We start from the raw sequence: 55,382 nt of genomic DNA on the forward strand, positions 1-55,382 counted from the left end.
TGTGGGAGATTCTATGTTGCAGGGGAACCCTGCAACCTTAAATTCGGTTGGTATTCGCTCTGGTTTTTCATGAGGGCGAATGCCACCCGGCAAAGCTTGCGGGCGAGGATGACCAAGGCTTGGGTTCTGGCTAGACCTCTTGCCAGATAGGACTCATAGAACGGTTTCCAGACAGGGGACCGACAAGCTGCCATAGCTGCATTGTGTGCAAGACGCCGTAATTCCCCGTCACCTTTTTTGCTCAAGTGGCGAGGACTGTGTTTCTTACCTGAGTCTTTTGCCTTCAAGTCCATTCCCAGAAAGGCGATGAACGCATCGGCGCTGGCGAACTCACCTCGCATGTATGTAGTTGCCAGGCCCGTTGCCGTGAGTTCACCAACTCCTTCAATCGCTTTGCAGCGTCTGATGTTTTCACTAATTCCGGCTTCTTGGCTGACTTTACGAAGCAACTCCTGAATGGCCTGATCCAGCTGTTTGAAATGCTTCAACCCATCGGCCAAAAGATCTTCAAGAAGAGGTTCGGTTGACCAGCTCAGCTTGATACTGACTCGGACCTTCATCAGCTGTGCACGCTTGTTAAGCAGACTTTTCAACACTGTGTAGTGCCGCGGTGGTGGGTTCCAGACCCGCAGCCGATGCTGTTCACTGGTTAGATAACGCGCCAGAAGACGTGCATCACAAGGGTCGGTTTTTGCACGCTGACCGATGCTTTCGCGGTAATGGCTCACCCGGTAAGGGTCCACGATGTAAACCCGATGCCCCATACCATGGGCCAGTTCGGCCGTGTCCAGGTGGTAGAGATTAGTGGCTTCCAGGGCGATTGAGCTTTGGGCGGGCAGGGTCTTCAGCCAATGACCTACAGATGTGCGGTCGTTGTTGATGGCCTGGATGATTTTCAGATCTTCGCGATAAACGACGATTTCGGCCTTGGCCACATCGACACCAATCACCGTTGGCGAGGTAAGGATTGTCATGACGAATCCTCGGAGCTAGGGTTTAAGAGCTTGTCGGGGTCTACCGTAGCGCTGGCTTGCCTCTATCGTCGGTTTTACCGATGAATTCCTTATCGGCGCTTTAGGTAGAAAGGGCGGGACGAGAAGTCTCCCACGGTCCGTACTGGCTAGAGTCGGAATCGAGCTTTTAGTCCCGCCCACCCCTTCAAGTCTAAACATACAAGCGGGCTTGCTCGCGAAAGCTATTGATCAACCGGTACAAAACTATCGGGATTTACTCCGGCAGTTCGTAGACGTAAATCTTGTCCGCTTCCATCTGATACCCGGCATCGGCCAGTTCGCTGGTGGACTGCTTGACCTGCAACGGCCCTTCCACCCAGTACGGCTGATACAGCTCGTCGAGCTTCACGCCGAGTTCGCTTTTTACGTGCACGATCTGGTTCGACGGCGGTGGCGGCACGTGGATGCAGGCGCCGAAATACGGCACCAGCAGGAAATCCGTGGTGCGACCTTCTTCGCTCACTTCCAGCGGCACGATGTAGCCCGGCAGGCGGATGTTCTGGCCATCGAGGCTTTGCACCACCGGCGCGTTGGGCATGTCCTGTTTGGCCGCTGGCGCGGACTCCGCCGACAGCGCGTCGCCCATCTTCGACAGGTCGTGCAGCGGCGTCATGTTCGGCACTTCGGGCGCGGCGTCCGGCGGGATCATTTCCGACCAGGTCAGGTCTTTTGGCGCCGCCGCCCACACGGGCAGGGCGACCAGCAACAGCAGCGCAAGCACGGCGCGGGGCATGGTGAACATCCTCATAAACGGATCGACAGGCCGTCGGCCAGAGATTGGCGATACGCGCGCCAGGCCGGCACGCTGCCCATCAGCAGCGCGGCCGCCAGAATGCCACCGAGCAGCGTCCATTCATACACGCTTGGCCAGGCCAGCGGCAGATACAGACCGTAATTGGCCTGCACATAACCCTGTGCCGCACTGATGCCGATATACAGCAACGCCAGTCCGGCGATCACCCCGGTCAGCGCCAGAGCGAACGCTTCCAGCACCAGCAGGCTCGCGATATGCCAAGGCCGCGCGCCCACCGAACGCAGGATCGCCATTTCGCGGCGGCGTTCGTTGAGGCTGGTGAGAATTGCCGTGAGCATGCCGATCAACCCGGTCAACACCACGAACAGCGAGACCACGAACAGCGCTTTTTCAGCGGTGCTCATCAGGCTCCACAACTCCTGCAAGGCCACGCCCGGCAGGATCGCCAGCATCGGCTCGCCACGGAACTCATTGATCTCCCGTTGCAGGGCGAAGGTCGAAATCTTGCTGTTGAGGCCGAGCATGAACGCGGTGATGGCTTGCGGCGTCAGATCCATGTTGCGCGCCTGATCGGCGCTAATCCGCCCGTTGCCACGGGCCGGCACGCCGTTGTGCCAGTCGATGTGAATCGCCTCCATGCCGCCGAGGCTGATGTGCAACGTTCGGTCCACCGGGGTGCCGGTGCGCTTGAGAATGCCGACCACGGTGAACGGCTTGTCGTCGTGCTTGACCAGACTGATCGCCGCGACGCCATGGGCCAACACCAGTTTGTCGCCGAGCTTGTAATGCAGCGCTTCGGCCACTTCGGCACCGAGCACCACTTCGAACGGATCGGTGGCGAAGGCGCGGCCGTCGGCCAGTTCCAGATGCTGCTGGCGACCGTACTGGTAATGCTCGAAATAGGCTTCGGTGGTGCCCATCACCCGGTAGCCGCGATGGGAATCGCCGAGGGACATCGGGATCGCCCACTTCACCTTCGGGTTGCTGGCGAAGTGTTCGAAGCTGTCCCAGCGGATGTTGTTGGTGGCGTTGCCGATGCGGAACACCGAATACAGCAACAGGTTCACCGAGCCCGAGCGGGCGCCGACGATCAGGTCGGTGCCGCTGATAGTGCTGGCAAAACTGGCTTTGGCTTCAGTTCGCACCCGTTCGACTGCCAGCAGCAGGCAGACAGAAAGCGCGATGGCGAAAGCAGTGAGCAGGGCGGTGAAACGCCGGTTGGCGAGGCTGGCCATGGCCAGACGGAACAGATACATCTCAGACCTCGGCAGACGTGGCGGCGCGATTGAGTTCGGCCAGGGACAGGTGACGGTCGAACAGCGGCGCGAGGCTCTGGTCGTGGCTGACGAACAACAGGCTCGAGCCGGCTTCGCGGCACTCGGCGAACAGCAGGCGAATGAAGTTTTCCCGGGCGTCGTAATCCAGTGCCGAGGTCGGTTCGTCGGCGATCACCAGTTCCGGTTGCCCGATCAATGCACGGGCAGCGGCGACCCGTTGCTGCTGACCGATCGACAGCGAATCGGCGCGGCGACTCAGGAGCCTTTCGTCCTTCAAACCCAGGTGGGCGAGCAGGGTGGCGGCGGCCTGATCAACGCTGCCGTGACGCTGTTTCGCACGCTCGGCGCGCAGCTTCGAAAAGTGGCACGGCAGCTCGACGTTCTCGCGCACCGAGAGAAACGGCAGCAGGTTGAACTGCTGGAAAATGTAGCCGGTGTGATCGACGCGAAAGCGATCACGGGCGCCGGCACCCAGTTCGGTCAGTTCCTGGCCGAGCAGGCGAATGCTGCCGCGACCGGGTTTCTGCACCCCGCCAAGCAGGCCGAGCAGGGTGGTCTTGCCGCTGCCGCTGGGGCCCTTGAGGAACAGGGTTTCGCCGGCCTCCAGACGAAACGCCGGGATGTCCAGCAGCGACGGGTGACCGGGCCAGTTGAAGCCCAGGTCGGACAGTTCGATGAGTGCTTGGGTCATGGCGCCGTTTCGTGTCAGAACTTCAGGGCGGCGGCCTTGGCCGTCACTTCCGTGCCTTGCTGGCCGCTCGGGCTGATCAGTTGTACCTGAATTTTCTGGGTGGCCGGGAAGGTAGTGAACAGGTTCGCCAGATCCAGGGTTTTCAACGCACCCGGTGCCGCACAGCTGAACTGGTAGTGGGCGTGGATTTCGCTGTGGTCGTGATGATGCTCGTGACCGTCCTTGCCGGCCTCCTCTTCGTCGTGGTCGTCGGCATCCGGCTTGTCGCCGAACAGCGGGCTTTCCAGCTCCTGGCTGGTGACTTTGCAACCGGCGGCGGCCGGCAGGCTGAACAGCGCCAGCGGTTTTTCCAGCTGAGCGCGAGCGGCGGCGACCTTGGCCTTGTCGGCATCGCTGGTGGCGACGTGTTCAAAACCCACAAGGTTCATCGCCGGGCTTTCCAGCTCCAGCTCCAGGGTCTGGCCGTCGAGCGCCGCGTTCAGGCGTCCAACGCCATGTTCGTGGGCAGCGAGGCTGCCGTGCTCATGGTCGTGATCATGCTCATCGGCAGCCTGGGCGATGGCCAGCGGCAACAGGGCAAACGGCAAAGCGAGCAGCAGACGACGCATGGCGGTCTCCGGGAAGTAAAGTGAAGAGTTTGTTATGTAATCTTATAACGAAAGTGCGCAGAGTTTGCCCGCCTGACACGTTTTGCGCAAGGTGTGGCTGCGCACCGCCCGGAGCTCGGTCCGGACGGTGCGTAGATCAGCGAGAGGTGACGTGCTTCAGAATCCGCTACCGGGATAGTCGAACCAATAACGACCCGATAACACTTGAGTGATCAATCCGGTGTCCAGCAACTTCGGCGCATCACGGTGGAAGCGTTCACGCCATGCCGGCAGCCACCAGTAATTGATTGCTGTGCCGCGGGGTTGAAGAATCAGGATCATTACGTCGCGATCAATCCTGCCTTGGGTATAGAGCAGATGGCCGTTGTCCATGAATCCCATGTACTGTTTGATCGGCAACTGGAACATCAATGCTGTGGTGAAGATTTTTTCACTCTGGCTGAACGCAGGGCTTTGCAGAAGCTGTATCGCTTCACAGACATGTGCTTGGGGTTGGCTGGCGATTTTCTGTCCTTCAGGTGTCGATAGCACATCGAATCGATCATCCAGTTCGCGCCAGTCGACACGATCATTGCGCTCGAAGTAGTCCCGTATGAACGCTGTCAGTGATCCGGCTGTGGATGCTCCGGAGGTACAGGTCGACAGGTCGGCGGGCGACCAAAGTCGCCACGCCATGATCAGCAGGAGTGGAATGGCGAGGAGTATCCAGAGCAGTCGTTTCATTGTGGTGTGCTGTATTTGTATCGTCGAAAAATGGTGAAGTCATGATCGCTATCAATGGCGTTGCCGGACGCCCGTCGGAAGCCGACATCGTTGACTTCGATTTTTTCCCAGCTGGCGGATATGCAGACACCTTGGGAAAGCACGAAGCCGACATGGCCGCTGGCGTCCGAATAGTTGACAGCATACGCACCTATGTCACCGGGCAGCGCGGAGCGTTGCACGCTCCAGCTTTTAAGTAATCGATTCTCGTCGGCCCACTCTCCGGCAAGTGGTGGACTGACTTTTGAGTATCCCCAAATGTACTTCGACTTGCCGTGTTCGATCAGCGCTACGTTGATTCCGACAGCTGTCAGCACGTCATAAACGAACAAGTTGCATTTGTTGGTATTGGCGGGGAATTCCACGCTCTTGCTTGATTCATCGGCGGTTCTATGAGGCAAGGATTTTTTGCTTCTGTTGCCTGCCCATGCTGTGGAGTTTCGGTGAGAAAGTGCCTCCAGCAAGATTTTTCGCGGCAGATCCTGAATGAAAACCCTCACCGTATTGGTCTTGTTCTGACGTTTCACCCCGTATTCCACCTCGTAAAACGTATCACCGGTGACGGCTCCGCTGTTGGACAAAGGCACCTTCACCCAAGGTGAAACGGCCACGATGGTCAGCAATTTGCCCTGATTCAGAGTGGCCTTGTGAATCGCTTTCGTTACTCCGCTGCCTCCGATGATCTGCAACGTGATCTCATAGCTATCGCGGCTCTTTATCGTCGATACCTTTTTTTCTTCATCGCGGATGACGGTTGTTTGTCCTTTATCCGAAAAAAAAGTGTAGGTAGTTGGTGTGTCTTTTTTCTGGACGATATTGCCATCAACGAGTTGTTCGTTGATCAGCAATTGAAACTGCACGCCCTTGGGGGGCTGCATCAGAAAATCCTTAAAGGCAAGTTTGATTTTCGATTTCATGACGCGTCCTGTTTCAACGGTTCTTCATAGGAATAGAACGTCCATTCGGCATCTTCACCAATCAGGAGAGTGTCGTAGTCCTCAGGGTTCTCGACCTGGTGTTCGCAACCTTCACCTGTGGCAGTGCAGGTACTGTCCTGCAGAATGGCCGCCTTTTTCTTGTCCTTGAGTTTGTAGGCAAGTCCCGGTTTCCGGGTGTCGTCCAAGCGTTCGATGATGACTTGCAGATAACGATGCGAAGCCAGGGCGGCAATGGGTGGGCCCATATCGATGGGGGCCGGGCGGCCTATGCCGGCGAAACCGCTGTGTTGCTGGGTGAGCAGTTTGTTGGCCATGGGCGGGCAGCCGCAGGCGACGTAGTCACCCTCCAGTGCAGCCGGGCCGGCAGGCAGGATCAGCGTTCTTTCGCCAACGGCGACGATCGCTCCCTGGCCAGCACTGCACGCAGGGCAACTGGCAAGTTGTCCGATCGAGGCGATGATTTCGCCTTCTATACGCAGGTTTTCGTTTCCTTCGAGAATCACACCACCTGTAGAGGTAGGGCCTCCCTTCGACGCCAGTTTTCTTCCTGAAGACATGGGGTTCCTTCCCATGAAAAAAGAAGAAATGTAGTCGATAAGGTAAACGTCGCCAGCTCCTGACACTTGGCGTTACACAAGTCCCATGGGAGCATGCAGATCAGAAATGTGCGGGAGAAAGCTTATGTTGCGGATACGCGGAACCGTCGGCGAGTTGCCGGTGGATTTGACCCTGGAACTGGATGAAAGCGACTGGGCGCGGCTCGGTGCGCAGTTTGGCGTGCAGGTGCAGACGGCCCAGCCGCAAGCAGCAGCGGCGGCGCCGGTGGCGAAACCGGTGAATCAGGATGACGCGTTGTGGCAGGTCGCGAGGGATCTTTTGCGCAAGGCCGGGCAGCTCAGCGGCCCGGATCTGCTGGATCAGCTCGAAGGGCTGACCGGCAGCGCAGCGGCGGGCAAGCGCTTGCTGGTGCGCCTGCGTCATTCATCCGATGTGAAGGTGGCGAGCGGCGGCGATACGCCGCTCTACAGCTGGATCGAGTAAGGGGTTAGTACAGCGCGGCGAACACCTTGCGCCGGTAAGCGGTCACCAGCGGGTGATCGTTACCCAGCAGTTCGAACACTTGCAGCAAGGTCTTGTGCGGCAGACCTTCGCCGTAGCTGCGGTTGCGGATGAACAGCTTGAGCAGGGCGTCCAGCGCCGCTTCGTATTGCTGACGGGCCAGTTGCTGGATCGCCAGTTGATACACCGCTTCATCGTCCTGCGGGTTCTGCGCCAGACGGCTTTTCAGGTCGGCGGCATCCGGCAGGTCGCGGGCCAGACCAAGGAACTTGATCTGCGCCTTGGCGCCGGCCAGTGCGGCTTTGTGCTCGTCGCTCTTGACCGCGTCGAGCACGGTTTGCGCTTCGCCCAGTTCACCGCGTTCGGTCAGGCAGCGAGCGTAGAGAATCAACGCCTTGGCGTTGGTATTGTCTTCGCCCAGCAGCGTGACCAATGTCGCTTCCGCGTCGGCGTAGCGGCCCTCGTCAAACAGTGCCTGAGCCTGTTCGAATGGATCGGCAGCCGACGGCGCGGGCATCTGTACATGGGGTTCGAGCAGGGCGCGCACGGCGGATTCCGGTTGCGCGCCGGCAAAGCCGTCTACCGGTTGACCGTCCTTGAACAGCACCACGGTCGGCAGGCTGCGGATGCCGAAGCGGGCGACGATGTCCTGCTCGATATCGCAATTGACTTTGGCCAGCAGCAACTCGCCCTGATAGCTCTCGGCGATCCCTTGCAGCATCGGCATCAGCGCCTTGCACGGCGCGCACCATTCGGCCCAGAAATCCACCAGCACCGGTTTTTGGAAGGAAGCCTCGATCACCGACTGGTCGAAGTCGGCCGTCGTGGCGTCGAAGATGTACGGCGTTTGCTGACTCATGGGGTATCTCGTAAAAGCGTGAATGGGGCAACTATACGGTCAGGCGCGGGCCGCATGGTAGAGGCTGACATGGCGAAACTCTTCCGGCTCGGCCAGATCCGGCAGGGTCATGGCTTCGAGCATTTCGATGCGTCGGTACAGCGGATGACGGAAATCCCTGACCCGTGAATCCGCCACCAGCGCTTCGCGGCCACGGCTCAGGAAGGCGTCGAGCAGCGGCAGGTTTTCCCGGTCGTAGAGCACGTCGGCCACCAGGATCAGATCGAAGCGATCGGCCTCGGCGAAGAAGTCCGTGGAATAGCTCATTTGCACATCATTGAGTTCGGCATTCGCCCGACAGGCGGCAATCGCCAGCGGGTCAAGGTCGCAGGCCACCACTTCCAGCGCGCCGGCCTTCACCGCCGCGATGCCGGCGATCCCGGAACCGGCGCCGAAATCCAGCACCCGTTTGCCCCGCACCCACTCGGGAAACTCTGCCAGATAGTGCGCCACCGCCAGACCGCTGGCCCAGCAGAAACTCCAGTACGGCGGTTCATGCAGGATTCGTTGGGTTTCTTCCTGGCTGAATTCGCGCGCCATGTTGTCGCCGTCGATCAGCCACAGCTGCAAGTCGGTGTCCGGCAATGTGCAGGCTTTCAGTCGGGCGTCGCCGAGCAACTCGCCCAGCGACTGTTGCAGGTCTGACGGGGCATTCATGGGGCTTTGACAAATTGCAGCTGGCCCAACGCCTGGGTGGTTGGCTGAGTGATGGTCTGCGACGGCAGGTGCAGGATCAACTGGCCGGACTGGCTGGCGCGGCCGCGCAATTCAACCCGCGCGCCAACCGGGAAGGATTCGGGGTTGAAACGCAGGTGAAACGGCAGAATCTGGTTGTTGCCGATCAGGCTGGAACTGGCGAGCAATTGTTGCGGGCGATCCTTCTCGTCGATCACCAGCAGCGCCAGTTCGACTTCGGCGCCGGCCGGCACGCCTTGCAGGGTGCCGCTCAGTTCGCGCTGATACGCCGGCAGCGGGCCGAGGTCGGCGGCTTCCCGGGCTTTTTTCTGCGCCTGTTGCGGCGCCGGGCCCGGCGTGGGCGGCTGAGGCTTGGGCGCGTCGCTGCCACAGGCCACCAGCAGGCTGAAAACACTGAGCAAAACGAGCGGTCGTAGGGACATTGGTGGCTCCAGCAAAATGAAATCCATGGATCAATCGATCATGGCAGTCTGTATACCGCAAAGCCTATGGCTTGTCTTGCCACCGGGATGCGCTACCATGGCCCTCCCTTTTTTTGTTGCCAGCCACCATGCACTGTCCCTTCTGCGGTGCCAACGACACCAAGGTCATCGACTCGCGTCTGGTCGCCGAGGGCGAACAGGTGCGCCGCCGGCGTGAATGCCTGGCCTGCGGCGAACGTTTCACGACGTTCGAGACGGCCGAACTGGTGTTGCCGCGCCTGATCAAAACCGACGGCAGCCGCCAACCGTTCGACGAAGAAAAACTCCGCGCCGGCATGCAACGCGCCCTGGAGAAACGTCCGGTGAGCGTCGAGCGCCTCGAATCCTCGCTGGTCCATATCAAGCACAAGCTGCGCGCCACCGGCGAGCGCGAGGTCAAGTCCCTCGTGGTCGGCGAACTGGTGATGGCCGAGCTGCAAAAGCTCGATGAAGTCGCCTACATCCGTTTCGCTTCCGTGTACCGCCGCTTCCAGGACCTCAACGAATTCCGCGAAGAGATCGACCGCCTCGCCCGCGAACCGGTGAAAGAATGACCACTGCCGCCGAGCAGGCCATCCTCGACGCTCACTTCATGGCCCGGGCCCTGGAGCTGGCGCGCAAGGGGCATTACACGACTCACCCCAATCCACGGGTCGGCTGCGTGATCGTGCGCGACGGGCAAATTGTCGGCGAAGGCTGGCATGAGCGGGCCGGCGAACCCCACGCCGAAGTCCACGCCCTGCGCGCCGCCGGTGAACGGGCCCGGGGCGCCACGGCTTACGTGACCCTCGAACCTTGCAGCCACCACGGCCGCACACCGCCGTGTGCCGATGCGCTGGTGAATGCCGGTGTTGGCCGGGTGGTCGCGGCGATGCGTGATCCGAATCCGCAAGTCGCCGGACGCGGTCTGCAGCGCTTGACCGATGCCGGCATCGCCACCGAAAGCGGCGTGCTGGAAGCTGAGGCGCGCAAGCTCAATCAAGGTTTTCTGAAGCGCATGGAACACGGCTTGCCGTTCGTGCGGGTCAAGTTGGCCATGAGCCTCGACGGTCGTACGGCGATGGAAAGCGGCGAGAGCCAATGGATCACCGGCCCTGCCGCGCGTTCGGCGGTGCAGCGTCTGCGCGCCCAGGCCAGCGTGGTGCTGACCGGCGCCGACACGGTGCTGGCCGATGGCGCACGCCTGACCGTTCGCGGCGATGAGCTGGGGCTGGATGCCGAACAAACCGCACTGGCCCTGAGCCGTCCGCCGCTGCGGGTGTTGATCGACGGGCGTCTGCGAGTGCCGCTGGATGCGCCGTTCTTCAAGGCCGGCCCGGCGCTGGTCGCCACCTGCGTGGCCATTGAAGAACAGTACGCCCACGGTCCGGAATGCCTGATCGTGCCGGGCGATGACGGTCAGGTCGATCTGCACCAGTTGCTGGTCGAACTCACCAACCGTGGCGTCAACGAAGTGCTGGTCGAGGCCGGTCCGCGACTGGCCGGTGCGTTTGCCCAGCTCGGTCTGGTCGACGAGTTCGTGATCTTCATCGCCGGCAAGTTCCTCGGCTCCACGGCGCGTCCGCTTCTGGACTGGCCGCTGGCCTGTATGAAGGATGCGCCGGAGCTGAAAATCACTGAAATTCGCGCGGTTGGCGATGACTGGCGAGTCACTGCCATCCCTGTCCCATCGGCGAGCGTATAATTCCCGGCCATCGCGTTAGCGCTGGCTTCGTTCTCAAGGAGAACCCCATGTTTACCGGCATCATCGAATCCATCGGCAGTATCCGCGCACTGACCCCAAAGGGCGGTGATGTGCGGGTGCATGTCGAAACCGGCAAGCTCGACCTGAGCGACGTCAAACTCGGCGACAGCATCGCGGTCAACGGCGTGTGCCTGACCGCCGTTGAATTGCCGGGCAACGGCTTCGCCGCCGACGTCAGTCGCGAAACCCTCGACTGCACCGCCATGAATGACCTGAAAAGCGGTAGCCCGGTCAACCTGGAAAAAGCCCTGACCCCGACCACCCGTCTCGGCGGCCATCTGGTCAGCGGTCACGTCGACGGCGTCGGCGAAGTGGTTTCGCGCAGCGACAATGCCCGCGCCGTGGAATTTCGCATCCGCGCGCCGAAGGAGCTGGCCAAGTACATCGCCCACAAGGGCTCGATCACCGTTGACGGCACCAGCCTGACCGTGAACGCGGTCGATGGCGCCGAGTTCCTGCTGACGATCATCCCGCACACCCTGAGCGAAACCATCATGGCGTCCTACAAGCCAGGTCGCCGGGTGAACCTGGAAGTCGACCTGCTGGCGCGTTATCTGGAGCGTCTGCTTCTGGGCGACAGGGCCGCTGAGCCTGACTCTTCACAAAAGCTTGGCGGTGGCATCACTGAAAGCTTTCTGGCCGCCAACGGCTACCTCAAATCCTGACTGAAGGGGGTGCCTTGTGGCGCTCAATAGCATCGAAGAACTGGTTGAAGACATCCGCCAAGGCAAGATGGTCATCCTCATGGATGACGAAGACCGCGAGAACGAAGGCGACCTGATCATGGCCGCCGAATGCTGCAAGGCCGAGCACATCAACTTCATGGCCAAATACGCCCGTGGCCTGATCTGCATGCCGATGAGCCGCGAGCGCTGCGAAACCCTGAAGCTGCCGCTGATGGCTCCGCGCAACGGTTCCGGTTTCGGCACCAAGTTCACCGTTTCGATCGAAGCGGCCGAAGGCGTGACCACCGGCATTTCCGCCGCTGACCGTGCGCGCACCGTGCAAGCGGCCGCCGCGAAAGACGCCAAGGCCGAAGACATCGTCAGCCCGGGCCACATTTTTCCGCTGATGGCCCAGGCCGGTGGCACCCTGGCGCGCGCCGGCCACACCGAAGCCGCCTGCGACCTGGCGCGCATGGCCGGTTTTGAGCCGAGCGGCGTGATCTGCGAAGTGATGAACGATGACGGCACCATGTCCCGTCGCGCCGAGCTGGAAGCCTTCGCCGCGGAACACAACATCAAGATCGGCACCATCGCCGACCTGATTCACTACCGGATGATCCACGAACGTACCGTTCAGCGGATTGCCGAGCAGCCGCTGGACAGCGAACTGGGCCAATTCAACCTGGTGACCTATCGTGATTCCGTGGAAGGCGACGTGCACATGGCACTGACCCTGGGCACCGTTTGCGCCGAAGAGCCGACCCTGGTTCGCGTGCACAACATGGACCCGCTGCGCGACCTGCTGATGGTCAAGCAACCGGGCCGCTGGAGTCTGCGCGCCGCCATGGCTGCGGTTGCCGAGGCCGGCAGCGGTGTGGTGCTGTTGCTCGGTCATCCACTGGATGGCGACGTGTTGCTGGCGCACATCCGCGAAACCGGCGATCAGGCCGCACCGAAAAAACCGACCACCTACAGCATTGTCGGTGCCGGTTCGCAGATCCTGCGTGACCTCGGTGTGCGCAAAATGCGTTTGATGAGCGCGCCAATGAAATTTAATGCGATATCCGGTTTCGATCTGGAAGTTGTAGAATACGTGCCCTCCGAATAATGACCGGTTGTTTCCGGCCCTGTATTCGCGGCAAATAAATCACTGAGGGACGCGAAACAGACGCGTCCCGGCTCTTTAAGAGATCTGACGAATGACCCTGAAGACCATCGAAGGTACCTTCATCGCCCCTAAAGGCCGCTACGCTTTGGTAGTGGGCCGCTTCAACAGCTTCGTGGTTGAAAGCCTGGTCAGCGGTGCAGTTGATGCCCTGGTTCGCCACGGCGTGAGCGAAAGCGACATCACCATCATCCGCGCACCTGGCGCCTTCGAAATCCCGCTGGTTGCGCAGAAAGTCGCCCAGAAAGGCGAGTTCGCAGCAATCATCGCCCTGGGCGCGGTCATTCGTGGCGGTACTCCGCACTTCGAATACGTGGCGGGCGAGTGCACCAAGGGCCTGGCCCAGGTGTCCATGGAATTCGGCGTACCGGTCGCTTTCGGCGTCCTGACCGTTGATTCCATCGAGCAAGCCATCGAACGTTCCGGCACCAAGGCCGGCAACAAAGGTGCTGAAGCTGCCCTGTCCGCTCTGGAAATGGTCAGCCTGCTGGCGCAGTTGGAGGCCAAGTGATTAGCGACGAAAGCGATCGTTTCAACCCGCGCGATCCGAAACCTGCGGATGCCGGCAAGCCATCGAAGAGCGCCAAGCGCCGCGAAGCCCGTCAGCTCGCGACCCAGGCCCTGTATCAATGGCACATGGCTCGGCAATCGTTGAACGAGATCGAAGCGCAGTTCCGGGTCGATAACGATTTCACCGATGTCGACGGTGCTTACTTCCGCGAAATCCTCCACGGGGTTCCGCAGTTCAAGACTGAAATCGACACCGCGCTCACGCCTTGCCTGGACCTGGCGATCGAAGAGCTGGACCCGGTTGAACTGGCGGTTCTGCGCCTGTCCACCTGGGAGCTGCTCAAGCGCGTCGACGTGCCGTACCGCGTTGTGATCAACGAAGGTATCGAGCTGGCCAAGGTGTTCGGTTCGACCGACGGCCACAAGTTCGTCAACGGCGTGCTCGACAAGCTGGCTCCGCGCCTGCGTGAAGCTGAAGTGAAGGCGTTCAAGCGCTGATCCGCGCTTGAATACTTTTTCTCAGCCATGGGCGAGTTTGAGCTGATCCGCAATTTCTTCGCCGCCGCGCCTTGTGCGCAGGGCGGCGAAGGCGTTGCACTGGGGATCGGTGACGACTGCGCCTTGCTGGCGGTCCCTTCCGGGGAACAGCTGGCGGTTTCCACCGATACGCTGGTGGCCGGCGTGCATTTCGCCGATCCCTGCGATCCGTTTCTGCTCGGTCAGCGCTCGCTGGCCGTGGCGGTCAGCGACCTCGCTGCCATGGGCGCCACGCCCGTCGCCTTTACCCTTGCCCTGACCTTGCCGACGGTGACCGCCGATTGGCTGCAAGCCTATGCCCGCGGTTTGAACCGCATGGCGCAGGACTGCGGCGTGGCACTGGTCGGCGGCGACACGACCCGCGGGCCGTTGAGCCTGACCGTCACCGTGTTCGGTCGCGTCCCGGCCGGTAAAGCGCTGACCCGCAGCGGCGCGCAGCCGGGCGATCTGCTGTGTGTCGGCGGTGAGTTGGGCAATGCCGCCGGGGCCTTGCCGCTGGTGCTGGGTCAGCGTGACGCCGAGCCTCACATTGCCCAGCCGCTGCTTGATCATTACTGGTCGCCGCAACCGCAACTCGCTCTCGGTCAGGCCCTGCGTGGCAAGGCCACTTCGGCGCTGGACATCTCCGATGGGCTGCTCGCCGATTGCGGTCACATCGCATTGGCCTCGAAGGTCCGCCTCGAAGTCGAGCGCGAGCGCGTTCCGTTGTCGGAGGCGCTGGTGGCGTTTCTCGGTCAGCGCGGCGCCGAACGAGCGGCATTGAGCGGTGGCGATGACTACGTGCTGGCCTTCACCCTGCCGGCCGTCGAGTTGCCGGCGCTGCTCGCCGATGGCTGGTCGATCCATGTGATCGGCCGCGTGACGCAAGGGCAGGGCGTAGTGTTGCTGGATCGCGACGGGCACGACATCACCCCGCAAATCCGGGGTTATCAACATTTTCAGGAGTCACCGTGACAGATCACCCGAAACAGGTTCCGGCCGAATTCGTTCCGCCGTCGGTCTGGCGCAATCCCTGGCATTTCCTCGCGTTCGGCTTTGGCTCGGGCACCTTGCCCAAGGCGCCGGGCACTTGGGGCTCGTTAGTTGCGCTACCCTTTATCCCGTTGTGGCAGATGCTGCCGGACTGGGGTTACTGGCTGATGCTCGGGATCACCATGTTGTTCGGCTTCTGGCTGTGCGGCAAAGTGGCCGACGATCTGCGGGTGCACGACCACGAGGGCATCGTCTGGGACGAAATGGTCGGGATGTGGATCACCCTGTGGCTGGTGCCGGAAGGCTGGTACTGGTTGCTCGCCGGGTTCCTGGTGTTCCGCTTCTTCGACATTCTCAAACCGTGGCCGATCCGCTGGATCGACCGGCATGTTCACGGCGGCGTCGGCATCATGCTCGACGACGTGCTGGCCGGCGTGTTTGCCTGGCTGGCGATGCAGGGACTGGTGTGGATTTTCGCCTGATTTCCGGGCGTGGAGGAGGGACGCAGGGATGACTCGACGCTGGTTGGCGATAGTGGTTTTGACCTTGCTTGGTGCCGTGGCCCAGGCACAGGACGCATCGCCGTCGGTCATTCACCTGGCCAGCGAAGACTGGGAAGACTACACCGCCGCCGACGGCCATGGCCTGGCCTGGGATGTGTTGCGCAAAGTGTTCGAGCCGGCCGGCGTGACCCTGGATATTCGCACCGTGCCCTACACTCGTTCGGTGGGGCTGGTACAACTGAAGGAAGTCGATGCACTGGTCGGTTCCTATCGCGGCGAAGCCGAGCAGGTGCTGTACCCGAAATGGAATTTCGATTCCGACCACATCTACGCGCTCGGCCTGGCCAGCAATCCTTCGCCGACCCAGGCGACCCTGGGCAAGTACCGACTGGCCTGGGTGCGCGGCTATCGCTACGAAACCTATCTGCCGAACGTCAAACGATTCAACCAGATCGAGCGCCGCACCGGGATCCTGTCGATGCTCAAGCAGGGGCGGGCGGATTACTACATTGATGCGCTGACGGAAATCGAAGCGGTGCTGCGAAACGCCGCCGATCCTTCGCCGTACCGTTATTCGCATCTGGCAGAGTTGCCGCTGTACCTCGGCTTCGCCGACACCCCGCAAGGCCGGGCGCTGATGTCGATCTACGACCAGCGCATGGAGCAACTGGTGAAAAGCGGCGAGTTGAAGCCGATCTTCGAGCGCTGGAAGCAGCCGTATCCGTTCGAGTACAGGCGATAGCGACGAGCCTGTCATCAAACTTTTTGATAGTTATCCCCGATAATTCAGCCTAAGCGCCTGCGGGAACCTGCTGTTACAATGCCGCCCAGCGAATCTCGGACTTTTCAGATCAGGAGCACACCGGTGCCTGTCGTTTTTGTCGCCGCTTCCAAGCTGCCAACGCCTTTTGCGCAATTCACCATGCACGGTTTTCTCGATGAAGCCACCGGCCGCGAGCACGTCGTGCTGAGCCTGGGCGAGATTGCCGACGGTGCCCCGGTACTCGGCCGTCTGCACTCCGAATGCCTGACCGGCGATGCCTTGTTCAGCCAGCGTTGCGACTGCGGCTCGCAACTGGAAGGCGCCCTCAAGGCCATCGCTCGCGAAGGCCGTGGTGTGCTGCTGTACCTGCGTCAGGAAGGGCGCGGCATCGGTCTTTTGAACAAGATCCGTGCCTACGAATTGCAGGACGGCGGCGCCGATACCGTTGAAGCCAACGAGCGTCTGGGCTTTGCCGCCGACCAGCGTGACTACGCCATGTGCCTGCCGATGCTCGAGCATCTGGGCGTCAAATCCCTGCGCCTGATGACCAATAACCCGCGCAAGGTCAAAGCCTTGACCGACATGGGCATTGTCGTCGCCGAGCGCGTGCCGCTGCACACCGGCCACAACCCGCACAACAAACTCTATCTGGCGACCAAGGCCAGCAAGCTCGACCACATGATGGGTAACGAGCATCAGGGCGAGGTAGACCGGGCGTGACCCGCGGGCAAGTGCGGCGCCGTCTGTCGATCGCCTGGTGGAAATACCTGGCGCTGGCGCTGGTGCCGCTGTTCGTGATCAACGCTGTGTTCGGCCAGGGCGAGGCAATTCTGCCGGTGCTGGCGATGCCTTTCTTTATCGCTGGCGTGGCCTCGATGTTTGTCAGCCTGAAGTTTTTCGGGCGCTACAAACATGCGCTGATCGCCACGCAAAAAGCCCTCGATACCCCTGAAGAGCCCGCTGCCTGGATCGCCCTGGCGGCCTGCCTTCGCAGTGCATTCGTGGTCGCGGCACTGCCGGCATGGATTGGTGCGCTGGCGGTGTTCGTCGGCCTTGAAGCGGTGCCGCTGATGTTGCTGGCGCTGTCCACGGCGGTGCTGTTCTACCTCTACCGTATCCCGCGTCAACTCGCCTGATGCGTCGTCTCTGGCTGGCGGTTCTGCTGCTGGCCGTCAGCGCTGAGGCGCTGGCCGCTCTGCGGGTGGTCAGCCTCGCGCCATCCCTGTCTGAAATCGTTGTCGAACTGGATTCGGCCGATCTGCTGGTCGGCGTGCTGGATGCCGGTGAGCGGCCATCCGCGATCAAGGACGTGCCTTCGGTGGGCCGTTATGGCCAGCTCGACATGGAACGGCTGCTGAGCCTCAAACCTGACTTGTTGCTGTTGTGGCCTGGCAGTGTCGGTCCGGCTCAACGCGATCAGCTCAAGCGCCTGAACATCCCGACTTTTGTTGCCGAGCCCCACAGTCTCGAGCAACTGACCGCGCAGATTGAAGCCATCGCGACACAGCTGGGTCGCCCGGAGCGTGGGGTTGAACGGGCCGCCGAGCTACGGCGCAACCTCGATGAGCTGCGCCAGCGCTACCGGCGGGAAGCGCCGCTGCGGGCGTTCTACCAGGTCTGGGACAAGCCGCTGTACACCGTCGGTGGCGGACAGATCATCAGCGATGCGCTTGAAGTGTGCGGCGCACGCAATGTGTTTGCCGACCTGAGGCTGCCGGCGCCGCAGGTGAGCATCGAAGCGGTTTTACAGCGTGATCCCGAAGTGATTCTGGCTGGCGATCAGCCGCAACTGGATGCGTGGAACGCCTGGCCACAGGTGACAGCGGTCAAGCACGGGCAGTTGCTGCTGGTCACCGACAAAGGTCTGGAGCGCCCGAGCGGGCAGATGATCGAAGCCACCGCCAAGCTCTGCAAGTTGATCGCGCCAGACCGCTGAGACCGAGGTGAATTCTTCGCGAGCAAGCCCGCTCCCACATTTGGAATGCGTTCCCCCTGTGGGAGCGGGCTTGCTCGCGAAGAGGTCAGTCAATGCAGCGCAAATTCTGGATCAGAGTAGCGGTGTCCAGGTTACCCCGAACATGAACGCCCGCCCCTCCTCGCGATAGCCATACTGACTGCCGTCATGGCTGTACAGCGCCCGGCTGTAACCCTTGTCCAGCAGGTTGTCGACCTTGAAATCCAGCTTGATCTCGCGGTTCAGCGCCCAGTTGCTGCGCAGTCCGAGCAGCGCATAACCGCCCAGTGGTTGCTGATTGTTCAGGTCGTCGTAGCTACTGCTGACGGCCTGCCAACTGGCGCCGAGGCCAAGGCGATCAAACTGTCGATCCAGATCCCAGCTCAAGGTGCGACGGGCACGACGTGCCAGGGTGTGGCCGGTGTCGCGGTCGCGGGGATCGATGATCGCCACGCCGAGGTTGCTCTGCCAGCCGAACAGCTCCTGTTTCAGCGCTGCTTCGAAGCCGTTGATTCGCGCCGAGGCAACGTTCTCTGGAGGGTTACCGTCAGCGGCGATAATCGCGTCCTTCAGATCTGTACGATAAATCGACGCCTCTAGACGGCTGCTGTCATTCAACTGGCTGCGCCACTGCAACTCATAGCTTTTGGAGGTTTCCGGTTTCAGATCCGGATTGCTGTACTTGGGGTAGTACAGGTCGTTGAAAGTAGGGGCACGGAAGCCTTCGCTGTAGCTCAAGAGCAGATCGTTGTCGGGATTGACCGGCAACGTCAGCGTGCCGCTCCAGCTGTTCTGACCGCCGAACTGCTGGTTGTCATCGCGACGCAGGCCCAGTTCGGTGGAGAAGCTGTCGGCCTGATAACGATGCTGGATAAATGCGGCGCGGTTCCAGCGACTGTCTTCGTCGAACGCGGTGCTGCTGTTGATCCGGTCTTCGTACCAGTCGCCACCAAGGATCAGGCTGTTGCGCGCATCGAGGGTCAGGTCGTTCTGCCAGGTCACCGAATCACGGTATGTATTGAACACCGAGCGTTCATCGCTGAGCTTGTCGAAGGTTTTTTCGCGATTTTCGCTGTGGCCGAGTTCCAGGCGCGACCTCCAGCGCTCGTTGATCCGCGCATCGATGTAGCTGCTGAAACTGCTGACGGTGAAATCGCTGTAAGGTTGCTCTTCATAGGATCGGTCGGTTGCTTCAACGTAACGTCCCCATGGACTGTCGAACTCGCTTTTGCCCCGGTTATCCAGCAGATTGGCGCCGACTTCGATGTCATCGGTCAGCGCATGGCTGAGGCTCAGGCTGATGGATTTGTTGCGATAGGCGTCGTGGTCGCTGTCGCTGGGATACGACGCGTGGGTGCGGTCGATCCCGGCGGTTTCATCGAGACTGGCGCCGAGGTTGAAGCGGGTTTTTTCATCGCCACCGGAGAGGCCGACACTGCGCTCCCAGGTCTGGTGGCTGCCGAAGCCCACATGCATCCGCGGCTGCAAGCCCTGTTCGCCGCCGCGCCGGGTGAAGATCTGAATCACCCCGCCAATCGCATCGCTGCCGTAGATCACCGAGCGCGAACCGCGTAGCACTTCGACCCGCTCAATCTGTTCGATGTTGAGGTGTTGCAGGTTGCTGTCGCCGGACGTCGAGTTGCCGATGCGCTGGCCGTCGACCAGCACCAGGCTTTGCGCCGATTGCGTGCCGCGAATGTAGATCCCTGGCAGACTGCCGCGCCCGCCGGTCTGCGCGACTTGTACGCCCGGTACCCGTTGCAGCAGATCGGTGACGCTACGGGGTTGCAGGCGCTCGATGTCTTCGCGGGTGAAAACCGTATTGGCAGCGCTACTGTCGTTGCGTGCTTCGACCTGGCGATTGGCGCTGATCAGCACGTCCGGCAGCTTCAGGGCCTGGTCGCGTTCGAAGGTGTCGGCGAGGGCGTTGGCGGTTGGCAGCAGCAGGAGGGGCAGGGCGAGACGCGAGAGGTTCATCGGAGTCCGTTGGCACTTGAAGTGTTCACAAATCAAATGTGGGAGCGGGCTTGCTCGCGAAGGCGGNNNCCCGCTCCCACATGGGGTTTTGCGTGTATCCAGCGAGCTAGCGGTTAAGCAGTTCCAGGCGCTCACGCACCGCCGCTTCGATCCCCACTTCATCCAGCCCGCATTCGGCCAGCATCTGCGCCGGTTTGGCGTGCTCGACATAAACGTCCGGCAAGCCCAGGTGCAGCACCGACTTGAGGATGTTCTCGCGGGCGAGGAATTCGCTGACCGCGCCACCGGCGCCGCCCATGATCGCGTTTTCTTCGAGGGTCACCAGCAGCTCGTGGCTGTCGGCGATCTCGCGTACCAGCGCTTCGTCCATCGGCTTGACGAAACGCATGTCGACCACGGTCGCGTCCAGCGTCTCGGCCACTTTCAGGGCTTCGGCCATTTGCACGCCGAACACCAGCAAGGCGACCTTGCTGCCTTGGCGACGCACCACACCCTTGCCGATCTCGATCGGTTCGAGGTCTTTTTCGATGGTCGCGTTCGGGCCGGTGCCGCGCGGGTAACGCACCGCCGCCGGGCCGTTGTACAGGTGGCCGGTGGTAAGCATCTTGCGCAGTTCGTTTTCATCGCTCGGGGTCATGATGACCATGCCCGGGATGCAGCGCAGGAATGACAGGTCGAAGCTGCCGGCGTGGGTCGGGCCGTCTTCGCCCACCAGACCGGCGCGGTCGATGGCGAACAGCACATCGAGGTTCTGCACCGCGACGTCATGCACCAACTGGTCGTAACCGCGTTGCAGGAACGTCGAGTAGATCGCCACCACCGGTTTCGCGCCTTCGCAGGCCATGCCGGCAGCGAGGGTCACGGCGTGTTGCTCGGCAATCGCTACGTCGAAGTAGCGCAGCGGGAAACGCTCGCTGAACGCCACCAGATCCGAGCCTTCCTTCATCGCCGGGGTGATGCCCACCAGACGCGGGTCGGCAGCGGCCATGTCGCACAGCCATTCACCGAACACGCCGGAATACTTCGGCCCGCCGGCCTTCTTCGGCGCAGCGGCCGGGGCGTCCAGCGGTTCGAGTTTGGTGATGGCGTGGTAACCGATCGGGTCGACTTCCGCCGGGGCGAAGCCTTTGCCTTTCTTGGTGACGATGTGCAGGAACTGCGGGCCTTTCAGATCGCGCATGTTGCGCAGGGTGGCGATCAGGGTCGGCAGATCGTGGCCGTCGATCGGGCCAATGTAGTTCCAGCCCAGTTCTTCGAACAGGGTGCCGGGGACCAGCATGCCTTTTGCGTATTCTTCGGTGCGACGGGCGATTTCCCAGGCGCCGGGCAGGCGCGACAGCACTTTCTTGCTGCCTTCACGCATGCTCGCGTAAGTGCGGCTGGAAAGGATCTTCGCCAGATAGTTCGACAGACCGCCGACGTTGCGCGAGATCGACATGTCGTTGTCGTTGAGGATCACCAGCATGTTGGCGTCGACTTCCGGCGCGTGGTTCAGCGCCTCGAACGCCATGCCGGCGGTCAGTGCGCCGTCGCCGATCACCGCAATCGCCTTGCGATCGCTGTTCTGCAGGCGGGCGGCGATGGCCATGCCCAGCGCGGCACTGATCGAGGTGCTGGAGTGGCCGACGCCGAAGGTGTCGTACTCGCTCTCGGAGCGGCGCGGGAAGGCGGCGATGCCGTCCTTCTGGCGCAGGGTCTCCATGCGCTCGCGACGACCTGTGAGGATCTTGTGCGGATAAGCCTGATGACCGACGTCCCACACCAGCCGGTCGTCCGGGGTGTCGAAGACGTAATGCAACGCGATGGTCAGCTCGATGACGCCCAGGCCGGCACCGAAATGCCCACCGGTCTGGCCGACCGTGTAGAGCAATTCCAGGCGCAACTCATCAGCCAGGGTTTCCAGCTCGGCTTCGCCTAACCGGCGCAGGCCGTCCGGCGTATTAGCGCGGTCGAGCAGGGGCGTGGTCGGGCGCTTGCGGGGAATCTCATGAAACGTCGTGGGCATCAGGCGAATCGTTATAGGTATAAAAGATGCGGCAGTTTACCTGATGCATCGCCCCCTGCCCACGCGTTGGTCTTTTTTGGCAGATAAGCCTTCAGTTACGCCGATCGACGATATACCGGGCCAGATCGCGCAACGGCTCGGCAGCCGCGTCAAACGGTCGCAGCGCGTGCAGGGCCTGATCGCGCAGTTCCAGCGCGTAAGCCTTGGCTGCGTTCAGACCGAGCAGCGCCGGGTAGGTCGGCTTGTCGCGGGCAATATCGGCGCCCTGGCGTTTGCCGAGGGTTTCGGTATCGCTTTCGACGTCGAGGATGTCGTCCTGCACCTGGAACGCCAGGCCGATGGCCTGTGCATAAGTCTGCAGGGACTTGAGTTCATCCTTCTCGGCACGGCCGCTGGCCAGGGCGCCGAGCTTGACGCTGACTTCGATCAGCGCGCCGGTCTTGTGCCGGTGCATCTGTTCCAGCGCTTTCTGGTCGAGCTTGAGGCCGACCGAACCGAGGTCGATGGCCTGACCGCCGACCATGCCGGCCGGGCCTGCCGCGTGCGCCAGCGCTGTGACCTGTTGCAGGCGGATGTCCGCGCTCAGGTCGCTCAGGCGCGGGTCGAGCAGGGCGCTGAACGCCAGGCTCTGCAAGCCGTCGCCGGCCAGGATCGCGCAAGCTTCGTCAAATTTCTTGTGAGTGGTCGGCTGGCCGCGACGCAGATCGTCGTCGTCCATCGCCGGCAAATCGTCGTGTACCAGCGAATACGCGTGGATCAGCTCAACCGCACACGCCGCGCCGTTGGCCTGTTCGGCCTTGCCGCCGAGGGCTTCGCACGCCGCGTACGCCAGCAGCGGACGCACGCGTTTGCCGCCGTTCATCACGCTATAGCGCATGGCTTCATAAAGGCGCGCCAGTTCTGGCAGCGGGGCGTTGAACAGGGTTTCCAGTGACGCGTTAACCCGCGCCTGGCTGGTGGCCGAATACGCTGCAATCATTCTGGCTGATCCGCGTCGAAGGGTTCCTCGGCGAGTTCGCCATCGCGCTCCAGCAACACCTGGACCTTCTGCTCGGCCTGGGCCAGCGCCGCCTGGCAGTCACGGGTCAGGCCGATGCCTTGCTCGAAAGCGGTCAGCGAGTCTTCCAGCGACAATTCACCGTTCTCCAGACGCTCCACCAGCGTTTGCAGGTCGGCGAGGGACTGTTCGAAATCCAGTGCAGCTTTTTTGCGGGCCATGGCGGCTAATTCCGGTTGACGTTAAACCGGCGCGACACTAGCAGATAGGGGGGGTATGGGCAAATGAGCGGGGGTTGCATCACCCTGCGGATTTGCCTGGAAAACTGATCTGATAGCGCGTGCTGCGCCCACCGCCGGGCAGGCGTTCGAGACAACCCTTTTCCAGCAGATCCGCCAGATGTCGGGTCGCCGTCGCCTTGGAGACTTTTGCCACGGCCTGATACTGCGCCGCACTGATACCGTGCTCGAAACCACGTTCACCTCCGTCGAGCAGGCGATTGAGCACTTTGATCTGCTCCACCGACAGCTCGGATTCGCGGTGCGTTTGCCAGAAGCGCGACTTGCCCAGCACGCCTTCAATCCGCGCGATGGCCTGTTGCAGGCTGCGAAGCAGGGTTTGCAGGAACCATGCGAGCCAGTCGGTGATGTCCAGCGTGGCTTTCTGGCTGGATTCGAGAATCCGGTAATAGCCCGCACGGTCGTCGAGAATGCTGGCCGACATCGCATAAAAACGAATCGCCTGCGCTTCGCCCTGGGCCAGTGCCAGATCGGTGAGGGTGCGGGTAAGACGGCCGTTGCCGTCATCGAACGGGTGCAAGGTGACGAACCAGAAGTGCGCGATGCCTGCTCGCAGCAAAGGATCGAGGCCGGCCTGATGCTGACTGGCGTCGAACCATTTGAGAAAACTGTCGAGTTGTCGCTCAAGCCCTTGTCGCGGTGGCGCCTCGAAATGCACGGTCGAGCGGTCGATTCGCCCGGAAACCACCTGCATAGGCTCATCGCCGCGTAATGCACCGACACTGATTGCTCGCGAAAGGAAACCACTCTCCTGTTCTGGAAACAGCCATGAATGCCATTCCAGCAATCGTTCCAGCGTCAGCGGTTCGGCAAAACGTTGAGTGGCATCGAGCATCAGTTGCGCAAGCCCCTCGCTGCGCTTGCTGACTTTGTCACCATCCGGTGATTCCAGCCCCAGGCGTCGAGCCAATGAAGAGCGCACGGATTCAACATTCAACTGCTCCCCCTCGATGGCCGAGGAGGTCACGATGTTCTGCAGCAACGCGTCCAGCTCAGTCTGAGCGCTCAGTGAATTGCCCACTGATCGCGCCATGCCCATCAATTGTCCCTGCGCCTGAACGCATTCGCGCAACAGCGCAGTGAGACGCTCTGCCTGCCAGTTGAAGTCGGGCCAATCGGGCTGCTGCCAGATCCAGTGAGTTGCCATGAAATGCCGTTCCTGAGTGCGTGAGCCGAATAGAAACGCTATTCGGCTCATTTCGTGAGCCGAATATGACGCCTATTCGGCTCATCGTCCACTGAACGCCGTGAACCCACCGCAAAAGCAGATGTATCCGATTGTTAAAAAACTGCCGAATCGCTAACCTTCGCGCCTTCTACGACCCGACAGTCACGGGTCTTTCAGACGAAACGCAGTTTTCACCGCTGTGAAGTACCGAGGATCGGGTGCAAGGTTTCGTCAGGCATGGCAGGAGGCATCACATGCGTTCACTTCTTTTGCTGCTGATCGGGTTGGCCTGCGCGCCCGCGCTGCTGGCAGCGCCGAGTGCGGAGCTGTCAGAGCCTGTTGGCGGCTGGCGCTATCACGGGCTGCTTGATCGCACGGAAAACCCGCAAGTCGCCTATCCCACGCCGCCTATCGATCGCGGCATCCAGCGCAATCGCACAATGATCCAGGGCCAGCTCAAGGCGATCGGGCATCTGCGTCCGCCCCACAGCCTGGCAGTGAATGGCAATCCACTGAATCTGTACACCGACGACGATGGGCGTTTCGCCCGGCCGTATGCGTTCGGCGCCGGCTCCAACAGCGTCGAAGTGATCAGCGCCGACGGCCAGCCGCTCAAGCGCGTTCAATTCTACGAAGCCAACAATTTGCGCACGCCGGCGCGGATCCGCGTGGTGCTCGGTTGGGACGACCCTAAAGCCGAACTCGACCTGCACGTCATTACGCCTGACGGCCAGCACGCCTTCTGGGCGCGTCCGGCGATGAGCAACGGCGGCGGCCTCGATCCGGACGGTGTCGACGGCCCCGGCCCGGAAATGTTCACCATGACCGCGCCGCTGCACGGCACCTATCTGGTTTACGTCAACTATTGGGGCAACTTCGGTAACGGCGGCTATAACTTCGAGGAGACCAGCAACCAGAACGAGGTGATCACCTCGCAGATCACGCTGGTGCTCAACGAAAACACCGTCGACGAAAAACGCGAAACGTTCATCGTGCCCCTGCGGGCCATCGGTGATCTGCTGCTGGTCAAGACTTTCAACTATTAAGCATCCCGCCACGGATGAACTCGGGTTCTGGAAAGATGAGCGATAACACTGCTGCACCGGCCGCCGTAACACCTGCCGGCAAACCTTCCCGGCGCTGGCCGTTACTGGCGGTCGGGCTGTGCCTTGTCGCCGGCGTGGCGGGCGGGCTCGGCTGGCTGATGCACAAACCCAAGGCGCCACCGGCGGAACTGGCCAGCGACAAGCTCGGCCTGAGCCGCCCGGACGCGCTGCTGGAAACCCGCTCCCTGAGCCAGTTGCCCAAGGACCTGCTGACGGTGCCGTTCCTCAAGGCCACGCTCACCGAGGATTTCGTCTTCTATTACGAAACCCACGCCGACCGCCTCGGGCTGATCGGCAGTCTGCGGCGGATCATCTACGAGCATGACCTGAAGCTGCAGGACAGCTTGATCGAGCAGCTCTTCGATCAACCGGCAGACGTGGCGTTGTGGCGCGGCGCCGATGGTCGCTTGAAGGATTTCCTGCTGGTGATGGATCGCGGCGGGCTGGCCAAAGTGCTGGAGCCGCTGGCGAAAGTCGCGCTGGATGATTCGCAACTGAGCGTGCTCAGCACCCTGAAAGTCGGCGGCGACGAAGTGCCGCTGTATCAGCTGACCTACAACGCCGGCAAATCCCTGCTGTTCGCCTCCCGTGGCGACAAACTGGTGGTGCTGTCCAACCCGGCCAAATTCTACGACCCGGAAAGTGGTGCTTCGGAGGAATCCGGCCACGTCTCGCCCCAAGCGCTGGCGGCGCTGCTCAACGGCGAAAAACTGTTCCCCGAAGCATTCGGGCTCACGGCCAAAACACCTGAAACCAAACAGCGCCTGTCGGTCAATTCCAGCGTCCTGGCCATGGGTTACCAGCGCTTCATCCCGAATTTCGCCGGCCTGCGTTTCGACATGGACGACAAGGGCTGGCACAGCTTTCTGGCCATGGATGAGCTGGAAAACCAGCCGGACTTCGATTTCAAACCGGTCTGGCAAGCCATGCCGCTGGGCGCCAGCGCCTGCGTGACCTTGCCGGTGGCGGCCGAGCCGCAAAAACCGTTGCTGGTGAAACTCGGCGCCGAAGAAGCGGTGGCGCAGAAACTCACCGAGCACGTGGCTGGCGCGGCGGGCCTGTGCTGGTACGCCGATTCGCGGCTGTACACGCCCTTGCTGGTGGCCAGCCTGAACGACGAAGACAATGGCAAACTCGACGCGGATATCGGCACGCTGTTCGATTCGATGGTCGGCGCCTACGAAGGCAAGGTCGACGAGCACGCGTTCCCGGTGGTCGAGAAACAGGAAGGCCAGAGCCATCGCTGGCAACGTCAGGTCAGCTCCAACTTCGGTCCGTACGCGGCCAAGGATGCCGAGAATCCGGACGCGATCACCGGCCGTGCGTTCATGAAAGTCAGCCTGGCGCGCCATGGTTCGACGCTGCTGTTTTCCCTCGACGACAAACTGGTCGACAAGGCCCTCGGCACCCTCGACAAACGCTTCCCGCCGATGGCTGACGTACTGCCGAAAGACGTGCTGATGCCGATCTACTTCGGCCCGGATTCGATGGCGCAACTGATCCGGCAGGAAACCCTCGACAGCCTGCCGCAGGACATGGAGCCGGTGTTCTACAACGCCGCGCAAACCTACCTGATCCCGAAACTGCGCACCCTCGGCGGCATGGGCAAATACGCCCTGACTTTGCCGGAAGGCAGCGAGCCTGACGGGCACTGGCAATGGCTGCCGCTGGAGTGGAAAGCGCTGTGACCAGACTGATTCGCAGCCTCGGCTTGCTGGCGCTGTTGCTCAGCGCCGGCGCCCGAGCCGTTGAGGCTCCGGCCCTCGATCCGCAGCAGTCTCAGGTGTTTCGCGCCTGGTTCGTGCGCATCGCCCAGGAACAATTGAGCAAAGGCCCGAGCCCGCGCTGGTATCAGCAGGATTGCGCCGGCCTGGTGCGGTTTGCCGCCAACGAAGCGCTGAAAGTCCACGACGACAAATGGCTGCGCAGCAATGGCGTGTCCAATCGCTACCTGCCGCCGGAGCTGGACCTGAGCGCCGACCAGCGCAAGCTCGCCCAGCAATGGCAACAGGGCGGCGGCAAGGTCGGGCCCTACGTCAACGCGATCAAACTGATTCAGTTCAACAGCCATCTGATCGGCCGCGACGTGTCCCAGGCGCGCCCTGGCGATCTGATGTTTTTCGATCAGGGCGACGACCAGCACCTGATGATCTGGATGGGCCGCTACATCGCCTATCACACCGGTACGACCACCCCAACCGACAACGGCATGCGTTCGGCAAGCCTGCAGCAACTCATGACATGGAAGGACACCCGATGGATACCCGACGCAGCCAACCCCAACTTCATCGGCGTCTATCGACTGAATTTTCTCTCCCAATGACCGGTGCCCGCATGCTGCGTTTACTGCCTTTTCTGTTGCTGTTGACCCTGCCGTTTTCGGCCGTGAATGCCGAAGACACCGTGGAGCCAAGCGGCTACACGCCGGTGTCCGGTGAAAGCTTTTTCCTGCTGGCCGACAGCAGTTTCGCCGCCGACGAACAGGCAGTGGTGCGCCTCGAAGCGCCGGGTCGTGACTACCGTCGATTCCGCATGGAACCGTACGGCGGCGCCGACATCCGCGTGTACAAAATCGACAAGCCGCTGGACTTCCTCAAGCGCCAGAAGAACCTGCACCGGGTGGTCAGTGACGGCCAGTTCAAGGGCGAAGGCCTGTCGAACACCCTCGCGTACCTGTGGGACAACTGGTACCGCAAATCCCGTCGCGTAATGCAGCGTGCCTTCTCTTACGAGTCGCGCCAGCAAGTCACCGAGGAAGTGCCGGAGCTGAAGATGGGCAATGCCATCGCCGCGCCGACGCCGTACGACGCGCAACCGCAGTTCGCCCTGATTCCGGGCCTGCCGGTGGTCAGCCAGTTCCGCTATCCGCTGTGGCAGGCCAAACCGATCCAGCCGCCGACCGGCGTCAATCTGGCCGGGTCTTCCAGCGAGTTCGTCAGCGTCGCGCCGGGTAACGTCTACATCCCGTTGGGCAATCTGAAACCGGGTCTGTATCTGGTCGAAGCGCTGATCGGCAAGTACCGCGCGACCACCATGGTGTTCGTTTCCAACACCGTGGCGGTGAGCAAGATTGCCGGTGATGAATTGCTGGTGTGGGCCGCACGCAAACACGAAGGCAGCTCGGTGCCGAAGGTCAACGTGCTGTGGACCGACGGCCTCGGCGTGATGAGCAGCGGCGCCACCGACACCGATGGTCTGCTGCGCCTGAAACACGTCAGCCCCGAGCGTTCGTTCGTGATCGGCGAGGACGAAGAGGGCGGCGTATTCGTCTCGGAAAACTTCTATTACGACAGCGAAATCTACGACACCAAACTCTACGCTTTCACCGACCGGCCGCTGTATCGCCCGGGTGATTGGGTGTCGCTGAAAATCGTTGGCCGCGAATTCAAGAACGCCCGCGACTCGGTGTTGCCCGGCGCAGCGGACGTCAATGTCAGCGTGCTCGATGCCACCGGTACCGAGTTGCAGCGACTGGATCTGAAACTCGATTCCAAGGCCGGCACCCAGGGTCGTTTCCAGTTGCCGGACAACGCGGTGGCCGGTGGTTACGAGCTGCGTTTCAACTACAAGGATCAGGCCTACAGCAGCGCGTTCCGGGTGGCCGAGTACATCAAGCCGCACTTTGAAATTTCGCTGAATCTGGCCAAGCAGGATTACCGCACCGGCGAACCGGTGAAGGGCAGCCTGGTGCTGCTGTACCCGGACGGCAAACCGGTGGCCAACGCCAAGCTGACCTTGAGCCTGCGCGCCCAGCAACTGTCGATGGTCGACAACGAGCTGCAATACCTCGGGCAATTCCCGGTAGAACTGACCAGCACCGAACTGACCACCGACAGCAAGGGCAACGCGACCCTCGACCTTCCGGCCGCCGACAAACCGAGCCGCTACATGCTCACCGTGTTTGCCAGCGATGGCGCGGCGTACCGGGTCAAGACCACCAAGGAAATCCTAATCGACCGTGGCGCCGCCAGCTTCCGCCTGACCGCGCCGCAGCGCTTCAGTGCAGTCGGTGACAAGGTCGCGTTCAGCTTCGCCAACGAGGGCGGCAGCCAACAGGCGCAGGCCGTTGTGCCGAGCAGCTACAGCTGGGTTCGCCTCGAAGACCAGACCACCGGCGAAGGCAAACTGGCGGCGAAAGACAAAGGCTTCAGCGTGGCCTTCGATCGCCCGGGCACCTACAACCTGTCGCTGAAAGATCAGCACGGCCGAGTGCTTGGCGCGACTGGTCACTCGGTCACCGGCGACGGCGTCAAGGCCGTGCCGGGCACCGTGGAAATCGTCCTCGACAAACCCGAGTACAAGGCCGGCGACGAAGCGCTGGCGCTGATCACGTTCCCGGAGCCGGTCAGCGATGCACTGCTGTCGCTGGAGCGTGACAAGGTCGAAGCCACCGCGCTGCTGGCCAAGGGCGGCGACTGGCTGAAACTGGAAAAACTCAGCGAAACTCAATACCGCGCACGCATCCCGGTGAAGGACAATTTCGCGCCGAACCTGACGTTCTCCGTGCTGTACACCAAGGGCGGTCAGTACAGCTTCCAGAACGCCGGGATCAAGGTTGTTGCGCCGCAGATCGACGTGGCGATCAAGACTGACAAAGAGACCTATCAGCCGGGCGATACCGTGACGGTCGACCTGACCACGCAGTTCGCCGGCAAGGCTGTGCCGGCGCACCTGACGGTCAGCGTGGTTGATGAAATGGTCTATGCGTTGCAACCGGAAGTCGCGCCGACCATCGACCAGTTCTTCTATCACCCGCGCCGCAACAACGTGCGCACCAGCGCCAGCCTGTCGTTCATCAGCTACGACGTGGCATTGCCGGGCAGCCCCGGCGCGCCGGGCAAGGCCAACCGCAGCGAACGCGGGGTGAAAGTGCTGGAGCGGCCGCGCCGCGAAGACGTCGACACCGCTGCGTGGCAGCCGGAATTGCTGACCGACGCCGACGGCAAGACCCGCTTCACCTTCAAGATGCCGGACTCGCTGACCCGCTGGCGCATCACCGCGCGAGCGATTGCCGATGACGGTCAGGTCGGGCAGAAGAAGCAGTTCGTCCGTTCGGAAAAACCGCTGTACCTGAAGTGGAGCGGGCCGAGCAAATTCCGCAAGGGCGATCAGCCGCAACTCGGTGTGTTCGCCTTCAGCCAAGCCGAGAAACCGGTCAAGGCTGAACTGGTGACGCACTACGCCGGCGCCGAACAGCGCCTGCCGGTGACCCTCAACAACGGCATCAACTACCTGCCGCTACCGGCCTTCGCATTGGCCTCCGGCGAATGGACAGCTGAACTGGTGCAGGACGGCAAAACCGCCGACGCCCTTGCGGTACGCCTGACCGCGACCGGCGAAGGCTGGCAAGTGACACAGACCCAGAGCCTCGACGTGGACAGCGGTGACACGCCGCTGAGCCTGCCGGCGGACGCCACCGACATTCGCCTGCGTCTGGATGACAGCCCGCAAGCGCTGTTCCGTTCGGCCCTCGACGATCTGCTCAGTTATCCGTACGGCGGCGTCGAGCAGACCGCCAGCCGTTTGCTGCCGCTGAGCATCGCCTATCCGTCGCTGGCGTCGAGCCCGCAGATCCGTGACCGCTTGCGCCTGATCATGCAGAACAGCCGTCTGCGCCTGGTGCAAATGGCCGGGCCGTCGGCGAGCTTCACCTGGTGGGGCTTCGACGGTGAACCGGATGCGTTCCTCACCGCTTACGCCTATTACGCCGACTGGAACGCCAGCCAGGTGCTCGATCTGACCTTGCCGCCGGAGCACTGGCAGCGGGTGCTGGAGGTTTACGCCAAGCAGGCGCCGAATACACCGTTGCTGCAACGGGCGTTGATTCTGTCCTTCGCCAAGCAGATGCATCTGCCGGTCAACACGCTGCTCAGCGGTTTGATGGAGGATCTGGCCAAGGCCGGGGAAGGCAATGCCGAAACGCTGATGGACGACGGCGAAGACAGTCTGGTGATGGGCGATCCGGATTCGGCGCTCGGTCTGGCGGCGGCGCGGGTCTTGACCGCATCGTTGGCCACGCAGTCGAAAGTCGCTTTGCCGGATGCGTTCAATCGTCAGTTGGGCGCTGCGCAACAGCGCTTGTCGGTCAGTTCGCAGCCGTTTGCCGAAGCGCTGAACCTGTCGCTGCAACCGTTCGATCAGGCTCGTGCGACGGCGTTGTTGCAACGGCTGTTGCCGCAGCAATCGACCCTTGAACGTGCGCTGGCGCTGACCTGGCTGCAACGCAGCATCGCCCAGGCCTCGCCGACCATCGCGCTGACCCCGGGCGAAGGCTGGAAGAAAAACTACGGCACGACCGGCGAGATGTACTGGACGTGGCAGGGTGTTGCGCCGGTGCCGAGCGTGTTGTCGGTATCGGGCACTCAGGAGCGTCCATTGCGTGCCGCGCTGAGTTACCAGACCCAGCAACCGGCGGTCGATCCGATGGCGGTGACCATCACTCGTCGCCTGTCGCGTCTGGTGCCGGGTGACGAAGCCTTCACCTTCAAACTGGAGCCGGTCGGCACTAAACCGCTGTCCAGCGACAGCCTGTATCTGGACGAGGTGATCCTCACCAGCAAAGCACCAAAACCGTTGCGCTACGGCATGCTCGAAGTGCCGTTGCCGCCGGGCGCCGATGTTGAGCGCACCACGTGGGGCATCAAGTTGCAGGGCAAGGACGGCACCGAACCGACCGCGCTGGAGAAGGCGCGTTTCGAGCCGGGTCAACTGGCCTACGCGGTGCCGGTGGATGCACTGAGCGGTGAATTGCGCCTGCGGCATCTGGTGCGCTTCTCGCAGAAGGGTCAGTTCAACCTGCCGCCGGTGCGCTTCACTCAGGTCTACGCGCCGCAGCATCAGGCCCGCGAAGCGAAAGCGGCCCTTGGTCAGGTCACGGTCAACTGACATGACCCGGCTGCTGGTCTGGCTGCTGATGTGTGTGATTCCTGCGCTGGCGACGGCGCAGGATGAGCCGTTGCGCGTGGCCTACAAGGGTGAGTTGCTGTCGCTGAATACCACTCAACTGACCGCTCGCGAGCCGTTGCCTTCGTCGCTGGACACGCCGCTGGGCAGTTTGTGGAAGGTGTTCGTTTATGCGTGGCTGGTGGATACCGGTGCGCGGGAACCGGCTTATGAATGTCGTGGGCAGTCGAAGGAAGAAGTTTATTGCTGCACGGCGGGCGGGAAGATCGAGCGTGATCAGGCGCTGGTGAAATCCTGCGGGCTGTATTTCGAGCCGGCGCGGTTGGGCATAACCGCTGGCGATTGGAGAACCTATTGGCAGGCGCGACAGGCGCCGTCATGGTTGCTGGATTTGCCATCGTTGCAGCCGGCCACTCGGGTTTCCGTGGCTGACTTGCTGAAGGTTTTGTCTTTGTTGCCGGCTCAGGAGCAGATGCGCCGTGTGCTGCTCGACGTGGTGCTGAACGCGGCGGACGGCAATGTCGTCGGCGAACTCGGTGGGCGCTTGCGGGTGAAAACCTGGAGCTGGCTCGGCGATCAGGATCCGCAATCACGTCAGGGCGGGTTCGCTGGGTGGACGGCGGATGGCTCGCCGATCTGGGCCGGTGGCCGGGGCACCAGTCAGATGGTTTTGCGGCATTATGGTTCGGCGTTAGCGACGGTGTTGCCCGCATCATGGCCGGCGGAAGCGGGGCGTTGTGTTGAGGTCGGGCTGTTCTCGCGTTATCCGGTTTCGCGGGTTCTGGCCGGTGATCGAGTGGTGAGCTCCGGCCCGTTGCAGGGCGATTACCGCGTCGAATTCGCCAATGGTAATGCGCTGGATATCCACAGCGACGGCGAGCTGTTTCTGCTCAACGACAAGCTTGTGGCTCGGCTGGATCGCGAAGAGTACGTCGCCCGTGTGCTGGAGCGTGAAGCCAAACCTGAACCGGCCGAAGCCGCGAAAGCGTTAGCCGTGGCGATCCGCACGTATCTGCTGCAAAACGCCACGCGCAATGGCGAATGTTTGAGCATCGACGACAGCAGCATTCGCCAGCGTGTTGCACCGCGTCCGGCCTCCGCCGAATCTCGCAACATCGCCGCTTGGACGGCGGACCTGGTATTGGCCGGCAGCACCGTTACCTATCACTCCGATCAACCCGGCCCCGACAAACTCGCCTGGCAGCAAGCCGTCGAGCAAGCCAATGCCGGCCAGCGTTACGACGCTATTTTGCTGCACGCCTATCCGCGCGCGAGCCTCAGTCGCTGGGACAACCCGGTGGCGTCCTGTGAAGCGCTGCCCGCCGCGCAAGACTGGCTGCAAAAGCAACGTCGCGGCTGGCGTCCGACGCTTGAAAGCGAAACCGGCTACAACGAAGTCAGCACGTTCGCCGTCTGCAAACTCGCCTTTGGCCGCCCCTTCGTCGACCGCGAACGTCAGCGCATCTACGTGCGCGGCGTGCTGTCCTTGCAGGACCGCCTCGACCTGACTCACGAATACCTGCACCTGGCCTTTGAAGCACACCCCAACGGCCAGGATGAAACCTATATCGAAGGGCTCGCCCGTCACCTTTTGCTGGAATAGACCATGACACTCCGTTATCCACAGGTCTTGCTGTTGCTCTGCGCGCTTAATGCATTGCCAATGGCGATGGCTGCCGACAGCGTCAAACTCGACACCCCGGTCGGCGGCTGGCGCAGTGGCGCCCCCGAAGGCGAGGGCGAAAGTTTCCGCCAGACCGTCAACTACCCGGCCTCCTCGGTGAATACCCCGATCGGCCAGGCCAACACCGCCCGTATCAGCGGTGAAATCAAAGCCACACCGAAAAACAAAGAGCCCGGCCGCCTGATCGTCAACGGCGTCAGCATGCCGCTGAAAATCGACGACAGCGGCCGCTTCGACCGCCCGTTCTCCTTCCCCAACGGCAGCAACAGCGTCGAAGTCCGCAGCCCCGACGGCCAGCAACGGCATCGCACGCAGTTCCTCAACACCAGCGGCGGCGCTACTCCGGCGAAACTGCGGGTGTTGTTGGCGTGGGACAGTGACGGCACCGACCTCGATTTGCACCTGATCACACCCGACGGCGCGCATATCTGGTACGGCGACCGCGTCGCCCCCAACGGTGCGGCTTTGGACGTTGACGTGACCACCGGCTACGGCCCGGAAATCTTCGCCATGCCGGCGCCGATCAAGGGGCAGTATCTGGTGTATGTGAATTATTTTGGTGGTGGGTATCGCGGGGATGATGAGGGTGGGGAAGAGGCGGTGCAGCCGTTGACGACCGCGCAGGTAACGGTGATTACAGAAGAGGGGACGCCTAGCGAGAAGATGGAGACTTTCATCGTGCCGATGCGGGCGGTGGGGGAGTTGACGTTGGTGAAGTCGTTTAGTTATCCGTGACGGTAATTGGGGCAGCAGGTTGCTGCCCCAATTTCAGAATCGATCCTGATGATTAACTGGCTCAGGGTTGGGACGACAATCGATCCTGTGCAGCGTCATAAGCCGCCTCTCGCTCTCTCTTTCCGATAGCGACTACGAACACCACAATTTCGAGATCAATCACCTGATAAATCAGGCGATATCCAGCGCTTTTCAGCTTCACCTTGTAGCAATCTGGCAGCTCGCGAAGCCTGTTGGCTTCTATGCGAGGATTTTCGAGAACCTCGGAGAGTTTCTTTTTGAACTGCTCGCGAATTGTATCGCCCAGCTTGTTCCATTCCTTCAATGCACGACGATCAAACTCAAGGTTATAGGTCATCCAGACTTACCTTGACTCGCTGAGGAGCGGCAAGACGTTCAGTGACCACGGCGATAAGCGCTTCATCCTCTTCACTGAGCAATGCCGCTTTGAACGGCAATTTGCCCCGGTCCGCGACGTATTGAAGCGTTTGGCGCAGAAGCTCTGAGGGCGAAAGCCCGAGCTTTTCCAGCTCTGCGAAGGCGCGTTTTTTCAGTTCGTCGTCGATACGAATGTTGATGGATGCCATGATGGATTACCTGTAATGACGTTTGTCTTTACGGTACAAGCGCGTTTGGTATCCGGCAAGCGGCGATTCTGAATTCGGACGGTAGGCATTGGCTTTTGGCAGGCATTAAAAAGCCGGCTTGTGGCCGGCTTCTCGGGGACTGGCTTGGTTTATTTTTGGTAAACCGCGCCAGCCTTCAAAACGTACATCCGGATCTTGCGTCCGGCTGTGGGACTTGGTCAGACAGTGGTCTGCCGCGTCAGGCGTCATCTGGGCCGCTTGGCGGGTCGATGCGCGAATGTGGGGCGCAGGATACTGAGTTTTGTTGGGGATTCCCAGTGCGAAGTGCGGGGCAGAGCGTTCTATCCATGAAAAATCCCGTATTTGTACCGACTATCCGGGCCGGTTGCCCCTCACGACAGAAGCAGGATCAGAGAAACGGCACCACCGGCCGCCGCTTGCCCAGCGTCGACCACCAGAACACCCATCCCAACACATGAATCCTCTGCTCTTCGATCTGTGAGGCCCGGAAGATCTCGTCCGGGTATTCGGCGCTGTTGTGGCTGCGCAGGCGCAGGGCGTTGCCGGGCATGCGGTGCAGGTATTTGATGCGCAGCATGCCGTCGTGTTCGATGGCGTAGATTTCGCCGTCCACCACCTGGGTGAGGCCGCGGTCGATGGCGAGGGTTGAGCCGTCTTCGATTTTCTCGGCCATGCTGTTGCCGATCATGTGGGTGCAGATGGCATCGGTGTGACGAATTTCCAGGGCTTCGAGGTGGCTGCGGGGCAAACGGATGGTTTGGTCCGGGTCCTTGATGACGTGGGTCTTGTCGGAACCAGGGGCAGTCGGGGCTTCCTTGTAGAGCGGCAGTTCGATGTCGTTGGTTTCGAGCACCGTGTAGACGCCGCGAATGGCATGGGCATCGAGGATGTCGCCCGACTCCGTATGCAGGTGCGGGGCGTCTTTCGGGCCTTCGCCGGTCTTCAGCCATTGGCTGTTGACGGACAGCAGGCGCGCAACTTCTTCCATGCGGTACGCGGGTACGCCCCGGGTGTACCAGTTATGAACGTTTTGGGCTTCCGTGCCCCAGAACTTTGCGAATCCCGTGGTGGTGATGTTCGCAGCTTCCAGGAGTGCCTTGAATCTTGGACCGCTAGTGTTCTTTCTCATAAACACGAGTCTACGACCGGCCTAGAGCGGTTTGAATAAACCTTGCGTTCAAAATCAGGGCAAATTTTGCGACGGGATGTAAGACGTTCTTGTGGGAAATTACACACACTAAAACTTTTCTGTAGGTCGCCATAAACAAGCTGTTTAAGAACCTTTCGGGCAGGCACAAAAAACCCCGGATCAACCGGGGTTTTCTTCAAGCGTGTCGCAGGTCGCGAGGCTTAGCCTTTGTAGGCAGCAACCGACTTGGTGATCGCGGCGCGGGCAGCGTCAGCGCCGTCCCAGCCTTCGATTTTCACCCATTTGCCTTTTTCGAGATCTTTGTAGTTCGCGAAGAAGTGCTCGATCTGCTGGATCAGCAGGGCTGGCAGGTCGGTGTATTCCTTCACGTCCACGTACAGCTGGGACAGCTTGTCGTGTGGAACGGCGATGACTTTGGCATCGCCGCCGCCGTCGTCGGTCATGTTCAGGATGCCGACCGGACGCGCGCGGATCACCGAACCTGGAGCAACCGGGTAAGGGGTCACGACCAGCACATCGAGGGGATCACCGTCGTCAGCCAGGGTGTTCGGGATGTAACCGTAGTTGGCCGGGTAGAACATCGGGGTGGCCATGAAACGGTCAACGAACAGGCAATCGCTGTCTTTGTCGATTTCGTATTTGATCGGCGCGTGGTTGGCCGGGATCTCGATCGCGACGTAGATGTCGTTCGGCAGGTCTTTGCCAGCCGGAATCTTGCTGTAGCTCATTGGGCTTTGCCCCCGTTAGTTGACCAAAAACACTTGGCCGGATTGACCAAAAAGTGGCGGCGATTATAGGCATATTCTGCCGTGGACGCCATGTACCGGAAGTCGTGCAGACCTTTACTCGTGAGCCTGGTAGACCGGGTCGCTGGCCTGAAGTTGCTTCAGGCGGGTCAACGGATCCTGGCGGTAGAAAAGCCGCAGCTGCGCATATACCTGTGGATAAGCCTCGTCCAGCAGATCCGGAGCGCTGAAGAAGTACTCGCTGGTGACGGCGAAGAACTCAGCCGGGTTCTCGGCGGCATAGGGGTCGATGGCGGTTTCGGCGTCGGGATGGCGGTCGAGCTGGCGATTGAGGTCGTCGTACGCTGCCTGCATCACTTCGGCCCAGTCTTTCACTCGCATGTCGGCATGCAGCGGGGGCAGGCCGTTGGCGTCACCGTTGAGCATGTCGAGCTTGTGCGCCAGTTCGTGAATCACCAGGTTGTAGCCTTCCCAGCCACCGCTGGCCATCACGCCGGGCCAGGCGAGGATGATCGGCCCTTGTTGCCACGCTTCGCCGCTGTGTTCGCCGTCCCACTCATGCTCGACGCCGCTGGCATCTCGATGGCGCTGGGGGCTGAGGAAGTCGTCGGGGTAGAGGACGATTTCGTGGAAACCCTGATACCAGTTCAGATCGCCGAGATGCAAAAGCGGCAATTGCGCCTGGGCGGCGAGCAGCAGACGCTGTTCCTGGTGCAGCTCGACGCCGGGCAGGGCGGTCAGGTGTTTGTCTTCGAGGAACAGCACGCTGGCTTCGCGCAGCCATTGGTCTTCTGCGGCAGTGATGCCATCGAGAAAACTCAGATGATGGCGCACCCGCTGCCACAGTTCATCGGCAATCGGGTGCCTGGCCAGAATGCGCCGGCGGCGCCAGGCGCTCAGCGACCACATCGACTTAGTGCGATTGGGCTTTGGTGCCGCCGAAGCGGCTGCGAACCACACCGATGATCATCGGTACCAGCGACAGCAGAATGATGCCGACCACCAGCAGCGACAGGTTCTTCTTGATGAACGGCACGTTGCCGAAGAAATAACCCAGCGTCACCAGACCGCCAACCCACAAAACCGTGCCGAACACGCTGAAGCCGAAGAACCGCGGGTAAGGCATCTTCGCGACACCGGCGACGAACGGTGCAAAAGTGCGGATGATCGGCAGGAAGCGCGCCAGGGTCACGGTTTTGCCGCCGTGCTTGTCGTAGAAATCGTGGGTCTGTTGCAGGTAGTCGCGGCGGAAGATTTTCGAGTTCGGGTTGCTGAACAGCTTTTCACCCGCCGTTCGCCCGATCACGTAGTTGGTACTGTCGCCGAGAATCGCCGCGAGCATCAGCAAGCCCGCCAGCAATACCGGGTCCATGCCGCCGCCCGCAGCGACCGCGCCGGCGATGAACAGCAGCGAATCACCCGGCAGGAATGGCATCACCACCAGGCCGGTTTCGCAGAAGATCACCAGAAACAGGATGGCGTAGATCCAGGTCCCATAGTTGTTCACCAGCATGTCGAGATAAACGTCGAGATGCAGGATGAGGTCGATCGGGTTGAAATCCATGTGGGCACCTGTGGTGACGGCCTGACTCGGCAGACCTGTGCGGATGACTTCGTGTAAGCCTACAAGCGGGTGTAGTTTTTCTTACAAGCCGGAAAGCTCGGGATTATACGTTTTGAGAGGTGAAAAGCGCGTTGGTTTTGTAGCGGGGGATGTCGGTGTGAATAAATGTCGGGTTGGGATTCATGTTGGGGAGGAAGTCTGCTCCCTCCCCGCAGGACACCTCGCGATCAGAGTTCTTCGCTGATCGGCAGCACGTAGTTCTTGAACTCGGTGTCTTCCTTGAACCCGATGGATTCGTAGGTCTTCTGCGCCACTTCGTTGTCGGCGCTGGTGGAGACGCGCATGCGCACGGCCTGGGTTTCCTTGGCCATTTTCTTCGCGGTGCGGATCAGGTTGTCAGCCACCAGTTGGCGGCGGGCATCTTCGGCGACGTAGATGTCGTTGAGAATCCACACGCGCTTGAGCGACAGCGAGGAAAAGCTCGGATAGAGCTGGCAGAAGCCCATGAGTTTTCTGTCGTCGTCATCGGCCAGCGCCAGGTAGATCACCGATTCCTTGCGTCGCAGGCGCTTTTCGAGAAAGGCCCGGGACGAGTCCGGATAGGGCAGGGAGCCGTAGAACTCGCGGTACTTAACGAACAACGGGGTCAGCAAATCCAGGTGTTCGAGGGTCGCTTGGATAATCCGCATGGTAGGTCTCGTCCTTCAAGTGGCTGTCTTCACGTGCTCTGACGGCGATGGGAAACCCGGGCGGCCGTGCATCGATCCTGCCTGAAACCGGCGCAGAAAGGCAATGCGGAAACGGTTCAGGCTGGAGGCGGATCAAGTAGGAAATTGCTCTTCATGTCTGCACCGGCCTCCGATTCCAGCGTCTGAACCTGCGCTTCGTCCTTCAGATTGACGCCCGACAGCTGGCGCCGACAGGCTTCGCGCATCAGATACAGCAAGCGATGTGCCGCCATGCCGTAGCTGAGCCCTTCCAGCCGCACATTGGAGATGCAATTGCGGTAAGCATCCGTGAGGCCGACCTTTGGATTGTAGGTGAAATATAAACCCAGGCTGTCCGGCGAACTGAGGCCCGGACGCTCTCCAATCAGCATCACAACCATTCTGGCGCCCAGCAACTGGCCGATTTCATCGCCAATCGCCACGCGTCCCTGTTCCACCAGCACCACCGGCGCAGTCGACCATTGGTCGGCGCTCATCTGTTCTTCCAGGCGGGTGAGAAACGGCAGGGTATGCCGATGCACCGCCAGTGCCGAGAGGCCGTCCGCCACCACCATCACCAGATCCACGCCGCCCGGATGCGCCTGGGCGTATTCGCGCAGGGCTCGCGCCGATTGATCGCTCAGCTTGCGCCCCAGATCCGGGCGTTGCAGGTAGCTGTTGCGATCCACCGCCGCGCTGTGCAGCAGCAGACTGTCGCGTTGGCGCTCGGTCAGTTGGGCGCTGAGCGCGGCGTGATCGAACGGCAAATGCACGGCGTCCCGCGCCTGGGCGTGGGCGTACTGGAAATCCAGCTGTGCACTGGTTGGCAGACTGGTGCCAGTACGACCGAGGGCAATGCGCGCCGGGGTCAGACGACGCAGCTCCAGACATGGGTTTTGTGGATCGACGGGTGGTTTTTCCATCTGACTCATCCCAGTTGCGCCAAGGCCTGACGAAAGGCCGGCGGCAGGTTGTTGCCGAAGCGGACCTTGCCATCCGCCTGAGTGAAAATGCCCATGTTCGCCAGCCACTGCTCGAACTCCGGCGCCGGTTTCAGGCCCAGGGTCTGGCGCGCGTAGAGCGCGTCGTGGAACGAAGTGGTCTGGTAGTTGAGCATGATGTCGTCGGAACCGGGGATGCCCATGATGAAGTTGATCCCGGCCACGCCGAGCAGGGTCAGCAGGGTGTCCATGTCGTCCTGGTCGGCTTCGGCGTGGTTGGTGTAGCAGATATCGCAGCCCATCGGCACGCCGAGCAACTTGCCGCAGAAGTGGTCTTCGAGGCCGGCGCGGATAATCTGTTTGCCGTTGTAGAGGTATTCCGGGCCGATGAATCCTACGACGGTGTTCACCAGAAACGGCTTGAAATGGCGCGCCACGGCGTAGGCCCTTGTCTCGCAGGTCTGTTGATCGACGCCGTGGTGGGCGTTGGCCGACAGCGCGCTGCCCTGACCGGTTTCGAAATACATCAGGTTCCGCCCGAGTGTGCCGCGATTGAGGCTCAGGCCCGCTTCATAACCTTCCTGCAAGATGTTCAGGTTGATACCGAAACTGGCGTTGGCCGCTTCGGTGCCGGCAATCGACTGGAACACCAGATCCAGTGGCACCCCACGGTTGATCGCTTCTATAGAGGTGGTGACGTGTGTCAGCACGCAGGCCTGGGTCGGAATGTCGTAGCGCTGGATGATCGCGTCGAGCATTTCCAGCATCGCGCAGATCGAGGCGATGCTGTCGGTGGCCGGGTTGATGCCGATCATCGCGTCGCCGTTGCCGTACAGCAGACCGTCGAGAATGCTCGCGGCGATGCCGGACGGCTCGTCAGTCGGGTGATTGGGTTGCAGCCTTGTGGATAACCGTCCACGCAGACCGAGGGTGCCGCGAAATTTCGTGACCACGCGGATTTTCTGCGCCACCAGCACCAGATCCTGCACGCGCATGATCTTCGACACGGCAGCGACCATTTCCGGCGTCAGGCCGGGGGCGAGGGCGCGCAGGCTGGTTTCATCGGCGGCGTCACTGAGCAGCCAGTCGCGAAAACCGCCGACGGTGAGATGGCTGACCACGGCGAAAGCCTGTTTATCGTGGGTGTCGATGATCAGTCGGGTGACTTCATCGGTTTCGTAGGGAATCAGCGCTTCCTGCAGGAAATGCGTGAGCGGGATGTCGGCCAGTGCCATTTGCGCGGCTACCCGCTCGCCATCGTTGAGCGCGGCGACGCCGGCCAGGAAATCCCCGGAGCGTGCCGGGCTGGCCTTGGCCATCACGTCCTTGAGGCTGTCGAAACGATAGGTCTGGGCGCCGACGGTATGAGCAAATGCGGCCATTGGGCGCGTTCCTCCTGATTCTGTGGATAACTCGATCCCCTGTGGGAGCGGGCTTGCTCGCGAAGGCGTCGTGTCAGGCGACATCATTGTTNACCGCATTCGCGAGCAAGCCCGCTCCCACATTGGATCTTTATGCACTTCTATATAGCGGGCACCGGGCGAAAGGCGCGGTGCCGGTGCAACTCATATACCTTCGAGCATAGCGTCTGCCGGTGCTTCGGAGCGTTGCTTGGCGGTCAGCTGGAAGTACAGGTAGCCAGCGGCCATGAACCCGAGGAACACACAACCGATCAGCGTGTTGAACCAGGCCATCGCCACCAGGCACACCAGCGCCAGAAACAGCGCGATGGCCGGCACCACCGGGTAACCGGGCGCGCGGAAGGTGCGTTCCAGATTCGGCTCGGTTTTGCGCAGTTTGAACAGGCTGAGCATGCTGATGATGTACATCACGATGGCGCCGAACACTGACATGGTGATCATTGCCGCCGTCAGGGTCATGCCTTGCAGATTGACCAGACCGTCGCTGTAGATTGCCGCGATGCCGACCACGCCGCCCGCCAGGATCGCCCGGTGCGGGGTCTGGAAACGCGAGAGCTTGGCCAGACCTTTGGGCAGGTAACCGGCGCGTGCCAGGGCAAAGAACTGTCGCGAGTAGCCGAGGATGATCCCGTGGAAACTCGCCACCAGCCCGAACAGGCCGATCCACACCAGCATGTGCATCCAGGTCGAATTGTTGCCGACTACCGCTTTCATTGCCTGCGGCAGCGGATCGTTGATGTTCGACAGTTGACGCCAGTCGCCGACGCCGCCAGCCATCACCATCACGCCAATGGCCAGGAACACCAGGGTCAGGATGCCGCTGACGTAGGCCCGTGGAATCGTGCGTTTCGGGTCCTTGGCTTCCTCGGCCGCCATGGCCGCGCCTTCGATGGCGAGGAAGAACCAGATCGCGAAGGGAATAGCGGCGAAAATGCCAGGAATCGCGCCCATCGTAAACTCATTGGCGCCTGACCAGCCGTTCAGCACAAAGTTGCTGAAGCTGAAGCCCGGTGCGACCACGCCCATGAACACCAGCAATTCGGCGACGGCGAGCACGGTCACCACCAGCTCGAAGGTCGCGGCGATGCTGACGCCAAGGATGTTCAGGGTCATGAACACGAAATACGCGCCGACCGCCGCAAGTTTGGGATCGAGCCCCGGATATTGCACGTTCAGATAGGCGCCGATGGCCATGGCAATGGCCGGCGGGGCGAACACGAATTCGATCAGGGTGGCGATGCCGGCGATCAATCCGCCTTTTTCGCCGAACGTCCGACGGCTGTAGGCAAACGGCCCGCCCGCGTGAGGAATCGCGGTGGTCAGTTCGGTGAAACTGAAGATGAAGCAGGTGTACATGGTCGCGACCATCAGGGCCGTGACCAGGAAACCCAGGGTTCCCGCCGTGCCCCAGCCATAACTCCAGCCGAAGTATTCGCCGGAAATCACCAGGCCGACGGCAATGCCCCAGAGGTGCAGGGTGCCGAGTGTGGGTTTGAGCTGTGTGGTGGAAGTCATAAGTCCTCTCTGTCTTTTTTATTGTTCGATCTGTTGGACTTTCAGGAGTAGCGGTTGGGTGGGTGGAGGCTGTTCACGCAGCGGCAGTGTTTAGGCAAATCCTGAATGACGGGTACGCAAGGCCCGTGCCAGAGCGGCCAGGCTTTGTGTTGTGTCACTAAGGACGCCTTCGCGAGCAAGCCCGCTCCCACATTGGATTTGTGCAGAATNGGCCGACGCAAGTCCCCTGTGGGAGCGGGCTTGCTCGCGAAGGCGATTGAACAGGCAACACAGAATCATCTGTGTTGCCCCGAGGTTTAGAAGAAGCCCAGCGGATTGATGTCGTAGCTCACCAGCAGGTTTTTGGTCTGCTGGTAGTGGTCGAGCATCATCTTGTGGGTTTCCCGGCCGACGCCGGACTTCTTGTACCCGCCGAACGCGGCGTGCGCCGGGTACAGGTGGTAGCAGTTGGTCCATACACGACCGGCCTTGATGGCGCGGCCCATGCGATAGGCGCGGTTGATGTCGCGGGTCCAGAGGCCGGCGCCGAGGCCGAACTCGGTGTCGTTGGCAATCGCCAGGGCTTCGGCTTCGTCCTTGAAGGTGGTGATACTCACCACCGGGCCGAATATTTCTTCCTGGAACACACGCATCTTGTTGGTGCCCTTGAGCAGCGTCGGCTGGATGTAATACCCGGTCGCCAGGCTGCCCTCGAGTTTTTCCACCTTGCCGCCGGTCAGCAGTTCGGCACCTTCGCCCTTGGCGATTTCCAGGTACGACAGGATCTTGTCGAATTGCTGCTCGGACGCCTGGGCGCCGACCATGGTGTCGGTGTCGAGTGGGTCGCCACGTTTGATCTGGCTGACTTTCTTCATCACCGCTTCCATGAACTGCGGATAGATCGATTCCTGAACCAGTGCACGGGACGGGCAGGTGCAGACTTCGCCCTGGTTGAAAAACGCCAGCACCAGGCCTTCGGCGGCTTTTTCAATGAAGCTTGGCTCGGCCTGCATGATGTCTTCGAAGAAGATGTTCGGCGACTTGCCGCCCAGCTCAACGGTGGACGGAATGATGTTTTCGGCGGCGCATTTCATGATGTGCGAGCCGACCGGGGTCGAGCCGGTGAAGGCGATCTTGGCGATGCGTTTGCTGGTGGCCAGGGCTTCGCCGGCTTCTTTGCCGAACCCTTGGACAACGTTAAGCACGCCCGGCGGCAGCAGGTCACCGATCAGTTCCAGCAGCACGCTGATGCCCAGCGGGGTTTGCTCGGCAGGTTTGAGCACCACGCAGTTGCCAGCGGCCAGGGCCGGGGCGAGTTTCCACGCAGCCATCAGGATCGGGAAGTTCCACGGGATGATCTGGCCGACCACGCCCAATGGTTCATGGATGTGATAGGCGACGGTGTTGCCGTCGATCTCGGCGGCGCTGCCTTCCTGGGCGCGCAGGCAACCGGCGAAATAGCGGAAGTGGTCAGCGGCCAGCGGGATGTCGGCGTTGAGGGTTTCGCGGATGGCTTTGCCGTTGTCCCAGGTTTCGGTGATCGCCAGGGTTTCGAGGTTCTGTTCGATGCGGTCGGCGATTTTCAGCAGGATCAGCGAACGGGCCTGGGCGGAAGTCGAGCCCCAGGCATCGGCAGCGGCGTGGGCGGCGTCCAGGGCTTTTTCGATGTCTTCGGCCGTGGAGCGCGGGAATTCGGCAATCGGTTGGCCATTTACTGGCGAGGTATTGGTGAAGTACTGACCTTTGACAGGCGCGACGAACTCGCCGCCGATGTAGTTACCGTACTTGCTCTTGAACGAGACTTTGGCGCCTTCAGTACCGGGGTGAGCGTAACGCATGATGTTCTCCTTGGCTGTTGTACTTATCAGAGAGACGCGCATGAGCGCTTGCTATAAGCGTAGAGCAAAGGCCGGGCCACTGCCGTGCAGGTCAGGCAAATCAAGGCCTTGCGTGATTTCTGTCGGACAAGTGGCAAGCATCTGTGACGGTATCGGTACAGCCCGGGTGACAGTTTGTACCGCTTCTGGCACAGCCCGTGACCGGGCGGTCTTGCCAGCATTGCAAAGACCGGTGGGCTGGAGGATGCTGGGCACCACTTCACGCATGGGCCGATGAGCCTCGGGGAGAATAATAAGAAATGCACGACAATCATTTGAGTCGCCATGCCCGGCAGGTTCTCACCGTCACCCAGGGCAAGCCGCACCTGCACGGCCCCGGTGCCGACCCGTCGATTGCCCGTTCGTGGCTGCGTTGTCTTGAGGACTATCACCTCGACCCGGCCCTGACCATGGCGCCGACCGTGCTCGAACACGGTCGAATTCTCGAAAGCCGCGAACGGCTGCAACAGGTGTTGCAGATTGCCGGCAATGAAATGAGCAGCCTGCATCAACAACTCTCCGGCGCCGGCCACGCGGTGCTGCTGACCGACGCGCGCGGGGTGATCCTGAACTGCGTCACCGCTCCCGCTGAACGCAAGATTTTCGAACGCGCCGGCCTGTGGCTGGGTTCCGACTGGAGCGAGGCCTGCGAGGGCACCAACGGCATCGGCACCTGTCTGGTGGAGCGTCAGGCCCTGACGATTCATCAGGACGAACACTTTCGCGGCCGTCACACGGGCTTGACCTGCTCGGCGAGCCCGGTGTTCGACCCGCACGGCGAACTGCTGGCGGTGCTCGACGTTTCCTCGGCCCGGCATGACGTATCGCGCCAGAGCCAGTTCCACACCATGGCGCTGGTCAATCTGTCGGCGAAGATGATCGAGAGCTGCTACTTCCTGCGCTGTTTCGATAACCAATGGTTGCTGCGTTTTCATCTCCAGGCCGAGTCCGTCGGGCTGTTCAGCGAAGGGCTGCTGGCGTTTGACGGGGAAGGGCGGATCAGCGCGGTCAATCAGAGCGCATTGAATTTGCTCGGGCACATTCGTGGCGGCTTGCTCGGTAAACCGGTTGAGGCGTTTTTCGATTGTTCGCTGGATGAATTGCTCGGGCGCGCCAGTGCCAATGCCAGCGCCAGTTGGCCGTTGCGCACTCGTGACGGGCGGCATCTGTTTGCGGTGCTGCGCGGCGAAACCCGTCGGCCGCTGCCGGTCGCGCCGGTTCCCACGCCGGTCGAAGCGCCGCGTCTTGCAGGCATTTGTCTCGGTGATGCGGCGTTGCAGGCGGATTTTCGCAAGTCGTTGCGGGTATTCGAGCGTGACGTGCCGCTGCTGATCAACGGTGAAACCGGCTCCGGCAAGGAGGCATTCGCCAAGGCTGTGCACAACGCCAGTCAGCGCGCCGGCAAAGCCTTCGTTGCCCTCAACTGCGCGGCGATTCCCGAAAGCCTGATCGAGAGCGAACTGTTCGGCTATCGCGGCGGCAGTTTCACCGGCGCGCGCAAGGACGGCATGCGCGGAAAGCTGCAGCAGGCCGATGGCGGCACGCTGTTCCTCGATGAAATCGGCGACATGCCGCTGGCTCTGCAAACCCGTTTGCTGCGAGTGCTGGAAGACCGGCAAGTGGTGCCGATCGGTGGCGAGCCGGAAGCGGTCAACGTGCGGATCATCAGCGCCACCCACCGCAATCTGCTGGAGCGGGTTGGCGACGGCAGTTTCCGGGAAGACTTGTACTACCGGCTCAACGGGCTGGAAGTGGCGCTTCCACCGTTGCGCGAGCGCAGTGACAAGTCGCAGCTGCTGGATTTTCTGCTGGCCGAAGAGGCGGGCGGGGAAACGATCCTGATCGAAGAGCCGGCGCGCCAGGCGTTGCTGGGCTTCAACTGGCCGGGCAATGTGCGGCAGATGCGCAATGTGCTGCGTACGCTGGCGGCGTTGTGCGATGAAGGGCGGATCGGACTGGAGGATCTGCCGGCGATGTTTCGGCAGGTGCAGCCACTGTTGGTCAAAACCGATGAAGCGGCGTCCGGACAGCCGCTGGAAGATGCCGAGCGGCTGGCGTTGCTCAGTGCGCTGGAACACACGCGCTGGCACATGACCCACACGGCGCAGCAACTGGGCGTCAGTCGCAATACGCTCTACAGAAAGCTGCGCAAGCACGGGATCGCCCGAACTGCTTGAATCCCCCTCCCGACAAGGTCGGGTGATCAGCTAAAGAGTGCGATTTCCCCCTCCCTGCGCTAACCTGCGGCCATGTTTTACGAGGTCGACTATGCACATTCATATTCTGGGTATCTGCGGGACTTTCATGGGCTCGATGGCGGTTCTGGCCAAAGAGCTGGGCCATCACGTGACCGGCTCCGATGCCAACGTCTATCCGCCGATGAGCACCCAGCTCGAAGCTCAGGGTATTCAGCTGACCCAGGGTTACGACCCGGCGCAGCTTGATCCGGCGCCGGATCTGGTGGTGATCGGCAACGCCATGTCCCGCGGCAACCCGGCGGTGGAATATGTGCTGAACAAAGGCCTGCCGTACGTTTCCGGGCCGCAGTGGCTGGCCGACCATGTGCTGCAAGGTCGCTGGGTGCTGGCGGTTGCCGGTACGCACGGCAAGACCACCACCAGCAGCATGCTCGCCTGGGTGCTGGAGCATGCAGGCATGAGCCCGGGTTTCCTGATCGGCGGCGTACCGCAGAATTTCTCGGTGTCGGCGCGTCTGGGCGGCACGCCGTTCTTCGTGATCGAAGCCGACGAGTACGACAGCGCGTTCTTCGACAAGCGTTCGAAGTTCGTCCACTACCGTCCGCGCACCGCGATCCTCAATAACCTTGAGTTCGACCACGCTGACATCTTCCCTGATCTACCGGCTATCGAACGGCAATTCCACCACTTGGTGCGCACCATCCCGAGCGAAGGGCTGGTGATTCACCCGACCACCGAACCGGCCTTGCAGCGTGTGATCGAGATGGGTTGCTGGACCCCGGTGCAAACCACCGGTGCCGGCGGTCAGTGGCAGGTCAAGTTGCTGAAAGACGACGGCTCGGCGTTCGAAGTGATGTTCGAAGGCGTGTCCCAAGGCGTGGTCGAGTGGGAATTGACCGGTCAGCACAACGTTGCCAACGCCTTGGCCACTCTGGCTGCCGCGCGTCACGTCGGCGTTGTACCGCCGATGGGCATCGCCGGGTTGAGCGCGTTCAAGAGCGTCAAGCGCCGGATGGAGAAAGTCGCGGAGGTGCGCGGCATCACCATCTACGACGACTTCGCCCACCACCCGACCGCGATTGCCACCACCCTCGACGGCCTGCGCAAGCGCATTGGCGATGCGCCGCTGATCGCGATCATCGAGCCGCGCTCCAACTCGATGAAGCTTGGCGCGCACCGTGACGGTCTGCCGGACAGCGTGGTCGATGCCGATCAGGTGATCTGGTACGCCCCGGCCAACCTCGGCTGGGATCTGGCAGGCACCGCCGCGTTGTGCACCGTGCCGTCGATCGTCAGCGATTCGCTGGAAGGCATCATCGAACGCGTGAAGAGCCAGGCCCAGCCCGGCACCCACGTGGTGATCATGAGCAACGGCGGCTTCGGCGGCCTGCACGGCAAACTCGCCGAGGCGCTGAAATGAACACTCGTTTCGAGAGCAACGGCCCCGAACGCATCACGCTGGCGATGACCGGCGCGTCCGGCGCCCAGTACGGTTTGCGCCTGCTGGATTGCCTGGTGCGCGAGGATCGCGAGGTGCACTTTCTGATCTCCAAGGCCGCGCAACTGGTGATGGCCACCGAGACCGACGTGTCGTTGCCGGCCAAGCCGCAAATGATGCAGGCGTTCCTCACCGAATACACCGGCGCGGCCGCCGGGCAGATCCGCGTGTACGGCAAGGAAGACTGGATGTCGCCAGTGGCCTCGGGCTCCGGCGCTCCGGCGGCCATGGTGGTGGTGCCGTGTTCGACGGGCACCTTGTCGGCCATCGCCACCGGCGCCTGCAACAACCTGATCGAGCGGGCGGCGGACGTGACGTTGAAGGAGCGGCGCCAGTTGATTCTGGTGCCGCGCGAAGCGCCGTATTCGAGCATTCACCTGGAACACATGCTCAAGCTCTCGAACATGGGCGTGACCATCCTGCCAGCGTCGCCGGGTTTCTATCACCAGCCGCAGACCATCGATGACCTGATCGATTTCGTGGTGGCGCGGATTCTCAATCTGCTGGGCATTCCGCAGGACATGCTGCCTCGCTGGGGTGAACATCACCTGAGCAGCGATGAATAAGCTGCTGGCGCTCCTGCTGGCGCTGCAACTGACCGGCTGCGCCACGGCGCGCACGCTCGATGCGGCCAAGCCCGGCGCGCCGGTGGTGTACTCCGGCACGCGGCTGGACTTATACGCCCTGAACGGCGGCTGTTGCGCAAAGGATCGCTTCGGCGCCGAGGCTCCGGGCTATCCCGGAGTCGACCTGCCGGCCAGTGCGTTGCTCGATACCCTGCTTTTACCGTTGTCTTTGCTGACGGTGATCGGCGTAGGCTTTCAGGCGACCGGAGGTTTATGAAAATCATCGGCTCGATTTGGCAAGAGCGAGCCGATTAAGCCTCCTACAGAGTGATTATTTCGGGAGGAAACTCGATGTCGTTGGAGAATATTGCGTTTCCCGTCGGCAACTCGAGGATGCGTTTGCCGGCGTTCGCGACTTCATCGATCAATGCGTCATATTCATTCCGGTTGAGAGCCCCGGCTTTCGTGCGGGCCTGGATGGCGTCGGCGCGGGTCTGATTCGAGCCGGTGGCGTGTGCAAGTGCCTGCAAATGTACATCCTCCACGGTAGCTGCACGGGTCATGGCTGAGTTGACCAGCCAGACCCGTCGCGACGTGAAACCGATGGGTGACGTCGAAACATGGCCCTCCATCCGCATGCTCGGAAACCACGTGCTGTCGCCCGGGGAGCTTTGTTCGAGCCGCGCTGAGTTGTAGGCGCGATTTTCCTGTCCTGGAACGACCTCGATATTGCGGGTATCGAGCAGGTAGCAAAACAGGATGCGCTGAGCGTGGGGCGTCGAAGCGCCGCTACTGGTCTGGTGCGATTCGTTGCCGGTCAGCGGATCCTTGGGTTGCGTGTAGTTCGAGCCTGTTACGTCTTTAACCTCGTTCGCGAAATCCATTGCAGCCTTGAGGCTGAACATTGCGCTTACAGGCGTCTCGGTCGTGACGACTCGGGCCGATACCTTCTGCGGAACCATGACCGCAGGCCTGGCGATGTCGAAGGGTGTCCGCTCATCCGCCTTGAATACCGCCGGGATGTCGGTTCTGTACAGATAATCCTGTCCGTTGCGCTGATAGCCACAGAGTCGCAGTAACTCCTGAAAAAACGGTTTTGTCAGAGTGGCCTTCAGGATACTGGTGCCTTCCCCCCGGTTTCTAAGCCTGATGATTTCGGCGTTCATTTCCGGCAGAAACGGATCGAAAAGTTTTGAATTGGTGACAAGCCGCGTGCGAGCCTGATGCGTCGTCACCCATGCAGGCACGTCATCATTGATGAGGTGTTTGAACTGCCCTGTTGGCGAAATTTCCTTGCTCAGTCGAGCGAATTGCAGAGTTGACAGATTGTAGGGCTGGAAGCGGGCAAGGACCTGTTCCTTTGATTTGAGCGGAGAATCAGGATTGGTCCATAGCCGCAGGTAGTCGATCAACTGTTCACGCCGGGAAGGATAGTCCCGTTGTATGGCCCACTCTGGTTCTTTCATGTGGAGCGCAACATCCCGACGAAAGCGCAGGATGTCTTCCCCTTCGATCCTGTACAGGTTCCAGATATCGACGTCTCGCCAGAAGGGCCGCAGAGCAGTCTCTTTATGCAGTGGATACCCGGTCGGCTTGACGATAGTCAGCGCAATGCCGTCACGGAACGCTACTTGAACGAGCGGGCCGTGACTGTCATCCAGACCGGGCTTGCGCTGCATCTCGACGTAACCATGAAAGTTTGTCTTGCCGAGGTCCCAGGTGTAGTAACTCTGGTCCCCGTACGCTGGCGTGGTGTCTGTTGTCTCGGGCGTTGCGGGAGGCGGCAGGCGTGGTGACGGCGTTTGCGTGGTTGGTGTGTCGTGGTGCTCCGGCGTTTCGGGTCTCGGCAGGCCCGGCAATGGCGTTTGTGTGTCTGGAGTACTGCGGTGCAGCGTGACGGATTCGAGGTGCTCTGCCCACTTGGCGGGCGTGAGCCTTTGGTGCTCCAGAAGGCGGTTGAACATATCTCGGTCCATCTCAGGGCCTAGCCAGCGGCGAAGCTCGTCATACAGGTACGCATTCTCCAGCCTTTGTTCCCGTACCTTGGCCCACTGTGGTTTTCTGCCCGTGCGATCTGCTTCGGTGCGAAAGCGAGTGATCTCTGCGCCCTGCAGACCGTAGAGATCCCAGATGTCGCGGTCTGTCCAGGCAGGCAGCAATTCGGCGGGCTGATCGATACGTGGGGCAGAAGGCTCGACGCTGGTGAACGACCCGTTATCGTCCATGAAGGCATGGTGCATCAGAGGGCCGACGGAGTCGTCCAGCCGCATTTTTCGGTGCATGACCACGTAGCCATGGTGATTGGTGGCGGTGTTGTCCCAAATGTAGTGCCGGGTGTCGATGTGAGCTGTCACAGTGTTCGATTGCGTTCGGGAGGAGCTGCCCGCAAGTGACGCAGGGATCTGCGCCGGGGTGTCATCTGTGTTGTCTGCCGGCCGATGTATCTGCTGTTCTATGGTTTGAGGAGTCTTTTGCGGCTCGCCAACCCGCCAGGTATTGCTGGCGGGGTCGAAGTGCAGGGCAGGGCCAGAGGGTTGCGCTTCCTGTGGAAACATGGCCCGGTAGGTTCCGAGGCTCTCGTCCCAGGCCACCATGACCGTTCCGGTTGTGGTGTACTGCACTTCGGCATAAATACGCCCCCTGTGGACGCGCAATCCTTCGGTGATGACGTCGGGCAAGAGCGTTCGCGTCTGGGGCGGCAACTCGTAGTGGCGAATCGATTCAGTCGAGCGCGGGTCGCTGGATGGGCCTCTTCCACTTTCCCTGACCGAAGGGGACAAGTCATGGATATGTACTGTGGGCAACTGATTGTCCGGCGGCGGCAGTGTCGCCAGTTGTCGGTCGGAGAGGTAGATATCCGGTCCTCCGGGGCGAATCACCACTGGAGGCTCAGAACGCGGAATCGGCAGAGGATGCGGTGTCTCGGGGTGACGGTGAGGTGTGCCGGGTAATTTCGGTGTCGGGTTTTTGGGTCGCATCAAGGAATCCGTTCATTGATTATCTGGCGTTCAGGCTGCCATCCGATAACAGGATGGCAGACGCAGGCATGCCGGGGAGGGCACGTTATCCATGAAAGGAAAGGGGCGAGTGGTAGATAGTTACGACACGATGGTTGATTCGAGTCGGTTCATTTCAGTTGTCGGGTGGTTCAACGCAATATCCTCGGACATTCATTGCAAATGTTTGTGCGGATCTGCGTTGAACCGCTGTGAGCTTATTTGCCGAGTTTTCTCAATTCATCCGACTCGACAATTCGCACGCCATCCTGCTCTTCAAGTGCCAGACGCCACATGGCCCGGGCCAGTTGGCAGGCCTCGATGCCACGGTATTTGCCGGGAATCAGTTTTGAGAGTGGTGCGGCCAGCTGTTCGCCCAGGCGGGGCTCGCTGCGTTCGCCGAGCAACAGCGACGGCCGGCAAATGGTGAGTTGCGGCCAGTTTTGCGCACGCAAGGCGTATTCCATCTCGCCTTTGACCCGGTTGTAGAAAATCGAGGATCGGCGATCGGCGCCCAGGGCACTGATCACAATCAGGTGCCGTGCGCCCATTTCCCGGGCGCGCTTGGCGAAGGCTACGACCATGTCCAGATCCACGGCGCGGAACGCTTCTTCGGAGCCGGCCTGCTTGATGGTGGTACCCAGGCAGCAATAGGCGATGTCGACGCGACCCGCCAACTGCGGCAGGAAGGTCTGTGGGTCGCCGACCGGGTTTTCCAGATGCGGATGTTCGGCCAGTGGCCGGCGTGAGGGGGCCAGGACACGGCTGATCGTCGGCTCGTTGAGCAGACGGTCGAGCAGATGTTCACCGGTCAGACCGGTGGCTCCGGCAAGCAAGACATGCTGAGGCGTCAAGTACATAGTGTCTCTCCCTTGATACTGTTCAGCTTAGTTGCTGTTTGTCGCTCCGTCGTTCAACGCAGCACTTTGCAATGCTTTTCTCGCTTGTTGTTTACGCAGTAGTTGCCAGTGCGCCAGCACGGTTTTCGGCGCCCAGATCTGCGGTTCAGAGGCTTCGAAATTGTCCGCCAGTTCGCGCTCGGCAACGGTAGCCTTGGCCAGTTTGAAGGCTTGCTCCAGGTCGTCGGTCTGGTTCAGTGCCTGGGCAAACAGGGCATCGCCGAAGTAGGTGAAGTTGGCCTCCTCGGAGCAACCGAACGACACGCGGTCGGCGCGTGAGGCGGTCATGATCAGCGTGCGTTCGTCCTTCAGCGCCGGTATGAAACCGCCGGAATAGCACGAGGAGATGACGATGATCTTGTCGCGGTTCTTCAGCGGTGCGAGCACGGCGGCGAGTTCGTCGGCGGGCAGGTCGGCCAGTTCCATTCGCGGCTGATCGAGCACCAGCTCGTGCTCGGCGGTGCCATGGCTGGTCAGATAGATGAAGACCAGATCTTCCGGGCCGCTGCGTTCGGCCAGGGTTTGAGCGGCGCGCCGCAGATTTTCGCGGGTGGCCATCGGCCGGTCGCCGAGGTGGTCGCGGTGGTTGACCAGGCGAATCTGGCCAAAGGCACCGAAACGGCTGGTGAGCATGTTCGCGACGTAATCGGATTCGCGCAGGAACACGCTCTGTTTGCCGTCGCCGCCGAGGGTCAGGGTGTACAGCTCCACTGCCGGGGTTGAGGCCGGTACGTTGGCCAGCGCCTCGTCGAGCAGACGACCCTGGGCCAACAGGCCGAGTTCGAGGGTGTCCGGCAGCAATTTGCCGTCGGCATCGCGCACCCGCTGGCCGTTGATCCAGGTGCCGCTGAGCACGCTGCCATCGGTGAGCACCAGGGTGCCGCGTCCGGAATAACTGTCGCTGTCGAATCCGCCGACGTAGAAACTGCCATCGGACAGGTTCAGGCGGCCCTGACCGCTGAAGCGCCAGTCATTGAAATAACCGATGTAATGGCTGCCGTCGGCGCCGATCAATTCACCCTTGCCGGTCAGCGCGCCTTCCTTGAACTGCCCGAGCCAGACGTCGCCATCGGCGTTCTCGTAGCGGCCCTTGCCGTGCAGTTGATTGTTCTTGAAACCACCGACGTAGATATCGCCATCTGCGCTGTTGAAGGTGCCGTTGCCTTCGAGCTGGCCGTTGACGAAATGGCCGGTGAACTGATTGCCGCTGGCATCGCCGCGCTGGCCTTCGCCATTGGGTTTGCCGTGGGCGAACTGGCCCTGATAGGAGCTGCCGTCGTCCAGCTCCAGGCGACCGAGCCCGGAGTACTGGTCGGCCTTGAATTCGCCGCGATAGGTCATCGCGTTTTCCTTGAGGGTGCCTTCGCCGTCGCGTCGGCCCAGCTTGAAACCGCCTGTGTAGCTGCCGGCGGCGGTGGTCAACGTGCCCTGACCGTCGAACAGCCCTTGCTGGAAGTTGCCGCGATAGACCTCGCCATTGCTGCCGTGCCATTCGCCCTGGCCATGCCATTGCCCCTTGTCGAACGCCCCGGCGTACCAGCTGCCGTTGGGGTAGTCGACCCGGCCCTGGCCTTGCAGCAAGCCATCGACCAGTTCACCGCGATAGCGGCCGCCGTCGGGCAGGCGCGCATCCGGCGGCAACAGCGATTCGCCGTCGCCACACGCGGCCAGCAACAGGGTCAAGGCAAGGGGAGCAAGAGGGGCGAATGAGCGCATAGCGGGATCCGGGCAATTAGGCGACCGAGTATGCCGCAGCTATGTGACCTTATACAGCCGGCAGGGAGGAGCGGATGCGAAACAGCGTGAGCCGCTTCGCATCCAAGCGCTTAAACGAAGCAGAGCGACAGTGGTTCGGCGATGTAGGCCGGTTTGT

The 55,382-nt window shown here is 61.4% G+C and carries 54 protein-coding genes (1 of these 54 running past the window's edge); 23 read left to right on the forward strand and 31 right to left on the reverse strand.

From position 1 onward, the window contains the following. Positions 1-11: 11 nt before the first annotated feature. The 8 genes from ACTJK9_RS24500 to ACTJK9_RS24535 form a co-directional block, all read right to left on the reverse strand. A complete protein-coding gene (locus ACTJK9_RS24500) occupies positions 12-974 on the reverse strand; it encodes an IS110 family transposase (protein ID WP_221397423.1) in 963 nt (320 codons plus the stop codon). 253 nt (positions 975-1,227) lie between these two features. Next, the gene (locus ACTJK9_RS24505) at positions 1,228-1,746 is read right to left on the reverse strand and encodes a DUF3299 domain-containing protein (RefSeq protein WP_039772003.1); all 519 of its coding nucleotides are present in this window, start codon (positions 1,744-1,746) and stop codon (positions 1,228-1,230) included. 11 nt (positions 1,747-1,757) lie between these two features. Then, positions 1,758-3,023 carry an ABC transporter permease gene (locus ACTJK9_RS24510; protein WP_085613362.1) on the reverse strand — a complete coding sequence of 422 codons (1,266 nt, stop codon included), beginning with the start codon at positions 3,021-3,023 and terminating at the stop codon, positions 1,758-1,760. Position 3,024: 1 nt separating this feature from the next. After that, positions 3,025-3,735: an ABC transporter ATP-binding protein gene (locus ACTJK9_RS24515; RefSeq protein ID WP_440816860.1), complete on the reverse strand. Its 711-nt coding sequence runs from the start codon at positions 3,733-3,735 to the stop codon at positions 3,025-3,027. A gap of 14 nt (positions 3,736-3,749) precedes the next feature. Then, positions 3,750-4,343: a DUF2796 domain-containing protein gene (locus ACTJK9_RS24520; RefSeq protein WP_085613364.1), complete on the reverse strand. Its 594-nt coding sequence runs from the start codon at positions 4,341-4,343 to the stop codon at positions 3,750-3,752. Between the two features lie 156 nt (positions 4,344-4,499). Further along, complete coding sequence (locus tag ACTJK9_RS24525) at positions 4,500-5,066, reverse strand: hypothetical protein (RefSeq protein WP_085613365.1); 567 nt, start codon at positions 5,064-5,066, stop codon at positions 4,500-4,502. Further along, entirely contained in the window at positions 5,063-6,022 is a 960-nt protein-coding gene (locus ACTJK9_RS24530; RefSeq protein ID WP_085613366.1) for a CHAP domain-containing protein, read from the reverse strand. The genes ACTJK9_RS24525 and ACTJK9_RS24530 overlap by 4 nt, the downstream gene beginning before the upstream one ends. Then, entirely contained in the window at positions 6,019-6,600 is a 582-nt protein-coding gene (locus ACTJK9_RS24535) for a PAAR domain-containing protein (RefSeq protein WP_256575427.1), read from the reverse strand. The genes ACTJK9_RS24530 and ACTJK9_RS24535 overlap by 4 nt, the downstream gene beginning before the upstream one ends. Before the next feature lie 124 nt (positions 6,601-6,724). On the opposite strand from ACTJK9_RS24535, the gene ACTJK9_RS24540 reads away from it, so the two are divergent. Then, positions 6,725-7,084 (forward strand): hypothetical protein, encoded by a 360-nt coding sequence (locus ACTJK9_RS24540; RefSeq protein ID WP_085613367.1) that lies wholly within the window; start codon positions 6,725-6,727, stop codon positions 7,082-7,084. A gap of 4 nt (positions 7,085-7,088) precedes the next feature. On the opposite strand, the gene trxA is transcribed toward ACTJK9_RS24540, so the two are convergent. The 3 genes from trxA to ACTJK9_RS24555 are packed head-to-tail and all read right to left on the reverse strand — an operon-like array spanning position 7,089 to position 9,118. Further along, complete coding sequence (gene trxA / locus ACTJK9_RS24545; protein ID WP_007955581.1) at positions 7,089-7,961, reverse strand: thioredoxin; 873 nt, start codon at positions 7,959-7,961, stop codon at positions 7,089-7,091. A 39-nt stretch (positions 7,962-8,000) separates the two neighbouring features. After that, entirely contained in the window at positions 8,001-8,657 is a 657-nt protein-coding gene (locus ACTJK9_RS24550) for a class I SAM-dependent methyltransferase (RefSeq protein WP_440816866.1), read from the reverse strand. Continuing rightward, complete coding sequence (locus ACTJK9_RS24555) at positions 8,654-9,118, reverse strand: YbaY family lipoprotein (RefSeq protein ID WP_011336139.1); 465 nt, start codon at positions 9,116-9,118, stop codon at positions 8,654-8,656. Before ACTJK9_RS24555 ends, ACTJK9_RS24550 begins: the two co-directional genes overlap by 4 nt. Before the next feature lie 128 nt (positions 9,119-9,246). Between ACTJK9_RS24555 and nrdR the strand changes: the two genes are divergently transcribed. The 12 genes from nrdR (at position 9,247) to ACTJK9_RS24615 (ending at position 17,952) form a co-directional block, all read left to right on the forward strand. Continuing rightward, positions 9,247-9,711 (forward strand): transcriptional regulator NrdR, encoded by a 465-nt coding sequence (gene nrdR, locus ACTJK9_RS24560; protein WP_003228656.1) that lies wholly within the window; start codon positions 9,247-9,249, stop codon positions 9,709-9,711. Next, positions 9,708-10,841 (forward strand): bifunctional diaminohydroxyphosphoribosylaminopyrimidine deaminase/5-amino-6-(5-phosphoribosylamino)uracil reductase RibD, encoded by a 1,134-nt coding sequence (ribD, locus tag ACTJK9_RS24565; protein ID WP_085613369.1) that lies wholly within the window; start codon positions 9,708-9,710, stop codon positions 10,839-10,841. The genes nrdR and ribD overlap by 4 nt, the downstream gene beginning before the upstream one ends. Before the next feature lie 47 nt (positions 10,842-10,888). Beyond that, positions 10,889-11,566, forward strand: coding sequence for a riboflavin synthase (locus ACTJK9_RS24570; protein ID WP_064599735.1), 678 nt, complete (start codon positions 10,889-10,891; stop codon positions 11,564-11,566). Between the two features lie 16 nt (positions 11,567-11,582). After that, complete coding sequence (gene ribBA / locus ACTJK9_RS24575; RefSeq protein WP_039771922.1) at positions 11,583-12,674, forward strand: bifunctional 3,4-dihydroxy-2-butanone-4-phosphate synthase/GTP cyclohydrolase II; 1,092 nt, start codon at positions 11,583-11,585, stop codon at positions 12,672-12,674. Between the two features lie 91 nt (positions 12,675-12,765). Then, positions 12,766-13,242: a 6,7-dimethyl-8-ribityllumazine synthase gene (gene ribH / locus ACTJK9_RS24580; RefSeq protein ID WP_003228649.1), complete on the forward strand. Its 477-nt coding sequence runs from the start codon at positions 12,766-12,768 to the stop codon at positions 13,240-13,242. Further along, entirely contained in the window at positions 13,239-13,739 is a 501-nt protein-coding gene (gene nusB / locus ACTJK9_RS24585; protein WP_024014489.1) for a transcription antitermination factor NusB, read from the forward strand. Before ribH ends, nusB begins: the two co-directional genes overlap by 4 nt. Before the next feature lie 27 nt (positions 13,740-13,766). Further along, on the forward strand, positions 13,767-14,732 hold the full coding sequence (gene thiL / locus ACTJK9_RS24590; RefSeq protein ID WP_064599733.1) for a thiamine-phosphate kinase: 966 nt from the start codon (positions 13,767-13,769) through the stop codon (positions 14,730-14,732). Beyond that, complete coding sequence (locus ACTJK9_RS24595) at positions 14,729-15,232, forward strand: phosphatidylglycerophosphatase A family protein (RefSeq protein ID WP_007910933.1); 504 nt, start codon at positions 14,729-14,731, stop codon at positions 15,230-15,232. Before thiL ends, ACTJK9_RS24595 begins: the two co-directional genes overlap by 4 nt. 28 nt (positions 15,233-15,260) lie before the next feature. Then, positions 15,261-15,995: a substrate-binding periplasmic protein gene (locus tag ACTJK9_RS24600; protein ID WP_085613371.1), complete on the forward strand. Its 735-nt coding sequence runs from the start codon at positions 15,261-15,263 to the stop codon at positions 15,993-15,995. Between the two features lie 123 nt (positions 15,996-16,118). Next, positions 16,119-16,736, forward strand: coding sequence for a GTP cyclohydrolase II (ribA, locus tag ACTJK9_RS24605; protein WP_007955551.1), 618 nt, complete (start codon positions 16,119-16,121; stop codon positions 16,734-16,736). Further along, complete coding sequence (locus ACTJK9_RS24610; RefSeq protein WP_064382213.1) at positions 16,733-17,152, forward strand: hypothetical protein; 420 nt, start codon at positions 16,733-16,735, stop codon at positions 17,150-17,152. The genes ribA and ACTJK9_RS24610 overlap by 4 nt, the downstream gene beginning before the upstream one ends. Continuing rightward, entirely contained in the window at positions 17,152-17,952 is an 801-nt protein-coding gene (locus tag ACTJK9_RS24615) for a cobalamin-binding protein (protein WP_085613372.1), read from the forward strand. The genes ACTJK9_RS24610 and ACTJK9_RS24615 overlap by 1 nt, the downstream gene beginning before the upstream one ends. A 111-nt stretch (positions 17,953-18,063) precedes the next feature. On the opposite strand, the gene ACTJK9_RS24620 is transcribed toward ACTJK9_RS24615, so the two are convergent. The 5 genes from ACTJK9_RS24620 to ACTJK9_RS24640 form a co-directional block, all read right to left on the reverse strand. After that, positions 18,064-19,947: a TonB-dependent receptor domain-containing protein gene (locus tag ACTJK9_RS24620; RefSeq protein ID WP_440816873.1), complete on the reverse strand. Its 1,884-nt coding sequence runs from the start codon at positions 19,945-19,947 to the stop codon at positions 18,064-18,066. A gap of 106 nt (positions 19,948-20,053) precedes the next feature. Further along, the gene (dxs, locus tag ACTJK9_RS24625; protein ID WP_440816875.1) at positions 20,054-21,952 is read right to left on the reverse strand and encodes a 1-deoxy-D-xylulose-5-phosphate synthase; all 1,899 of its coding nucleotides are present in this window, start codon (positions 21,950-21,952) and stop codon (positions 20,054-20,056) included. 91 nt (positions 21,953-22,043) lie between these two features. After that, the gene (ispA, locus tag ACTJK9_RS24630; protein WP_440816877.1) at positions 22,044-22,931 is read right to left on the reverse strand and encodes a (2E,6E)-farnesyl diphosphate synthase; all 888 of its coding nucleotides are present in this window, start codon (positions 22,929-22,931) and stop codon (positions 22,044-22,046) included. Beyond that, complete coding sequence (locus ACTJK9_RS24635; RefSeq protein WP_007894317.1) at positions 22,928-23,170, reverse strand: exodeoxyribonuclease VII small subunit; 243 nt, start codon at positions 23,168-23,170, stop codon at positions 22,928-22,930. The genes ispA and ACTJK9_RS24635 overlap by 4 nt, the downstream gene beginning before the upstream one ends. A 79-nt stretch (positions 23,171-23,249) precedes the next feature. After that, entirely contained in the window at positions 23,250-24,395 is a 1,146-nt protein-coding gene (locus tag ACTJK9_RS24640) for a Fic family protein (protein WP_440816879.1), read from the reverse strand. Between the two features lie 275 nt (positions 24,396-24,670). Between ACTJK9_RS24640 and ACTJK9_RS24645 the strand changes: the two genes are divergently transcribed. From ACTJK9_RS24645 to ACTJK9_RS24670, 6 genes are read left to right on the forward strand one after another with little or no spacing between them, the layout of a single operon-like run. After that, positions 24,671-25,462 carry a YfaP family protein gene (locus ACTJK9_RS24645; RefSeq protein WP_085648667.1) on the forward strand — a complete coding sequence of 264 codons (792 nt, stop codon included), beginning with the start codon at positions 24,671-24,673 and terminating at the stop codon, positions 25,460-25,462. A 35-nt stretch (positions 25,463-25,497) separates the two neighbouring features. Then, entirely contained in the window at positions 25,498-27,210 is a 1,713-nt protein-coding gene (locus tag ACTJK9_RS24650) for a DUF2138 domain-containing protein (RefSeq protein ID WP_440816882.1), read from the forward strand. Next, the gene (locus ACTJK9_RS24655) at positions 27,180-27,845 is read left to right on the forward strand and encodes a DUF1175 domain-containing protein (RefSeq protein ID WP_085612530.1); all 666 of its coding nucleotides are present in this window, start codon (positions 27,180-27,182) and stop codon (positions 27,843-27,845) included. The genes ACTJK9_RS24650 and ACTJK9_RS24655 overlap by 31 nt, the downstream gene beginning before the upstream one ends. Further along, positions 27,842-32,407, forward strand: coding sequence for an alpha-2-macroglobulin family protein (locus ACTJK9_RS24660; protein ID WP_440816885.1), 4,566 nt, complete (start codon positions 27,842-27,844; stop codon positions 32,405-32,407). Before ACTJK9_RS24655 ends, ACTJK9_RS24660 begins: the two co-directional genes overlap by 4 nt. Before the next feature lies 1 nt (position 32,408). Continuing rightward, on the forward strand, positions 32,409-34,028 hold the full coding sequence (locus ACTJK9_RS24665) for a DUF2300 domain-containing protein (RefSeq protein ID WP_440816888.1): 1,620 nt from the start codon (positions 32,409-32,411) through the stop codon (positions 34,026-34,028). 3 nt (positions 34,029-34,031) lie between these two features. Beyond that, positions 34,032-34,844: a YfaP family protein gene (locus ACTJK9_RS24670; protein WP_440816891.1), complete on the forward strand. Its 813-nt coding sequence runs from the start codon at positions 34,032-34,034 to the stop codon at positions 34,842-34,844. A gap of 61 nt (positions 34,845-34,905) precedes the next feature. On the opposite strand, the gene ACTJK9_RS24675 is transcribed toward ACTJK9_RS24670, so the two are convergent. The 11 genes from ACTJK9_RS24675 to exaC all read right to left on the reverse strand — a co-directional run bounded on the left by ACTJK9_RS24675 (position 34,906) and on the right by exaC (position 45,313). Beyond that, entirely contained in the window at positions 34,906-35,202 is a 297-nt protein-coding gene (locus ACTJK9_RS24675) for a type II toxin-antitoxin system RelE family toxin (RefSeq protein ID WP_085612534.1), read from the reverse strand. Then, on the reverse strand, positions 35,192-35,431 hold the full coding sequence (locus ACTJK9_RS24680) for a type II toxin-antitoxin system RelB/DinJ family antitoxin (RefSeq protein ID WP_085608779.1): 240 nt from the start codon (positions 35,429-35,431) through the stop codon (positions 35,192-35,194). Before ACTJK9_RS24680 ends, ACTJK9_RS24675 begins: the two co-directional genes overlap by 11 nt. Positions 35,432-35,840: 409 nt before the next feature. Next, a complete protein-coding gene (locus ACTJK9_RS24685; RefSeq protein ID WP_221398177.1) occupies positions 35,841-36,581 on the reverse strand; it encodes a S24 family peptidase in 741 nt (246 codons plus the stop codon). Between the two features lie 221 nt (positions 36,582-36,802). Then, a complete protein-coding gene (gene ppa / locus ACTJK9_RS24690; protein ID WP_007933577.1) occupies positions 36,803-37,330 on the reverse strand; it encodes an inorganic diphosphatase in 528 nt (175 codons plus the stop codon). Positions 37,331-37,444: 114 nt separating this feature from the next. Continuing rightward, the gene (locus ACTJK9_RS24695; protein ID WP_440816896.1) at positions 37,445-38,257 is read right to left on the reverse strand and encodes a zinc-dependent peptidase; all 813 of its coding nucleotides are present in this window, start codon (positions 38,255-38,257) and stop codon (positions 37,445-37,447) included. Positions 38,258-38,261: 4 nt separating this feature from the next. Then, positions 38,262-38,912: a DedA family protein gene (locus ACTJK9_RS24700; RefSeq protein ID WP_440816898.1), complete on the reverse strand. Its 651-nt coding sequence runs from the start codon at positions 38,910-38,912 to the stop codon at positions 38,262-38,264. Between the two features lie 227 nt (positions 38,913-39,139). After that, entirely contained in the window at positions 39,140-39,601 is a 462-nt protein-coding gene (locus ACTJK9_RS24705) for a GNAT family N-acetyltransferase (RefSeq protein ID WP_039771887.1), read from the reverse strand. 116 nt (positions 39,602-39,717) lie between these two features. Continuing rightward, positions 39,718-40,551: an ethanolamine ammonia-lyase subunit EutC gene (gene eutC, locus ACTJK9_RS24710; RefSeq protein WP_440816901.1), complete on the reverse strand. Its 834-nt coding sequence runs from the start codon at positions 40,549-40,551 to the stop codon at positions 39,718-39,720. Continuing rightward, on the reverse strand, positions 40,548-41,942 hold the full coding sequence (locus ACTJK9_RS24715) for an ethanolamine ammonia-lyase subunit EutB (RefSeq protein ID WP_440816903.1): 1,395 nt from the start codon (positions 41,940-41,942) through the stop codon (positions 40,548-40,550). The genes eutC and ACTJK9_RS24715 overlap by 4 nt, the downstream gene beginning before the upstream one ends. A gap of 183 nt (positions 41,943-42,125) precedes the next feature. Further along, positions 42,126-43,496, reverse strand: coding sequence for an ethanolamine permease (eat, locus tag ACTJK9_RS24720; protein WP_440816906.1), 1,371 nt, complete (start codon positions 43,494-43,496; stop codon positions 42,126-42,128). Between the two features lie 296 nt (positions 43,497-43,792). Next, complete coding sequence (gene exaC, locus ACTJK9_RS24725; RefSeq protein ID WP_134020938.1) at positions 43,793-45,313, reverse strand: acetaldehyde dehydrogenase ExaC; 1,521 nt, start codon at positions 45,311-45,313, stop codon at positions 43,793-43,795. 299 nt (positions 45,314-45,612) lie between these two features. On the opposite strand from exaC, the gene ACTJK9_RS24730 reads away from it, so the two are divergent. The 4 genes from ACTJK9_RS24730 (at position 45,613) to ACTJK9_RS24745 (ending at position 49,891) form a co-directional block, all read left to right on the forward strand. Beyond that, positions 45,613-47,529, forward strand: a complete 1,917-nt coding sequence (locus ACTJK9_RS24730; protein WP_440816909.1) for a sigma-54-dependent Fis family transcriptional regulator — start codon at positions 45,613-45,615, stop codon at positions 47,527-47,529. Between the two features lie 91 nt (positions 47,530-47,620). Continuing rightward, positions 47,621-48,970, forward strand: a complete 1,350-nt coding sequence (mpl, locus tag ACTJK9_RS24735) for a UDP-N-acetylmuramate:L-alanyl-gamma-D-glutamyl-meso-diaminopimelate ligase (RefSeq protein ID WP_440816912.1) — start codon at positions 47,621-47,623, stop codon at positions 48,968-48,970. Further along, on the forward strand, positions 48,967-49,614 hold the full coding sequence (gene ubiX, locus ACTJK9_RS24740; RefSeq protein WP_039771880.1) for a flavin prenyltransferase UbiX: 648 nt from the start codon (positions 48,967-48,969) through the stop codon (positions 49,612-49,614). Before mpl ends, ubiX begins: the two co-directional genes overlap by 4 nt. Beyond that, positions 49,607-49,891, forward strand: coding sequence for a YceK/YidQ family lipoprotein (locus ACTJK9_RS24745; RefSeq protein ID WP_085612540.1), 285 nt, complete (start codon positions 49,607-49,609; stop codon positions 49,889-49,891). The genes ubiX and ACTJK9_RS24745 overlap by 8 nt, the downstream gene beginning before the upstream one ends. 43 nt (positions 49,892-49,934) lie before the next feature. Here ACTJK9_RS24745 and ACTJK9_RS24750 read toward each other — a convergent pair whose 3' ends face one another. From ACTJK9_RS24750 to ACTJK9_RS24765, 4 genes are all read right to left on the reverse strand, one after another. Then, complete coding sequence (locus tag ACTJK9_RS24750) at positions 49,935-52,595, reverse strand: hypothetical protein (RefSeq protein WP_440816916.1); 2,661 nt, start codon at positions 52,593-52,595, stop codon at positions 49,935-49,937. A gap of 233 nt (positions 52,596-52,828) precedes the next feature. Next, on the reverse strand, positions 52,829-53,470 hold the full coding sequence (locus tag ACTJK9_RS24755) for an oxidoreductase (RefSeq protein ID WP_085612542.1): 642 nt from the start codon (positions 53,468-53,470) through the stop codon (positions 52,829-52,831). 27 nt (positions 53,471-53,497) lie between these two features. Beyond that, the gene (locus tag ACTJK9_RS24760; protein ID WP_440816919.1) at positions 53,498-55,225 is read right to left on the reverse strand and encodes a C13 family peptidase; all 1,728 of its coding nucleotides are present in this window, start codon (positions 55,223-55,225) and stop codon (positions 53,498-53,500) included. A gap of 110 nt (positions 55,226-55,335) precedes the next feature. After that, positions 55,336-55,382: the end of a MaoC family dehydratase gene (locus tag ACTJK9_RS24765; protein ID WP_064599685.1), read on the reverse strand. Its footprint extends 409 nt past the window's final position; the window shows 47 of its 456 coding nt (coding positions 410-456); the start codon falls outside the window, past its right edge — the gene reads right to left on this strand; its stop codon occupies positions 55,336-55,338.

Origin of the sequence: Pseudomonas sp. 22082 (assembly GCF_052046055.1) — a bacterium.
GTDB lineage: Bacteria > Pseudomonadota > Gammaproteobacteria > Pseudomonadales > Pseudomonadaceae > Aquipseudomonas > Aquipseudomonas pharyngis.

What these genes read in the sequence shown, in the direction of transcription:
- ACTJK9_RS24500 (WP_221397423.1), bottom strand. Translation starts at nt 974, where the DNA reads ATGACAATCCTTACCTCGCCAACGGTGATTGGTGTCGATGTGGCCAAG.
- ACTJK9_RS24505 (WP_039772003.1), bottom strand. Translation starts at nt 1,746, where the DNA reads ATGCCCCGCGCCGTGCTTGCGCTGCTGTTGCTGGTCGCCCTGCCCGTG.
- ACTJK9_RS24510 (WP_085613362.1), bottom strand. Translation starts at nt 3,023, where the DNA reads ATGTATCTGTTCCGTCTGGCCATGGCCAGCCTCGCCAACCGGCGTTTC.
- ACTJK9_RS24515 (WP_440816860.1), bottom strand. Translation starts at nt 3,735, where the DNA reads ATGACCCAAGCACTCATCGAACTGTCCGACCTGGGCTTCAACTGGCCC.
- ACTJK9_RS24520 (WP_085613364.1), bottom strand. Translation starts at nt 4,343, where the DNA reads ATGCGTCGTCTGCTGCTCGCTTTGCCGTTTGCCCTGTTGCCGCTGGCC.
- ACTJK9_RS24525 (WP_085613365.1), bottom strand. Translation starts at nt 5,066, where the DNA reads ATGAAACGACTGCTCTGGATACTCCTCGCCATTCCACTCCTGCTGATC.
- ACTJK9_RS24530 (WP_085613366.1), bottom strand. Translation starts at nt 6,022, where the DNA reads ATGAAATCGAAAATCAAACTTGCCTTTAAGGATTTTCTGATGCAGCCC.
- ACTJK9_RS24535 (WP_256575427.1), bottom strand. Translation starts at nt 6,600, where the DNA reads ATGTCTTCAGGAAGAAAACTGGCGTCGAAGGGAGGCCCTACCTCTACA.
- ACTJK9_RS24540 (WP_085613367.1), top strand. Translation starts at nt 6,725, where the DNA reads ATGTTGCGGATACGCGGAACCGTCGGCGAGTTGCCGGTGGATTTGACC.
- trxA (WP_007955581.1), bottom strand. Translation starts at nt 7,961, where the DNA reads ATGAGTCAGCAAACGCCGTACATCTTCGACGCCACGACGGCCGACTTC.
- ACTJK9_RS24550 (WP_440816866.1), bottom strand. Translation starts at nt 8,657, where the DNA reads ATGAATGCCCCGTCAGACCTGCAACAGTCGCTGGGCGAGTTGCTCGGC.
- ACTJK9_RS24555 (WP_011336139.1), bottom strand. Translation starts at nt 9,118, where the DNA reads ATGTCCCTACGACCGCTCGTTTTGCTCAGTGTTTTCAGCCTGCTGGTG.
- nrdR (WP_003228656.1), top strand. Translation starts at nt 9,247, where the DNA reads ATGCACTGTCCCTTCTGCGGTGCCAACGACACCAAGGTCATCGACTCG.
- ribD (WP_085613369.1), top strand. Translation starts at nt 9,708, where the DNA reads ATGACCACTGCCGCCGAGCAGGCCATCCTCGACGCTCACTTCATGGCC.
- ACTJK9_RS24570 (WP_064599735.1), top strand. Translation starts at nt 10,889, where the DNA reads ATGTTTACCGGCATCATCGAATCCATCGGCAGTATCCGCGCACTGACC.
- ribH (WP_003228649.1), top strand. Translation starts at nt 12,766, where the DNA reads ATGACCCTGAAGACCATCGAAGGTACCTTCATCGCCCCTAAAGGCCGC.
- thiL (WP_064599733.1), top strand. Translation starts at nt 13,767, where the DNA reads ATGGGCGAGTTTGAGCTGATCCGCAATTTCTTCGCCGCCGCGCCTTGT.
- ACTJK9_RS24600 (WP_085613371.1), top strand. Translation starts at nt 15,261, where the DNA reads ATGACTCGACGCTGGTTGGCGATAGTGGTTTTGACCTTGCTTGGTGCC.
- ACTJK9_RS24615 (WP_085613372.1), top strand. Translation starts at nt 17,152, where the DNA reads ATGCGTCGTCTCTGGCTGGCGGTTCTGCTGCTGGCCGTCAGCGCTGAG.
- ACTJK9_RS24620 (WP_440816873.1), bottom strand. Translation starts at nt 19,947, where the DNA reads ATGAACCTCTCGCGTCTCGCCCTGCCCCTCCTGCTGCTGCCAACCGCC.
- dxs (WP_440816875.1), bottom strand. Translation starts at nt 21,952, where the DNA reads ATGCCCACGACGTTTCATGAGATTCCCCGCAAGCGCCCGACCACGCCC.
- ispA (WP_440816877.1), bottom strand. Translation starts at nt 22,931, where the DNA reads ATGATTGCAGCGTATTCGGCCACCAGCCAGGCGCGGGTTAACGCGTCA.
- ACTJK9_RS24635 (WP_007894317.1), bottom strand. Translation starts at nt 23,170, where the DNA reads ATGGCCCGCAAAAAAGCTGCACTGGATTTCGAACAGTCCCTCGCCGAC.
- ACTJK9_RS24640 (WP_440816879.1), bottom strand. Translation starts at nt 24,395, where the DNA reads ATGGCAACTCACTGGATCTGGCAGCAGCCCGATTGGCCCGACTTCAAC.
- ACTJK9_RS24645 (WP_085648667.1), top strand. Translation starts at nt 24,671, where the DNA reads ATGCGTTCACTTCTTTTGCTGCTGATCGGGTTGGCCTGCGCGCCCGCG.
- ACTJK9_RS24650 (WP_440816882.1), top strand. Translation starts at nt 25,498, where the DNA reads ATGAGCGATAACACTGCTGCACCGGCCGCCGTAACACCTGCCGGCAAA.
- ACTJK9_RS24655 (WP_085612530.1), top strand. Translation starts at nt 27,180, where the DNA reads ATGGCTGCCGCTGGAGTGGAAAGCGCTGTGACCAGACTGATTCGCAGC.
- ACTJK9_RS24660 (WP_440816885.1), top strand. Translation starts at nt 27,842, where the DNA reads ATGACCGGTGCCCGCATGCTGCGTTTACTGCCTTTTCTGTTGCTGTTG.
- ACTJK9_RS24665 (WP_440816888.1), top strand. Translation starts at nt 32,409, where the DNA reads ATGACCCGGCTGCTGGTCTGGCTGCTGATGTGTGTGATTCCTGCGCTG.
- ACTJK9_RS24670 (WP_440816891.1), top strand. Translation starts at nt 34,032, where the DNA reads ATGACACTCCGTTATCCACAGGTCTTGCTGTTGCTCTGCGCGCTTAAT.
- ACTJK9_RS24675 (WP_085612534.1), bottom strand. Translation starts at nt 35,202, where the DNA reads ATGACCTATAACCTTGAGTTTGATCGTCGTGCATTGAAGGAATGGAAC.
- ACTJK9_RS24680 (WP_085608779.1), bottom strand. Translation starts at nt 35,431, where the DNA reads ATGGCATCCATCAACATTCGTATCGACGACGAACTGAAAAAACGCGCC.
- ACTJK9_RS24685 (WP_221398177.1), bottom strand. Translation starts at nt 36,581, where the DNA reads ATGAGAAAGAACACTAGCGGTCCAAGATTCAAGGCACTCCTGGAAGCT.
- ppa (WP_007933577.1), bottom strand. Translation starts at nt 37,330, where the DNA reads ATGAGCTACAGCAAGATTCCGGCTGGCAAAGACCTGCCGAACGACATC.
- ACTJK9_RS24695 (WP_440816896.1), bottom strand. Translation starts at nt 38,257, where the DNA reads ATGTGGTCGCTGAGCGCCTGGCGCCGCCGGCGCATTCTGGCCAGGCAC.
- ACTJK9_RS24700 (WP_440816898.1), bottom strand. Translation starts at nt 38,912, where the DNA reads ATGGATTTCAACCCGATCGACCTCATCCTGCATCTCGACGTTTATCTC.
- ACTJK9_RS24705 (WP_039771887.1), bottom strand. Translation starts at nt 39,601, where the DNA reads ATGCGGATTATCCAAGCGACCCTCGAACACCTGGATTTGCTGACCCCG.
- eutC (WP_440816901.1), bottom strand. Translation starts at nt 40,551, where the DNA reads ATGAGTCAGATGGAAAAACCACCCGTCGATCCACAAAACCCATGTCTG.
- ACTJK9_RS24715 (WP_440816903.1), bottom strand. Translation starts at nt 41,942, where the DNA reads ATGGCCGCATTTGCTCATACCGTCGGCGCCCAGACCTATCGTTTCGAC.
- eat (WP_440816906.1), bottom strand. Translation starts at nt 43,496, where the DNA reads ATGACTTCCACCACACAGCTCAAACCCACACTCGGCACCCTGCACCTC.
- exaC (WP_134020938.1), bottom strand. Translation starts at nt 45,313, where the DNA reads ATGCGTTACGCTCACCCCGGTACTGAAGGCGCCAAAGTCTCGTTCAAG.
- ACTJK9_RS24730 (WP_440816909.1), top strand. Translation starts at nt 45,613, where the DNA reads ATGCACGACAATCATTTGAGTCGCCATGCCCGGCAGGTTCTCACCGTC.
- mpl (WP_440816912.1), top strand. Translation starts at nt 47,621, where the DNA reads ATGCACATTCATATTCTGGGTATCTGCGGGACTTTCATGGGCTCGATG.
- ubiX (WP_039771880.1), top strand. Translation starts at nt 48,967, where the DNA reads ATGAACACTCGTTTCGAGAGCAACGGCCCCGAACGCATCACGCTGGCG.
- ACTJK9_RS24745 (WP_085612540.1), top strand. Translation starts at nt 49,607, where the DNA reads ATGAATAAGCTGCTGGCGCTCCTGCTGGCGCTGCAACTGACCGGCTGC.
- ACTJK9_RS24755 (WP_085612542.1), bottom strand. Translation starts at nt 53,470, where the DNA reads ATGTACTTGACGCCTCAGCATGTCTTGCTTGCCGGAGCCACCGGTCTG.
- ACTJK9_RS24760 (WP_440816919.1), bottom strand. Translation starts at nt 55,225, where the DNA reads ATGCGCTCATTCGCCCCTCTTGCTCCCCTTGCCTTGACCCTGTTGCTG.